This is a genomic window from Planococcus halocryophilus (assembly GCF_022489025.1).
GTDB classification, from domain to species: domain Bacteria; phylum Bacillota; class Bacilli; order Bacillales_A; family Planococcaceae; genus Planococcus; species Planococcus halocryophilus_A.
The window spans coordinates 1-55,620 of sequence record NZ_JAKVTG010000010.1 but is presented as its reverse complement, the minus strand read 5'-3'; the positions used below and the strand labels follow the sequence as shown (position 1 = coordinate 55,620).

Annotated in this window: 69 protein-coding genes (1 of these 69 only partly in view); 18 read left to right on the top strand and 51 right to left on the bottom strand. The window is 38.1% G+C overall.

The window, feature by feature from the left end; all coding sequences use genetic code 11:
• From MLE13_RS12140 to MLE13_RS12105, 8 genes are all read right to left on the bottom strand, one after another.
• Positions 1 to 809, bottom strand: the 5' portion of a protein-coding gene (locus tag MLE13_RS12140) for an AAA family ATPase (protein ID WP_240749951.1). 49 nt of this gene lie to the left of the window's left edge; 809 of the gene's 858 nt are visible here — the first part of the coding sequence; it begins with the start codon at positions 807 to 809; the stop codon falls past the left edge of the window.
• 68 nt (positions 810 to 877) lie between these two features.
• Entirely contained in the window at positions 878 to 1,075 is a 198-nt protein-coding gene (locus MLE13_RS12135; protein ID WP_008497508.1) for a DUF6501 family protein, read from the bottom strand.
• Positions 1,076 to 1,171: 96 nt separating this feature from the next.
• Entirely contained in the window at positions 1,172 to 1,768 is a 597-nt protein-coding gene (locus tag MLE13_RS12130; protein ID WP_240749950.1) for a DedA family protein, read from the bottom strand.
• Positions 1,769 to 1,855: 87 nt separating this feature from the next.
• On the bottom strand, positions 1,856 to 3,118 hold the full coding sequence (gene odhB / locus MLE13_RS12125; protein WP_240749949.1) for a 2-oxoglutarate dehydrogenase complex dihydrolipoyllysine-residue succinyltransferase: 1,263 nt from the start codon (positions 3,116 to 3,118) through the stop codon (positions 1,856 to 1,858).
• Positions 3,119 to 3,142: 24 nt separating this feature from the next.
• Positions 3,143 to 5,953, bottom strand: a complete 2,811-nt coding sequence (locus MLE13_RS12120; RefSeq protein WP_240749948.1) for a 2-oxoglutarate dehydrogenase E1 component — start codon at positions 5,951 to 5,953, stop codon at positions 3,143 to 3,145.
• Between the two features lie 248 nt (positions 5,954 to 6,201).
• Positions 6,202 to 7,848, bottom strand: a complete 1,647-nt coding sequence (locus tag MLE13_RS12115) for a sensor domain-containing diguanylate cyclase (protein WP_240749947.1) — start codon at positions 7,846 to 7,848, stop codon at positions 6,202 to 6,204.
• An 18-nt stretch (positions 7,849 to 7,866) separates the two neighbouring features.
• Positions 7,867 to 8,820, bottom strand: a complete 954-nt coding sequence (dapF, locus tag MLE13_RS12110; RefSeq protein WP_240749946.1) for a diaminopimelate epimerase — start codon at positions 8,818 to 8,820, stop codon at positions 7,867 to 7,869.
• 29 nt (positions 8,821 to 8,849) lie between these two features.
• Positions 8,850 to 9,926: an undecaprenyldiphospho-muramoylpentapeptide beta-N-acetylglucosaminyltransferase gene (locus MLE13_RS12105; protein ID WP_240749945.1), complete on the bottom strand. Its 1,077-nt coding sequence runs from the start codon at positions 9,924 to 9,926 to the stop codon at positions 8,850 to 8,852.
• Positions 9,927 to 10,140: 214 nt separating this feature from the next.
• Here MLE13_RS12105 and MLE13_RS12100 point away from each other — a divergent pair, with 214 nt between their 5' ends.
• Positions 10,141 to 11,499: an MATE family efflux transporter gene (locus MLE13_RS12100; RefSeq protein ID WP_240749944.1), complete on the top strand. Its 1,359-nt coding sequence runs from the start codon at positions 10,141 to 10,143 to the stop codon at positions 11,497 to 11,499.
• Positions 11,500 to 11,554: 55 nt separating this feature from the next.
• Here the strand turns inward: MLE13_RS12100 and MLE13_RS12095 are convergent, their stop codons facing one another.
• From MLE13_RS12095 to MLE13_RS12005, 19 genes are all read right to left on the bottom strand, one after another.
• Complete coding sequence (locus MLE13_RS12095) at positions 11,555 to 11,794, bottom strand: hypothetical protein (RefSeq protein ID WP_240749943.1); 240 nt, start codon at positions 11,792 to 11,794, stop codon at positions 11,555 to 11,557.
• Positions 11,791 to 12,672, bottom strand: a complete 882-nt coding sequence (locus tag MLE13_RS12090; RefSeq protein WP_240749942.1) for a CobW family GTP-binding protein — start codon at positions 12,670 to 12,672, stop codon at positions 11,791 to 11,793. The genes MLE13_RS12095 and MLE13_RS12090 overlap by 4 nt, the downstream gene beginning before the upstream one ends.
• A 57-nt stretch (positions 12,673 to 12,729) precedes the next feature.
• Positions 12,730 to 14,253, bottom strand: a complete 1,524-nt coding sequence (locus tag MLE13_RS12085; RefSeq protein ID WP_240749941.1) for a S41 family peptidase — start codon at positions 14,251 to 14,253, stop codon at positions 12,730 to 12,732.
• A 140-nt stretch (positions 14,254 to 14,393) separates the two neighbouring features.
• On the bottom strand, positions 14,394 to 15,098 hold the full coding sequence (gene deoD / locus MLE13_RS12080) for a purine-nucleoside phosphorylase (RefSeq protein ID WP_240749940.1): 705 nt from the start codon (positions 15,096 to 15,098) through the stop codon (positions 14,394 to 14,396).
• A gap of 70 nt (positions 15,099 to 15,168) precedes the next feature.
• Positions 15,169 to 15,384, bottom strand: coding sequence for a YozE family protein (locus MLE13_RS12075; RefSeq protein WP_240749939.1), 216 nt, complete (start codon positions 15,382 to 15,384; stop codon positions 15,169 to 15,171).
• Positions 15,385 to 15,443: 59 nt separating this feature from the next.
• The gene (gene msrB / locus MLE13_RS12070) at positions 15,444 to 15,869 is read right to left on the bottom strand and encodes a peptide-methionine (R)-S-oxide reductase MsrB (RefSeq protein WP_240749938.1); all 426 of its coding nucleotides are present in this window, start codon (positions 15,867 to 15,869) and stop codon (positions 15,444 to 15,446) included.
• Positions 15,866 to 16,396 (bottom strand): peptide-methionine (S)-S-oxide reductase MsrA, encoded by a 531-nt coding sequence (msrA, locus tag MLE13_RS12065; RefSeq protein WP_240749937.1) that lies wholly within the window; start codon positions 16,394 to 16,396, stop codon positions 15,866 to 15,868. The genes msrB and msrA overlap by 4 nt, the downstream gene beginning before the upstream one ends.
• Before the next feature lie 16 nt (positions 16,397 to 16,412).
• Complete coding sequence (locus MLE13_RS12060) at positions 16,413 to 16,988, bottom strand: YpmS family protein (RefSeq protein WP_240749936.1); 576 nt, start codon at positions 16,986 to 16,988, stop codon at positions 16,413 to 16,415.
• Positions 16,989 to 17,000: 12 nt separating this feature from the next.
• A complete protein-coding gene (locus tag MLE13_RS12055) occupies positions 17,001 to 17,798 on the bottom strand; it encodes a GDSL-type esterase/lipase family protein (protein WP_240749935.1) in 798 nt (265 codons plus the stop codon).
• Positions 17,799 to 17,837: 39 nt separating this feature from the next.
• Positions 17,838 to 18,677, bottom strand: a complete 840-nt coding sequence (locus MLE13_RS12050; protein WP_240749934.1) for a DegV family protein — start codon at positions 18,675 to 18,677, stop codon at positions 17,838 to 17,840.
• 87 nt (positions 18,678 to 18,764) lie between these two features.
• A complete protein-coding gene (locus MLE13_RS12045; protein ID WP_240749933.1) occupies positions 18,765 to 19,421 on the bottom strand; it encodes a lysophospholipid acyltransferase family protein in 657 nt (218 codons plus the stop codon).
• Positions 19,422 to 19,488: 67 nt separating this feature from the next.
• Positions 19,489 to 19,986 carry a dihydrofolate reductase gene (locus MLE13_RS12040; protein ID WP_240749932.1) on the bottom strand — a complete coding sequence of 166 codons (498 nt, stop codon included), beginning with the start codon at positions 19,984 to 19,986 and terminating at the stop codon, positions 19,489 to 19,491.
• 64 nt (positions 19,987 to 20,050) lie between these two features.
• A complete protein-coding gene (locus tag MLE13_RS12035; protein ID WP_240749931.1) occupies positions 20,051 to 20,995 on the bottom strand; it encodes a thymidylate synthase in 945 nt (314 codons plus the stop codon).
• A gap of 119 nt (positions 20,996 to 21,114) precedes the next feature.
• Positions 21,115 to 21,708: a YpjP family protein gene (locus tag MLE13_RS12030; RefSeq protein WP_240749930.1), complete on the bottom strand. Its 594-nt coding sequence runs from the start codon at positions 21,706 to 21,708 to the stop codon at positions 21,115 to 21,117.
• Between the two features lie 298 nt (positions 21,709 to 22,006).
• The gene (locus MLE13_RS12025) at positions 22,007 to 22,378 is read right to left on the bottom strand and encodes a rhodanese-like domain-containing protein (RefSeq protein ID WP_240749929.1); all 372 of its coding nucleotides are present in this window, start codon (positions 22,376 to 22,378) and stop codon (positions 22,007 to 22,009) included.
• Positions 22,378 to 22,674, bottom strand: a complete 297-nt coding sequence (locus MLE13_RS12020; protein ID WP_240749928.1) for a rhodanese-like domain-containing protein — start codon at positions 22,672 to 22,674, stop codon at positions 22,378 to 22,380. The genes MLE13_RS12025 and MLE13_RS12020 overlap by 1 nt, the downstream gene beginning before the upstream one ends.
• A 58-nt stretch (positions 22,675 to 22,732) precedes the next feature.
• A complete protein-coding gene (locus tag MLE13_RS12015; RefSeq protein WP_240749927.1) occupies positions 22,733 to 22,969 on the bottom strand; it encodes a glutaredoxin family protein in 237 nt (78 codons plus the stop codon).
• A gap of 213 nt (positions 22,970 to 23,182) precedes the next feature.
• The gene (locus MLE13_RS12010) at positions 23,183 to 23,968 is read right to left on the bottom strand and encodes a class I SAM-dependent methyltransferase (RefSeq protein ID WP_240749926.1); all 786 of its coding nucleotides are present in this window, start codon (positions 23,966 to 23,968) and stop codon (positions 23,183 to 23,185) included.
• A complete protein-coding gene (locus MLE13_RS12005; RefSeq protein WP_240749925.1) occupies positions 23,965 to 24,402 on the bottom strand; it encodes a BrxA/BrxB family bacilliredoxin in 438 nt (145 codons plus the stop codon). The genes MLE13_RS12010 and MLE13_RS12005 overlap by 4 nt, the downstream gene beginning before the upstream one ends.
• Before the next feature lie 177 nt (positions 24,403 to 24,579).
• On the opposite strand from MLE13_RS12005, the gene MLE13_RS12000 reads away from it, so the two are divergent.
• Together MLE13_RS12000 and MLE13_RS11995 are read left to right on the top strand one after the other, a co-directional pair.
• Positions 24,580 to 25,365 carry a GNAT family N-acetyltransferase gene (locus MLE13_RS12000; protein ID WP_240749924.1) on the top strand — a complete coding sequence of 262 codons (786 nt, stop codon included), beginning with the start codon at positions 24,580 to 24,582 and terminating at the stop codon, positions 25,363 to 25,365.
• Between the two features lie 61 nt (positions 25,366 to 25,426).
• Positions 25,427 to 25,576: a hypothetical protein gene (locus MLE13_RS11995; RefSeq protein WP_240749923.1), complete on the top strand. Its 150-nt coding sequence runs from the start codon at positions 25,427 to 25,429 to the stop codon at positions 25,574 to 25,576.
• 53 nt (positions 25,577 to 25,629) lie between these two features.
• Here the strand turns inward: MLE13_RS11995 and MLE13_RS11990 are convergent, their stop codons facing one another.
• The 5 genes from MLE13_RS11990 to MLE13_RS11970 form a co-directional block, all read right to left on the bottom strand.
• A complete protein-coding gene (locus tag MLE13_RS11990; protein ID WP_240749922.1) occupies positions 25,630 to 25,836 on the bottom strand; it encodes a hypothetical protein in 207 nt (68 codons plus the stop codon).
• A gap of 376 nt (positions 25,837 to 26,212) precedes the next feature.
• Positions 26,213 to 26,503, bottom strand: coding sequence for a hypothetical protein (locus MLE13_RS11985; RefSeq protein ID WP_240749921.1), 291 nt, complete (start codon positions 26,501 to 26,503; stop codon positions 26,213 to 26,215).
• Between the two features lie 141 nt (positions 26,504 to 26,644).
• On the bottom strand, positions 26,645 to 27,775 hold the full coding sequence (locus tag MLE13_RS11980; RefSeq protein ID WP_240749920.1) for a virulence factor: 1,131 nt from the start codon (positions 27,773 to 27,775) through the stop codon (positions 26,645 to 26,647).
• Between the two features lie 25 nt (positions 27,776 to 27,800).
• Positions 27,801 to 29,678 (bottom strand): ABC-F family ATP-binding cassette domain-containing protein, encoded by a 1,878-nt coding sequence (locus MLE13_RS11975; RefSeq protein WP_240749919.1) that lies wholly within the window; start codon positions 29,676 to 29,678, stop codon positions 27,801 to 27,803.
• Entirely contained in the window at positions 29,675 to 30,310 is a 636-nt protein-coding gene (locus tag MLE13_RS11970; RefSeq protein WP_240749918.1) for an HD domain-containing protein, read from the bottom strand. The genes MLE13_RS11975 and MLE13_RS11970 overlap by 4 nt, the downstream gene beginning before the upstream one ends.
• Positions 30,311 to 30,475: 165 nt before the next feature.
• Here MLE13_RS11970 and MLE13_RS11965 point away from each other — a divergent pair, with 165 nt between their 5' ends.
• Complete coding sequence (locus MLE13_RS11965) at positions 30,476 to 30,685, top strand: cold-shock protein (RefSeq protein WP_038704026.1); 210 nt, start codon at positions 30,476 to 30,478, stop codon at positions 30,683 to 30,685.
• Positions 30,686 to 30,753: 68 nt separating this feature from the next.
• On the opposite strand, the gene MLE13_RS11960 is transcribed toward MLE13_RS11965, so the two are convergent.
• Positions 30,754 to 30,954, bottom strand: a complete 201-nt coding sequence (locus tag MLE13_RS11960) for a zinc-finger domain-containing protein (RefSeq protein WP_240749917.1) — start codon at positions 30,952 to 30,954, stop codon at positions 30,754 to 30,756.
• Between the two features lie 146 nt (positions 30,955 to 31,100).
• Between MLE13_RS11960 and MLE13_RS11955 the strand changes: the two genes are divergently transcribed.
• The 5 genes from MLE13_RS11955 (at position 31,101) to MLE13_RS11935 (ending at position 33,982) form a co-directional block, all read left to right on the top strand.
• A complete protein-coding gene (locus MLE13_RS11955) occupies positions 31,101 to 31,784 on the top strand; it encodes a queuosine precursor transporter (RefSeq protein ID WP_240749916.1) in 684 nt (227 codons plus the stop codon).
• Positions 31,785 to 31,792: 8 nt separating this feature from the next.
• A complete protein-coding gene (locus MLE13_RS11950; RefSeq protein ID WP_240749915.1) occupies positions 31,793 to 32,182 on the top strand; it encodes a ribonuclease HI family protein in 390 nt (129 codons plus the stop codon).
• 114 nt (positions 32,183 to 32,296) lie between these two features.
• Positions 32,297 to 32,506: a hypothetical protein gene (locus tag MLE13_RS11945; RefSeq protein ID WP_240749914.1), complete on the top strand. Its 210-nt coding sequence runs from the start codon at positions 32,297 to 32,299 to the stop codon at positions 32,504 to 32,506.
• Positions 32,507 to 32,526: 20 nt separating this feature from the next.
• Positions 32,527 to 32,841 (top strand): hypothetical protein, encoded by a 315-nt coding sequence (locus MLE13_RS11940; RefSeq protein WP_240749913.1) that lies wholly within the window; start codon positions 32,527 to 32,529, stop codon positions 32,839 to 32,841.
• 130 nt (positions 32,842 to 32,971) lie between these two features.
• Entirely contained in the window at positions 32,972 to 33,982 is a 1,011-nt protein-coding gene (locus MLE13_RS11935) for a PQQ-dependent sugar dehydrogenase (protein WP_240749912.1), read from the top strand.
• A gap of 43 nt (positions 33,983 to 34,025) precedes the next feature.
• On the opposite strand, the gene MLE13_RS11930 is transcribed toward MLE13_RS11935, so the two are convergent.
• From MLE13_RS11930 to MLE13_RS11920, 3 genes are read right to left on the bottom strand one after another with little or no spacing between them, the layout of a single operon-like run.
• Positions 34,026 to 34,523, bottom strand: coding sequence for a GNAT family N-acetyltransferase (locus MLE13_RS11930; protein ID WP_240749911.1), 498 nt, complete (start codon positions 34,521 to 34,523; stop codon positions 34,026 to 34,028).
• Positions 34,524 to 34,538: 15 nt separating this feature from the next.
• Positions 34,539 to 35,549 (bottom strand): S66 family peptidase, encoded by a 1,011-nt coding sequence (locus MLE13_RS11925; RefSeq protein WP_240749910.1) that lies wholly within the window; start codon positions 35,547 to 35,549, stop codon positions 34,539 to 34,541.
• 20 nt (positions 35,550 to 35,569) lie between these two features.
• Entirely contained in the window at positions 35,570 to 35,776 is a 207-nt protein-coding gene (locus MLE13_RS11920) for a hypothetical protein (RefSeq protein WP_240749909.1), read from the bottom strand.
• A 192-nt stretch (positions 35,777 to 35,968) separates the two neighbouring features.
• On the opposite strand from MLE13_RS11920, the gene MLE13_RS11915 reads away from it, so the two are divergent.
• A complete protein-coding gene (locus tag MLE13_RS11915; protein WP_240749908.1) occupies positions 35,969 to 36,613 on the top strand; it encodes an SDR family oxidoreductase in 645 nt (214 codons plus the stop codon).
• Positions 36,614 to 36,665: 52 nt separating this feature from the next.
• On the opposite strand, the gene MLE13_RS11910 is transcribed toward MLE13_RS11915, so the two are convergent.
• Both MLE13_RS11910 and MLE13_RS11905 read right to left on the bottom strand, forming a co-directional pair.
• Positions 36,666 to 36,914 carry a hypothetical protein gene (locus tag MLE13_RS11910; protein WP_240749907.1) on the bottom strand — a complete coding sequence of 83 codons (249 nt, stop codon included), beginning with the start codon at positions 36,912 to 36,914 and terminating at the stop codon, positions 36,666 to 36,668.
• A gap of 49 nt (positions 36,915 to 36,963) precedes the next feature.
• A complete protein-coding gene (locus MLE13_RS11905; protein ID WP_240749906.1) occupies positions 36,964 to 37,479 on the bottom strand; it encodes a cupin domain-containing protein in 516 nt (171 codons plus the stop codon).
• 113 nt (positions 37,480 to 37,592) lie between these two features.
• Between MLE13_RS11905 and MLE13_RS11900 the strand changes: the two genes are divergently transcribed.
• The 4 genes from MLE13_RS11900 to MLE13_RS11885 all read left to right on the top strand — a co-directional run bounded on the left by MLE13_RS11900 (position 37,593) and on the right by MLE13_RS11885 (position 40,946).
• On the top strand, positions 37,593 to 38,393 hold the full coding sequence (locus MLE13_RS11900) for a TIGR00266 family protein (protein WP_240749905.1): 801 nt from the start codon (positions 37,593 to 37,595) through the stop codon (positions 38,391 to 38,393).
• Positions 38,394 to 38,531: 138 nt separating this feature from the next.
• Positions 38,532 to 39,110, top strand: a complete 579-nt coding sequence (locus tag MLE13_RS11895) for a TetR/AcrR family transcriptional regulator (RefSeq protein WP_240749904.1) — start codon at positions 38,532 to 38,534, stop codon at positions 39,108 to 39,110.
• Positions 39,111 to 39,167: 57 nt separating this feature from the next.
• Entirely contained in the window at positions 39,168 to 40,325 is a 1,158-nt protein-coding gene (locus MLE13_RS11890; protein WP_240749903.1) for an MFS transporter, read from the top strand.
• A gap of 261 nt (positions 40,326 to 40,586) precedes the next feature.
• Positions 40,587 to 40,946 (top strand): GNAT family N-acetyltransferase, encoded by a 360-nt coding sequence (locus MLE13_RS11885; protein ID WP_346429166.1) that lies wholly within the window; start codon positions 40,587 to 40,589, stop codon positions 40,944 to 40,946.
• Between the two features lie 258 nt (positions 40,947 to 41,204).
• Here MLE13_RS11885 and MLE13_RS11880 read toward each other — a convergent pair whose 3' ends face one another.
• From MLE13_RS11880 to MLE13_RS11850, 7 genes are all read right to left on the bottom strand, one after another.
• On the bottom strand, positions 41,205 to 41,681 hold the full coding sequence (locus tag MLE13_RS11880; RefSeq protein ID WP_240749902.1) for a GNAT family N-acetyltransferase: 477 nt from the start codon (positions 41,679 to 41,681) through the stop codon (positions 41,205 to 41,207).
• 79 nt (positions 41,682 to 41,760) lie between these two features.
• Complete coding sequence (locus tag MLE13_RS11875) at positions 41,761 to 43,008, bottom strand: MFS transporter (RefSeq protein ID WP_240749901.1); 1,248 nt, start codon at positions 43,006 to 43,008, stop codon at positions 41,761 to 41,763.
• Between the two features lie 216 nt (positions 43,009 to 43,224).
• Complete coding sequence (locus MLE13_RS11870) at positions 43,225 to 43,629, bottom strand: HIT family protein (RefSeq protein WP_240749900.1); 405 nt, start codon at positions 43,627 to 43,629, stop codon at positions 43,225 to 43,227.
• Positions 43,619 to 44,056, bottom strand: coding sequence for an NUDIX hydrolase (locus tag MLE13_RS11865; protein WP_240749899.1), 438 nt, complete (start codon positions 44,054 to 44,056; stop codon positions 43,619 to 43,621). The genes MLE13_RS11870 and MLE13_RS11865 overlap by 11 nt, the downstream gene beginning before the upstream one ends.
• Positions 44,057 to 44,247: 191 nt before the next feature.
• Positions 44,248 to 44,727 carry a hypothetical protein gene (locus MLE13_RS11860; RefSeq protein ID WP_240749898.1) on the bottom strand — a complete coding sequence of 160 codons (480 nt, stop codon included), beginning with the start codon at positions 44,725 to 44,727 and terminating at the stop codon, positions 44,248 to 44,250.
• Positions 44,728 to 44,871: 144 nt separating this feature from the next.
• Positions 44,872 to 46,254, bottom strand: a complete 1,383-nt coding sequence (locus tag MLE13_RS11855) for a M1 family metallopeptidase (RefSeq protein ID WP_240749897.1) — start codon at positions 46,252 to 46,254, stop codon at positions 44,872 to 44,874.
• A 178-nt stretch (positions 46,255 to 46,432) separates the two neighbouring features.
• Positions 46,433 to 46,648 (bottom strand): hypothetical protein, encoded by a 216-nt coding sequence (locus tag MLE13_RS11850; protein ID WP_008499172.1) that lies wholly within the window; start codon positions 46,646 to 46,648, stop codon positions 46,433 to 46,435.
• A gap of 317 nt (positions 46,649 to 46,965) precedes the next feature.
• Here MLE13_RS11850 and MLE13_RS11845 point away from each other — a divergent pair, with 317 nt between their 5' ends.
• The gene (locus tag MLE13_RS11845; RefSeq protein WP_240749896.1) at positions 46,966 to 47,157 is read left to right on the top strand and encodes a hypothetical protein; all 192 of its coding nucleotides are present in this window, start codon (positions 46,966 to 46,968) and stop codon (positions 47,155 to 47,157) included.
• A gap of 39 nt (positions 47,158 to 47,196) precedes the next feature.
• Here MLE13_RS11845 and MLE13_RS11840 read toward each other — a convergent pair whose 3' ends face one another.
• The 6 genes from MLE13_RS11840 to MLE13_RS11815 form a co-directional block, all read right to left on the bottom strand.
• A complete protein-coding gene (locus MLE13_RS11840) occupies positions 47,197 to 47,904 on the bottom strand; it encodes a DNA alkylation repair protein (RefSeq protein WP_240749895.1) in 708 nt (235 codons plus the stop codon).
• 215 nt (positions 47,905 to 48,119) lie between these two features.
• Entirely contained in the window at positions 48,120 to 49,547 is a 1,428-nt protein-coding gene (gene cls / locus MLE13_RS11835; protein WP_346429165.1) for a cardiolipin synthase, read from the bottom strand.
• Positions 49,548 to 49,738: 191 nt separating this feature from the next.
• Entirely contained in the window at positions 49,739 to 50,677 is a 939-nt protein-coding gene (locus tag MLE13_RS11830) for a metal ABC transporter substrate-binding protein (protein WP_240749893.1), read from the bottom strand.
• Positions 50,678 to 50,700: 23 nt separating this feature from the next.
• Positions 50,701 to 51,558 (bottom strand): metal ABC transporter permease, encoded by an 858-nt coding sequence (locus MLE13_RS11825; protein WP_240749892.1) that lies wholly within the window; start codon positions 51,556 to 51,558, stop codon positions 50,701 to 50,703.
• A 2-nt stretch (positions 51,559 to 51,560) separates the two neighbouring features.
• Positions 51,561 to 52,301, bottom strand: coding sequence for a metal ABC transporter ATP-binding protein (locus tag MLE13_RS11820; RefSeq protein ID WP_240749891.1), 741 nt, complete (start codon positions 52,299 to 52,301; stop codon positions 51,561 to 51,563).
• Positions 52,302 to 52,479: 178 nt separating this feature from the next.
• Positions 52,480 to 53,040: a CGNR zinc finger domain-containing protein gene (locus tag MLE13_RS11815; RefSeq protein ID WP_240749890.1), complete on the bottom strand. Its 561-nt coding sequence runs from the start codon at positions 53,038 to 53,040 to the stop codon at positions 52,480 to 52,482.
• Positions 53,041 to 53,154: 114 nt separating this feature from the next.
• Here MLE13_RS11815 and trxA point away from each other — a divergent pair, with 114 nt between their 5' ends.
• From trxA to MLE13_RS11800, 3 genes are all read left to right on the top strand, one after another.
• Positions 53,155 to 53,469 carry a thioredoxin gene (gene trxA, locus MLE13_RS11810; RefSeq protein ID WP_240749889.1) on the top strand — a complete coding sequence of 105 codons (315 nt, stop codon included), beginning with the start codon at positions 53,155 to 53,157 and terminating at the stop codon, positions 53,467 to 53,469.
• Positions 53,470 to 53,540: 71 nt separating this feature from the next.
• Positions 53,541 to 54,191, top strand: a complete 651-nt coding sequence (locus MLE13_RS11805) for a peroxiredoxin-like family protein (RefSeq protein WP_240749888.1) — start codon at positions 53,541 to 53,543, stop codon at positions 54,189 to 54,191.
• A 354-nt stretch (positions 54,192 to 54,545) separates the two neighbouring features.
• Complete coding sequence (locus MLE13_RS11800; RefSeq protein WP_240750003.1) at positions 54,546 to 55,508, top strand: LacI family DNA-binding transcriptional regulator; 963 nt, start codon at positions 54,546 to 54,548, stop codon at positions 55,506 to 55,508.
• Positions 55,509 to 55,620: the final 112 nt, after the last annotated feature.

Sequence of the window (55,620 nt, the reverse complement as noted above, 5' to 3'; positions counted from 1 at the left end):
TCATCATCAAGTTTTTCAGCAATCGCATATTGAACGGCACGCAGCGGATCCATGTATTTAGACAAAGCCGTCGCATCAAGCAAACTCCGAATCGAAGCAGCTTCTTCAGATAATAAGCCATTCTCCACTTGCTTCATCAAATCTTCTGCCAAATTTAACATAAACGTTTTTAATACCTTCTCTGCATCTGGAAATTCACGATCCCATAATTCGGCAAGTTGTTGTCCTGTTAAATAAGGAATTGGATAAGCAATAAATCGGTTTTTTAATGCTTCATTCATCGGCGCTGTACCAATATAACCTTCATTTATCGCTGAAATCACGCCGAAATCTGGATGAGCTTCTATTACCTCCCCCGTAAACGGATTGGTCATCATCCGGCGATGGTCCAATGCGCTATGTAGAATGGGTAATGTTTCTGCTTTAGCCATATTGATTTCATCGATATACAAGAAATGACCTTTTTTCATCGCAGTTACAACTGGACCTTCTACAAATTCGATGACGCTTTGTCCGTCACGTTGCACTAATGTTTTAAAGCCTAGTAATGCTTCTGCATCTAAGTCAACTGAACAATTTATGCTTTGCATTGGCTGCTTAAATAGAGCTGAAATGCTTTCTGCCAGTTTGGTTTTACCCGCACCTGTTGGTCCTTTTAATAATACGGGTTTACGTAATACAATCGCAGATAAAATATCTTGCCATAAATGATCATCAGGGGCGATATAACCCGCTTTTCCAATAAGTTTATCGTATTTTTCATGCGACTGTTTTTGTCGTTTTTTTATGTCTTCATTTATAAATGACATGTAAAATCCCTCTTTCCCATAGAAAAAGCCGATGTTTCCATCGGCTTTTTAACTTTATTAATGTCGTTCTATTCGAAATAAGTTTTGTAGAAGCCGCCGATTTTTCCTGTATTATCTACTACAAAGATAAATTCCTCGGTTTCATTTTTCACTTCGTATTCTTTACCTGCTGTTAGAACATTTGAAACTAAAAACTTAGCTGCATCTGTATGTTTGCAAGTCACTGTTCTGATTGTTTCTTTATCCAACCATTCATTGTGAATCATCGTCATCACCCTTTTCTATCTGTCTATACATCAGTATAAGGAAAAATCCAGTTAAATTCAAACAGTCTCTTTTCTGAAAGGAGTCAGACGCGTAAACTAATCATCACTTTTTGGAAATTTACTTGTGTAAATATATCGCAGTACTAAAATACATACGATCAGAATTGATAATAAAACTAAGAATCCTTGTATATGTTCGAGAATGGTTTCATAAGCATATGGAAACGTTCTGCCTACATTAAAATAAATAAACATCCAAACAAACCCCGCTGTATAAGCAAATAGCATATAACGCATAATTGGAAATCGATTGGCTCCCAAAACGTATGGCATTGCCCACCGAATTCCAGGCAGGAAAAAACTAAAAGCAATCGCCCATTCCCCGTGTTTCTCCAAAAAGTTACTAAATCGGCTTATTACTTGTTTCAACGTAGTTTTGTTCAAGCGATTTAACAAGCGTGGCCCTAAACTTCGACCAATAAAATATGCGAACGTATTGCTCGTGATCAAACCAGCATAAGCGGATAAAAAAGCGTAAAACGGATTAAAGTGACTAATTTCTGTTAAAACGCCCGAAAATGCCGCTGCCACTTCATTTGGAATAGGCAAACCAAATAACAGCAACCAATTAAACACAAACATACTAAAATACCCGTATTTTTGCACCAATTCTAGAAGAAACGAAATATCCATGGATTTCTACCGCCTTAGGTGTTCTTTCCTATATCATGACAAAAAAAGGATAGTCCTGCAACGCAGGACTATCCATTTCCATAATTATTAAGATTCAAGCAATAAATCTTCTGGGTTTTCAATCATATCTTTGACCATTTTCAAGAAACCAACAGAATCGCTTCCGTCAATTACACGGTGATCATAAGAAAGAGCAACGTACATCATTGGGCGAATTTGAACTTCGTCACCAATTGCTACAGGGCGTTTTTGGATTGTGTGCATTCCAAGAATACCAACCTGTGTACCATTTAAAATTGGTGTAGACATTAATGAACCAAATACGCCACCATTCGTAATTGTAAACGAACCGCCTGTCATATCTGCCATTGAAAGTTTTTTGTCGCGTGCTTTCTTTGCAAGTTCACCAATTGTCGCTTCGATTTCTGCGAAATTCTTTTTGTCCGTATCGCGAACGATTGGAACAACAAGTCCTTCTTCAGTTGAAACAGCAATTCCTACATCATAAAACTGTTTTAGCAATACATCTGTACCATCTAATTCAGCGTTAACGTATGGGTATTTTTTCAATGCAGCTGTAACTGCTTTAGTGAAGAATGACATAAAACCAAGTTTCACATCGTTATTTTTAAGGAATTGATCTTTTTTACGGCTACGCAATGCCATAACATTTGTCATATCAATTTCGTTAAATGTAGTTAACATTGCAGTTGATTGTTTTACTTCAAGGAGACGTTTAGCAATTGTTTGACGACGTCTTGTCATTTTTTCACGAACCACGCGACCATTTTCTTCATCAGAAGAAGGTGCAGCAGCTTTTGGTGCTTCAGCTTTAGCAGCAGGTGTACTTGCTACAGGTTTTGAACCGTGAGCTTCTACGTCTTGAACGCGTACACGTCCCATAGGATCTACTGGTGTAATCGCTGCAAGGTCGATTCCTTTTTCACGAGCTAATTTGCGCGCTGCAGGACTAGCAATTGTACGGTCAGATGAAGATTGCTCTTCAGCAGCTTTATCTTCAGCTACAGGTACTTGAGCAGCAGGAGCTTCTGTTTTAGCAGGCTCTTCTGCTTTTTGTGGAGCTTCTTCTGTTTTAGGAGCAGCAGTTTCGCCAGAACCTTCGCCTACAATAGCGATTACTTGTCCAACTTCAACTGTATCGCCTTCTTGTGCTAAATGTTCTTGAACAACTCCAGCTTCTTCAGAAATAACTTCAACGTTAACTTTATCTGTTTCTAGCTCAACGATGAATTCTCCCTTTTCTACTGTTTCGCCTGGCTGTTTAAGCCACTGAGCGATTGTTCCTTCTGTAATCGATTCTGCTAATTCTGGTACTTTAATCTCTGCCACAAAAAATTCCTCCTTAAGTTATCCTTACAATTTAGCTAATGCTTCGTCAATTATACGTGCTTGTTCTACTTTATGTGCTTCTCCATCGCCTTCTGCAGGGCTTTGACGTTGGATACGTCCGAAGTATTTCACTTCTTTACCGTCTCCTAATTCACGCAAGTACGGATGTGCAAATGTCCATGACCCCATGTTCATCGGCTCTTCTTGTACCCAAGCCAATTCTTTAGCATTAGGATAACGATCAACAATTGCTTTAATCTTCTCAGCTGGGAATGGATACAATTGCTCTACGCGAACAATATGTGCCCACTCGTAGCCTGTACCATCTTTTACTCGTTCTGCTAAGTCAATTGCCATTTTACCACTTGCAAACAAAAGACGTTTTACTTTTTTCACATTTTCGCCCATGTTCGGCTGTTCAATAATTGTTTGGAAATGTCCTTCTGATAGATCATCTACTGATGCGCCAACTAAAGGATGACGCAACAATGATTTAGGTGACACAATAATTAATGGGCGAATCGACTCTTCTCCAAGCATTTTTGCCTGACGGCGCAAAATATGGAAATAGTTTGCTGCACTAGACAGGTTTGCAACTGTCCAGTTGTTTTCAGCAGCCATTTGTAGATGTCTTTCCAAACGAGCACTCGAATGCTCTGGACCTTGACCTTCATAGCCGTGAGGCAGAAGCATAACTAAACCTGATTTTTGTCCCCACTTTGCACGTCCAGCAGAGATAAATTGATCAAATATCATTTGAGCCATGTTAGCGAAATCGCCATACTGCGCTTCCCAAATAACTAATGCTTTATCATTTTCTACATTATAACCATATTCAAAGCCTAGTACTGATGCTTCACTAAGTGGGCTATTGTATACCACAAATGATGCTTTAGCATCTGAAATGTGATGTAACGGAACAAGTTCGTTACCGTTCTTTTCATCATGTAACACAAGATGACGATGTGCAAATGTACCGCGTTGTGCATCTTGACCAGTTAAACGGATTGGGTTGCCATCTTGTAAAATCGTACCGAAAGCAAGTGTTTCAGCATGTGCCCAATCAATTTTCCCTTTGCCTTTGAAAGGTTCTTCACGCCGTTTTAAAATTTTGGCTAATTTGCCGAAAGCAGAAAAATCACTTGGCCAAGACAATAGCTCTTCGTTCATTTTAGTTAAGATATCTTTAGAAATTCCTGTTGGAACTTCAGGATACCCATTTAAAACAGCTTCAGGGATTTCAAGTTTCGGGAAATCTTCTGATTTGTTTTCTTTAACGCGGTCATAAGCTTCTTGCATTTCTTTTTGAACATCTGCATCGAGCTTTTGAACATCGTCTTCAGATAAGACATTTTCAGCTGCTAATTGTTTTCCGTAAAGTTTACGAACAGTATCATGCTGATGAATACCCTGATACATGGTCGGGTTTGTAACTAAAGGTTCATCCATTTCATTGTGTCCGTAACGGCGATATCCGATCAAATCGATCAATATATCCTTGCCAAATTTTTCGCGGTATTCGAAAGCTAGACGAGCAACTGCAACTACTGCTTCAGGCTCATCAGCGTTGACATGGATAACTGGCACTTCGAATCCTTTTGCCGGATCAGAAGAATAATGAGTAGATCTAGAATCAAATTGTTCTGTTGTAAAGCCAATCAAGTTGTTCGCGATAATATGGATAGATCCACCAGTTTGATAGGCTTTGACACGACTAAAGTTTAAGGTTTCTGTAACAATCCCTTGTCCTGGGAATGCTGCATCACCATGTATTAAAATGGCATACGATTTTTTTGGATCAATTTTTGCGATACCCGTTTGCTCAGTAAGTTCCTGTGCAGCTCGAGTTTGTCCAGCTACGATTGGACTAACAATTTCCAAATGTGAAGGGTTATAAGCTAACTTAACGCTTGTACCAGTTGCAGATTTATAAGCTGCACCCATATGGTATTTCACATCGCCAAACCACCCTTTAGTGATTTGTAGTGAACCGTCTTTAGGAAGAAATGCTTCGTCGCCAATGTGGGCAAATCCAGCAAACATCATTTCATAAGGTTTGTTCAAAATATGTGTAAGCACATTTAAACGACCGCGATGCGCCATCCCGATCATAATGTCTTTCGTTCCTGCTGACTCGGACATACGAACAAGTTCGTCCATTAACACAACTAATGAATCAACACCTTCGATCGAAAAGCGTTTTTGCCCAACAAATGTACGATGTACAAACTTCTCAAAACCTTCTACACGCGTCAACAAATCTAAAACTTGTTTTTTCTTATCAGCATCAAGTGATGGTTTTGCTATGCCTGCTTCGATTTTTTCTTGTAACCAGCTACGTTCTTGCGGCTGAATCACATGAGAAAATTCAAAAGCAATTTTGTCTGTATAAAGAGATTTCAAGTAATTAATAGCTTCTAAGCCGTTACTTACATTGTTCGGTACATTGTTCAAAATAAATGATGCGGGCACTTCTTTCAAATCTTGTTCACTTAGACCATAAGTTGAAGGTTCCATGCGTGAAGTATCTTTTGTCTGATCATTTAGTGGATAAATATCTGATGCTAAATGACCATGCGCACGAATCGCTTCGGCTAAATGAACAGCAGCCAACACTTTTTCAAAATTATTTGGTTCTACAATTGTTGCACCTGAAGTTTGTTGTTCTTTAGGAACTTCAGTAGGTGGTCCGTATTGCTTAAAAAGTTCAACGTATTCTGGGTCAAGTAATTCAGGTGATTCTTGATACAGATCATACATTTCCATTACGTATCCCAAGTTCGGGCCAGCAATGGAGCTCCACGGGGATTTTGCATCTGGATAATTGCTAGACATTAAAAAAACCTCCAACTATTTGTTTGACGGCAGTCACTTTATTTGTATATGTCTTGCCTATTTTATCACGCTTCCGATTAGACATAAAGCAGAAGGCGCTTAGGCAATAAAAGTTTAAAATTCCCTATCAATCTTACTACTTCCATGGAGAAAATCAAAGCATTTTCGTGAAAAGATTCACATAACAACTAATAAAGTACATTTAAATAGTTTATCGCTCTATTTTAATTGTTTTCAGGTGTTTTTTTTCACTGCACTGAATACATATAGGCAGTTCCTTTACCTTTGCTCTTAGCTAAATAAAGTGCCGCATCCGCTTTTTTAACTAATTCATCAAAATCATTTCCGTGTTCAGGATAGATGGCAATCCCTACTGACGAAGTCGGAGTGAAACGGTGGCCATTGATTGTCCACCCTTCATCAAGCGACTCATTTATACGCGTAATAACACTTTCAATATGTTGTTCACTATTTTCTGGTACAACTCCACGTAAAGCCACTAAAAATTCATCGCCGCCTACTCGTGCGACTAAATCGTTTTTGCGTAAGCTCCGTTTAATTGCATCGCCAAAATGAAAAATAAACTCGTCCCCAACATCATGGCCAAATTGATCGTTGACCAATTTAAAATCATCTCCATCTAAATAAAGTAAAACAATAAATTCGTTTCTTTCATCTGCTTGCTCTTTAATTTGTTGAAATTGTTGAATCATGAAACGTCGATTAGGTAAATTTGTTAAACTATCGTGATAAGCCATAAAATGAAGCTTTTCCTCTAATTGCTTGCGTTCTGTTACATCGAAGAGGATAGATAAAAATTGATAAATTTCTCCGTTCACATCTAACAATGGGATGATCGTAACGTCTACCCAGAAAAATTCACCGTTGCGTTTAATGCTTTTAATTTGACCGCGCCAAATTTTACCTTGTAAAGTCACTTCGCGAATCTCATTGTATAATTTTGGAGAAACAACTGCTTCTCCTATTTCGTTAATATTCAATCCCATCATTTCTGACGGTTTATAGCCGGTTAATTCATTTAAATTGTCATTTACAAACTCTATCGTACCAGAGACATTCCAAATCGCGACAAGAGCTGCGTAATTAAGCGCTTCTTTGTAGCTTTCCAGAATATTTTCGGTCTTTTTCAGTTCATTCTTTAATAGCAATTCACTGGTTAGTTCACGAAAGACTATGTGAAACGCTCGAATCATTCCGTTTTCTTTCACAGGCGAATAACTGACCGAAAACTTTGCTTCAGTACCGTCTTGTTTCATACGCTTCATAATCATCGAGGTGCTTTTAGATTGTGCTGAGAATTTTTGCAATAAGTTTTTCCCAGCTCCAAATAATTCCTTTTGTTTATCAGGCAACTCATGGTAATAGCGACCAATCCATTGGCCTTTGAACACTCCAAATGTGTTTTCATAAGCTGGATTTAAATCGAGAATCATAAATTCTGCCGAGATCATAATCATTGGATCCACTGAATTTTGAACTAAAGATTCAAAAAACAAATAATCTTCTTCTATTTTCTTCTGAGCTGTTACGTTTTTTGTAACGGCAAGAATAAACCGCTGATCACCATACTCCATAGGTGTCAGCTCTGTTTCCATCGCAGTTTCTAAATCGCTGAACAAACTATAGTCACGATACGTGTGTTTTTTACCTACTTTTAATGCAATCAAGTACTGTTTTTTTATCTCCGTCGATAGGGACGGTGGCATACTTCCATCTAAATCAGTGCCGACTAATTCTTTATTAAAAAGAGTAAAACACACAGGGTTAACATACATATAGTCAAATGTGTCTCCATTTTGCCTCATGAAATAAACCGGATCTTTAGCGTTTTTATAAAGTAGATCAAGTTGCTCCACTGAAAAAGGCATTAACATCTAATTCACCGCTTTCTTTTACACATATTGACTTGAGAAAAGAGTAACTTCCTCAATAAATTTTTCATAACTTTCTTGTTCTTGTAATTCAGTAGTCGATAACATTTGGCTACTTTCCAAGTCGCTAGTCCATTCGAATTTCGAAATAGAAAGATAGGTTGCGTTCCCAGTAAGTTGAAGTTGGATATTGACACCATCTTTAGAAACTGAACATTTCACGAGTCCACCCGGATTAAAAACGGATACTTCCCCAAAAGGCACCAATCCCGACATACAGCTAATGAGCGCTGAAGCGGTCATAGCAGTACCACAGGCATTTGTGAAGCCGACACCTCGTTCGTATGTCCGAACAAATATCCCTTGCTCTACCGGCGTTACATAACTGACATTAACTCCATCAGGAAAATATTCGTTATCACCATTAAACTGCTGTGACCATTTTTGCTGGTGACTTGTGTCTTTCTGAAACTCTTTAGGAACAATACCAATCAAATGCGGATTTGGAACGGAAACCGCTGAAAACGGAATTTCTTCTGATACAAATGGCAATGGCTTTTGAATCCATTCTGTATGGTTCGAGTAATTCATTGGCAAACTGCTGAGTGAAAACGAGATAGGAGAAATTTCTACAGCGTATGTTTCAATTCCTTCATTTAAGGTTTCTTCTTTTTTGACGCGCAAGGATGCTTTCATCGTTTCGATTACTGCTTCTAGAACGTTGTCACGTTCGCAAACATAACGAGCAACACAGCGAAGACCATTACCGCACATAGAAGCTTCTGAACCATCATTATTGAAAACACGCATTTTCGCATGTGCGACCGTTGAAGGCAAAATCACCAATATACCATCAACATCTGTATCTAAAGCTGAGAGTTGGATTGCTAATTGTGCATAATCGTCGCGATCTTCTCCTTCAAACATATAAAACGTATTCATAGAGCCATGGACTTTTATCAATGTCATTTCCATTCCGGTCACCTCTTTTAAGTTAATAAAATTTACTTTGTATATGTTGATACCAACTTAGCCATTTCAGCAGCTGTAATTGGTGCTTCAGCTTGTGTCATTGTTTCGATTAACTGGTCTTTGTCTGATTGCAATAGTAATAGTTCTTTCATAAAGCGTTCTGCAGACAGTTCTTCTTCTTCCACAACACGTGCGAACCCTTGCTTCTCAAATAAGTTAGCATTGAGTATTTGATCTCCTCGACTTTTTTGCATCGATAACGGCACAAGCAACATTGGTTTTTTCAGTGCTAAAAATTCAAATATGGAATTTGATCCTGCTCGCGACACAACAAAATCTGTCATATGCAACAAATGCGGCAACTCGTGTGTAACGTACTCAAACTGACGATAATTTTTATAAGCATCCAATTCTGGCACGCGATTTCCTTTGCCACATAAGTGAATTATATTAAATTGTTCAAGCAATTGCCCTAAATTATTATGAATCGCTGAATTGATTATTGCAGATCCTTGACTGCCACCCATAACCATTAAAACAGGCAATTCATTCGCAAATGAGCATATTTCTCGTCCTTTTTCTGCCGTACCTTCCATAAGCTCATTACGAATAACCGATCCTGTACACGTGGACTTATCACTAGGTACGTGAGCTAATGTCTCTTTAAAAACCGTGAAAATATGATCAGCAAAAGGTAATGCGATTTTGTTTGCTAGTCCAGGCGTGACATCCGATTCATGAATAATGACCGGAATTGATCTCATTCGACCTGCCATCACAACGGGTACAGACACAAATCCACCTTTTGAAAAAATGGCTGCAGGCTTGGTTTTGCCAATGATCTTCAACGCTTGCATCAAACCTGCACCGACACGAAACGGATCCGAGAAATTTTTTGTTGAGAAATAGCGTCTTAGTTTCCCACTAGATATGGCGTGATACGGTACCGAAGGAAACGACTCTCGAATAAGTTCATTTTCAATGCCCTCTTTAGAACCGATATATTCAACATGAAAACCTAAGTTTTTTAACTCCGGTATTAATGCCTGATTAAGCGAGACATGTCCTGCTGTTCCGCCCCCGGTCAATAAAATTGTTTTGTTGTTCATTACTCGTCCTACTCTCATCTATATAATTTGGCAATGCTAGTTTTTTCTTAAGAAAAAGACCAACTATGCTATACTGAAATTTATGTGTTAAATTTATTTGAATTCATTTTACTACATAAAGAGAAACATTTAGCTCTACTTATCATTTTAGTAAATTCTTGATAAACTAGCGATTAAAAATTCAACATACGTAGATTTTGGGAGGAAAGAACATATGAACCAAACGCACACTAAAAAAGAAAAAATATTATTATTAGTGAAAATTGTTTTTCCAATTCTAGTTACACAAGTAGCTATGTATATGGTGACATTTTTTGATATTTATATGACTTCCCGTTACGGAACAGAAGATTTAGCTGGCGTATCGATTGGTTCCTCTTTTTGGGTTCCCGTCTACATAGGTCTAGCTGGTATTCTCATGTCCATTACCCCAATTGTAGCACAATTGATGGGGGCTAAGAAAAAAGAACAAGTAAAACAAGCTGTCCAACAAGGAATTTATTTGTCCCTTTTGCTTGCCACAATTGTTTTTGCTTTTTTCTACTTTGGAATCGATTCTTTGCTAACACTCATGAATCTTGAACCAGGTGTTGCCGATGTTGCCAGTCGTTATATTCAAGCAATGAGCATAGGATTAATCCCATTATTTATATACACTACATTGCGTTCTTATATTGATGCACTTGGTGCCACTCGTGTCACTATGGTCATCTCTCTTTTATCGACGCCGATTAATATTCTTTTCAACTATTTATTAATTTTCGGGAAATTTGGATTCCCCGAACTTGGCGGCGTCGGTGCTGGCCTTGCTTCAGCAATCACCTATTGGTTAATTTTAGCGATTGCTGTATGGATCATTCATACAAGAAATCCTTTCTCTATCTATGGCATCTTCCGCAAATGGCCAAGGCTGTCATTAAGCCGATGGATTGAAATTAGTCGGATTGGTGTACCTATCGGCATTTCGATTTTTGTGGAAACAAGTATATTCTCAGCAGTGACATTTATGTTAGCTGCCTATGGAACTTATACTATTGCAGCTCACCAAATCGCATTAAACTTTACTTCACTCTTGTATATGCTGCCACTTAGTATATCGATGGGTGCTACCATACTTGTTGGATACGAAGTGGGCGCTAAACGCTTCCGTGATGCGAGACAATATAGTTGGTTGAGTGTCGTGACTGCAGTTTCGTTTAGTTTTGTATCTGCTTGTATTCTCTACTTTATGCGTGTTGAAATTGCTGCTTTGTATACATCCGACCCCGTAGTAGTGGAACTTGCGGTTCAATTTTTACTATTTGCAGCTTTGTTCCAACTATCGGATGCCATTCAAGCGCCTGTACAAGGAGCACTTCGAGGCTATAAAGATGTCAACATCACGTTTGTTATGGCAGTCATTTCTTATTGGATCATCGGATTACCTTGTGGTTACTTGCTGGCCAACTACACTGATTTTGGCGCATTTGGATATTGGATTGGCTTAATTATCGGTTTAACGGCGGGTGCTATCACCCTGTCTATTCGCTTATTAAGTATCCAGAAAAAAATTGCTAGAAAAACAACTACATGATTATAAAAAAAGCAGGAAGCGAAAATCAATGATTTTCGCTTCCTGCTTTTAATTTTTATTGCGACGCTAATTTTTTATACAAGGAAGCCAAACTTATTTTTTCTGACTCAGTCAAATCCGATTCTGATATGCGCATTAATGCAATCTCTAGTTTTTGTTGTTTCGATTTTCGAACACGCGGATGCGTCAACTCATCATTCAACTCGATAAGCACATATTTCTCGAGCTCTTCTTGTGTACGAATTTGTTCCGCCGCTGATCTCTGCGGCCAAAGCTTTTGGTATGATTCTATCATGGAAGCTCGACTCCTTCTAACCCTTCTCCAATGACAACGATTTGGTTTTGCATTTTCATGTATTCCGGAAGCCATTGTGCCATTCCATAGGCAAATTGAAAGGCATGTGGGTATTTATCACCTTCGAGTGGTACATATCCTTTAATCCGGTAAACCGAATCTGGTAATGTGCGTAGCCAATCTTCAAACTTTTCCCGTTGAATAGGCGCATCAAACTGCAATACTTTAGCGTTTAAATTCAGCTTTGAAACAGGCGCTTTTACGACATCTTTTGTGGAAGAAGCCGATATTTTATCCAATGCTGAAAATGGAACTTTAGCATGAACTGTTTGGATAATTTGGGCCGTCGGATTCAACGATTGAATTTCATAAACCACTGTTCCTTGCTCACTGTCTGATAATAAATCCATTTTGTTGGCTAGTATCAAGTCCGCATGGCGAATTTGTTCTAAAAACAATGAACGAATTTGTGGAGACAGATTATTGCGGTCCATCCATCTTTTACTATCTGCTACTGTTACGATCCCTTTAAAGTTTAGTTTTTCAGCAAATAACGGAGAGAAAATTGCATCTAAAGCTTCTACAGGATGTGCAGCACCTGTTGTTTCGATAAGCAGAACATCAAAATCTTCTTCTGCCAAAAGCGTTTGGATTTGTGCTTCTGATTTTTCAGACCCCGTACAACAAATACAACCGTCTAGAATTTCTTTCAGTGGCACCCCGTCTTCAACTGAATCAGAATCCATATTCATTTTGCCAAGCTCATTCATGAAAACTGCTGGTTTCAACCCTTTATCTTTCATCTGACTTATCATATTTTTTAAAAGCGTCGTTTTACCGCTCCCTAAAAATCCACTGAACAAATATACATCTTTCATCAACTCACCCTTTCAATCATAGATTAAGAAAAGGCCCGCATAAGCGGACCTTTAGGATCACTCTTCAGTTTCTTCTACTTCTTCTGGTTCAGAAGCTGTAATACCAGCTTCTTCCATTGAAAGTTTTTTAGCTTCTTGCAATTGCGGATCATCATTTTTGATTTTCTCACGCAATGCATCCATGACGGCAAAAGTACTGTCTTCAGTCAAGATACCTGTTGCTTCCAGTTCTTTTTCTTCCTGGAAAGCTTTAACTGCCTCTGTCATTTGCTCTTCAAATACGCCATCTACTTCACCAACGTCATAACCAAGTGCTTCGAGCATTTGCTCTGCAGTTTTGACTTGTTCAGAAATCGTGCCATCTTTTAATTCGATAGAAGTATCTAAAACCGGTAGAGAAGCATAAGCAGGATAACCAACTTCTACGTCAGGTTCGATCCCTTTTTCGTGAATCCAATTACCATCGGGCGTTAACCATTTAGCTGTTGTAAACTTCAAGTTAGAACCATCTTGAAGATCATTAGCTGTTTGCACAGTTCCCTTACCAAAAGTCTTTTCTCCGACCAATTGAATATCAGCAGATTCACTCATCGCGCCAGCTAAAATCTCAGAAGCTGAGGCACTTCCTCCATCAATTAATAATGTAACGGGTACTTTAATTTTGGTTCCAGCGGAAGATGTGTAAACTTCTGGTTCTGTACCTTTTGCTTGAACCTCAAACAATGGTTTTCCTTCTTCAATAAATAAGTCAGAAATATCAAGTGCTACATCTAACAAGCCGCCTGGGTTTCCACGCACGTCCATAACGAGCGCTTCCATTCCTTCGTCTTCCATTTCTTTAATGGCGTCTAGCAATTCTTGATACGTATTTTCAGAGAAACTAGTCACTTGAATATGCGCTATATTGTCCCCAATCATTTCCGCATAAACGGTTTCAATTGGAATTTCATCACGAATAATCTTAATGTCTATAGGGTCTGCATTCTCACCACGTTTGACCGTTAACGTGACTTCAGTTCCTTTTTCACCACGGATTAGCATAACAGCTTCCGTTGTTGTGAAACCTTGTATGCTATCTCCATCAACCGCGATAATTTGGTCGTTCGGCAAGATGCCTGCTTTTTCAGCTGGAGAATTTTTAATAGGTGAAACTACTGTTATAAAGCCACCACGTTCTTGAACTTCTGCACCAATTCCTTGGAAGCTAGATGAAATACCTTCTAAAAATTGCGAAGCTTCTTCTTCATTCAAGTAGTCTGAATATGGATCATCTAATGAGTCAACCATACCGTTAATGGCTCCGTTAACTAAAACATTTCTATCAACGTCTTGGAAATATTGATCTTGTATTTTGTCATATGCTGTATATAGTTTTTCGAATTCACGTCGCTCTGGAGAATTTACTTCCACAGCTTTTTCGTCACCAAATGTTAAAGCGAAAACAGTTAATCCTGCCGTTGCTATTATTAAAAGAAACACTAGCATAATAAACGAGAATGTTTTCATCTTAATAGTGTGTGACGGTGATTCTTCTACCGGAGGAGTAGGTTCTTGCTGTTCTTCCGGACGTTTGTCATCCATCTATTTCACCACTTTCATAATCGCGCTTAAAACTTAAGAACATGAAAAGAAAAAGACTGTCGAAACAGTCTTTTTTAAAGCTGACATTTAACACTAAAGAATTTAGAATAATTTTTAGTGTTAAATGTCAGTGCTTTTTACTAGTCTTGAATTGCTGCGTCTAATGCCACAACAATCATGTCGTTGAACGTTGTTTGACGTTCCTCAGCTGTCGTGACTTCACCTGTTAATAAGTGATCACTCACTGTTAAAATAGACAGTGCTTGACAACCGAATTTAGCAGCTAATGTGTAAAGCGCTGCAGATTCCATTTCAAGAGCAAGTACTCCGTACTGAGCCCATTTTTCATGTTCTGCAAACTCATTATAGAAAATGTCTTCAGTAAAGACGTTTCCTACACGCAAGTTCAATCCTTTTTCAATGCCAGCATTATAAGCTTTTAACAACAAATCGAAATCTGCAGTCGGTGCATAATCAATGCCATTGAAAATGACTTCATTCATTTTTGAATTAGTTGACGCACTTTGTGCCAAAATTACATCACGCACTTTTACGTCTTTATGGATTGAACCACAAGTACCTACACGGATTAATTTTTTTACATCATATTCTTGCATCAATTCTGTTACATAAATTGCAATTGACGGTACGCCCATTCCAGTTCCTTGAACAGAGATACGTTTCCCTTTATATGTTCCGGTATATCCGAACATGTTGCGGACTTCATTGTACAAAGTCACATCTTCCAAAAAAGTTTCCGCTATGTATTTAGCACGAAGCGGATCTCCTGGTAGTAAAATTGTTTCGGCAATGTCGCCTTTTTTCGCATTAATGTGAACACTCATTTAAAAAACCTCACTTTTATATAGTAGATTTAATCATACTGTTTTTTTACAGCTTGTGCAACGACCAGCTTTATTCGTCTGCGTATTCTCTCCACATTTCATCGAATACGCTTGCTCTCATGACTGGATGTGCTTTTTCTTCAATGTATTTAGAAAGTCGTTCAAAATCTGTTTCAGATTTCGGAAATGAATGATCCAAAAACATCGAATCCGAAAAATGCGAAAAGTCATCAGCATCGAGTTTGCCACGGTATTTCAATGCAAATTGGTAAAATGAACGTTCCATGGTCGAACTCCTTTCGAATTTCAGGCAAAAAAAACCGGACAAACTGTCCGGGTAACCCATTATTCAAATAATTTCTTATACTCGGACAAACCTTCTGCATCTAACTGCTCTTTAGGTACAAAACGAAGAGCCGCAGAATTAATACAATAGCGAAGTCCACCTAAAGATGATGGCCCATCAGGGAATAAATGCCCTAAGTGAGAATCTGCCGTTGATGAACGGACTTCTGTTCTTCGCATCCCGTGACTTGTATCAAAACTTTCTTTCACTTCAGTTTCTTCGATTGGTTTCGCAAAACTTGGCCAACCACAATGAGCATCAAATTTATCTTTTGAACTAAACAACGGTTTTCCTGAAACAATATCTACATAAACACCGTCTTCGAAATGTTGGTCATATTCTCCTTGGAATGGAGGCTCAGTACCACTTTCTTGCGTCACATGATATTGCATCGGTGTTAGCTTTGATTTCAATTCGTCTTTCATAATTGTCCACCCCAATTCTTTTCTATAAATGAAGTCCGCCCCGATCCAACTGAATAACGATTGTAATGGCCAGGGTTTTTCTTATAGTAATCTTGATGGTGTTTTTCTGCCAAATAAAATGGTTTGGCTTCAAGGATTGGTGTCACAACAGCCTTTTCAAACCTGCCCGAATTGTCTAGTTCTTGTTTAGACTTTTCTGCTACGAGGCGTTGTTCCTCGGAATGAACAAAAATAGCCGTTTGATACGATTCCCCACGGTCAAAAAATTGACCTCCGGCATCTGTCGGATCGATTTGTGTCCAGAAGACGTCTAACAATTTTTCATATGGGAAAATATCGGGTTGAAATGTAATTTGAACCGCTTCCACATGTCCTGTAGCATTTGAACAAACTTGTTCATAGCTCGGATTTTTTAACTCCCCGCCTGTATATCCACTCACGACTTCTTCAATGCCATCTAATGAATCAAAAGGTTTAACCATGCACCAAAAACAGCCACCTGCAAATGTCGCTTTTTCTGTCTTCATCTACTCACTCCGTTCCCTATGGTTCGATTGTTACCAATAATCGGATATCATCATCTTTTAAGTTAAACGATGCCGCTCGAACAGAAATTCCATCATCTAAAGGTATTTCCGTAAGCTTTAATACCACTTCTTCGTCTTTAGGCATCACTTCCATAAAATCTGGAAGGTCAACTGAATCTCTAAGTAACTTTAACGCAGATTCAGGCGGAATATCCAGCATGCCGACTTCTACAGACTTTTGTTCTAGTAATAAATTGCCATCTTCTTGAACAACCGGTTCAAATTTCATCAAAATAGGCAATGTCACTGAAAACACCGTTAATTCTGTTGAAATACTGACATCGTCCGCAACTGATAAAGCTAATGGAATCGGCTGATCTTTCATTGCTTTTTGTATATAGGTATTAGCAATTCCTTCAAAATCCGCTTTTGTCGTATTGACGACTACTGTATTACCAGCAGCAGGTCTGTTTTCTAAGGCCTGATACGATGTATAGTCTTTTGGCGGAGTCGTTACATAAAGCACCGCTCCTACCAATGCCAATGCATTCAACGCCAGCAGAGCAAAAAAGGCCAAACGCCATTTTCTCATCATATCCTCACCCTATTCTTCATAACTCAATCCACATTCTTCCATCCTCTTTAAAATACGCTTTGTCATCAAATCATAACCTTTACTATTGGGATGAAAAAAATCGGAATGGTAAACCAGATTTTTATTACCGACAAATAAATCACTGACAGGCACAAAACAAGCCTGAGGATCTTTATCTATCCTTTTTTGCATTACTTGATTAAAAGAGTCTATAATTTGATCAAATTCTTCTACTTCATCTGTTACGAGCGAAAAAGGATTATAAATGCCCATCATAATAATAGGCACAGTTGGATTGATATCTCGTATCGAAGTCAGAATCGTATCAAAACGACTTTCATAGAAAACCAATTCATCATCGAAAGCTTCTATATTCAGTGAAAACAAATCGCGTTTCACAATTCGCATCACATCATTTCCACCAATGGTCATAGTTAAATAATCCGCTTCTGTAATAGGACCCGTTAGTTTGCCTTGCTGGAACATTGCTAGCAATTGATCGCTACGTCGACCCCTTTTAGCAGTATTTTCAACAGCAACCCCTTCAATTCCTTGCCAAGTCTGAATTTCGGCTGCTAACCTGCCTGTATAGCCACCTAAATCTGCTTCATCACCAACTCCTTGAGATAACGAATCACCAAGAGCTGTGATGATGACGGCTTGAGGTTTAAAGTTCGGCGGTACCGTATAAGAACTGATTGATGGTTCATTTCTCGGCTCTGCCTCTTCGTTGCCAAAGATAAACGTTGGACTGCACCCCGCTACTATACCCGTGGACAAAATGACGATTAACAGGATGCGTTTCAAATTCGTCTCTCCTTTTTTAAATAGGACTGTACTTTATCGTTAGTCGGTATAATACATAAATCCTATTGCACCGATTCCTGTGTGTGTGGAAATTATTGGCGTTGTAAAGTCAAATTGAATATCATCAAAACCGGTTTCTTTAATTTTTTCGCGCAATGGACCTGCCATTGCAAGTCCATTGGCGTGGGCGATACCAACACCTTTTACTTGCTTGCCTGTAGTCCGGTCGAGAAAATCTTTCATTAAATAATCCACTACTTGCTTATGGCTTCTAACTTTAGCAACTGGTGTATATTCACCACTATCTAAAGAAGCGATCGGCTTGATTTTCATCAAGGATCCTAATAACGCACGACCTTTTCCGATTCGTCCGCCTTTCACAAGGTTATCTAGTGTATCCACCACAACAAACAGTTTTGTATTGAGACGAACTTGCTCTACTCGCGCAACAATTTCGTCCATCGACTTTCCTTCCTTGGCCATTTTAGCTGCCTCAAAAACTTGAAAAGTTAAAGCGTGCGAAATATAACGTGAATCAATAACTGTAACATCTGATTCTGAAAGTTGAGCTGCAGTTCTTGCAGATTCAACAGTACCACTCATGCCTCCAGTCATATGAATAGATAAAATTTGATCGCCATTTTCACCTAGCTTGTCATACAACTCTTTAAAAACACCCGGAGCTGGTTGGGAGCTTTTTGGCATTTCCTTTGTATTTTTCATTAACTCTAAAAAAGATTCCGGTTCAAGATCTACTCGGTCTAAATAAGTTTTTCCACCGACTTGTATGCTCAATGGAACCACATGTAAATCATATTTTTTAATGACCTCCGGTTTTAAATCAGCGGTCGAATCCGTGACGATATGAATTTTTGACATGAAATCACTCTTTTCTTCACTTAGATTTAAGTAATGGAATTGCAAAAAAATCATGTAAATTGCTATTCAAAACTATTAATCTAAATTTTATTTTTGCTTAGATAGTGTAACAATTGTTTCAGCAATTCGTGAATGAATCATTGCTAATGCCTCTTTTGGATTCATTTCTTTTATTGTGTCGCTAGAAATCGGATCTAAAAGTTGAACTTGTACAGTTGCCGGCATTACTTTATTGTTGTTTTTTTCCATAATATCTGCAGTTCCATGGATGGCAATTGGTAAAATCGATACATTTGCATCTTTTGCAATACGCAAGAAACCTGCTTTAAATTCACCAAGGCCATCACCTTTGCTTCTCGTTCCTTCAGGAAAAATCAAAATTGAATGGCCTTCTTTTAGCTTTTCTACTGTATCTGTAATCGATTTCAATGCACTCCGGCGATCGGTTCGATCTAAAAATACACAGTTCATCTCTTGCATATACATCGGAATGATAGGGAATTTTTTTACTTCTTTTTTTGAAATAAAACCAAATGGCTTTGGAATCGTTGAAAGCAATGTTGGAATATCAAAATTTCCTTCATGATTACTGACAAACAGCACAGGTCCTTGTGGTAATTTTTCTAGACCTTGAATGGACACCTTACTTTTCGTCCGCTTCATAATGCCGGTTGCCCATTTTTGTGGTTCCGTATGAATTAATTGATCATATTCCTCAAGAGACAAATATTGTTTTTGTTTCATGAATTTTTTTAAACTTATTGCACTAAATGGCAAATAGCCAAAAAGAAAGGAAAATGTACGAAAAGAATTAAGCATGGACATTTTTCTTTTTCCGTCTTTCGTATACTAAGTATGAAAAAGCTACATCGTTTGAAATTTGCTGCTCCGATTCTGAAACAAGTTTCCACTCACGGCCATATTCTGGGAAATAAGTATCTCCGTCAAATTCTTGATGAATTAATGTGATGTAAAGGCGATCAGCATCAGGTAGTACCGATTCAAAAATCTGTTCACCGCCAATAATCATCACTTCTTCATTCGCTTCTTTTGCTAATCGGATCGCATCTGACAAATTGTGTACCACGTCTACTCCTTCTGCTTCGTAATAATCGTTGCGTGTCACAACGATATTACGGCGCTTTGGAAGTGGACGTCCTATAGATTCATACGTATTGCGCCCCATAACAATGCCTTTTCCAATTGTATGTTCTTTAAAATAAGCCAAATCAGCAGGTATATGCCAAGGCAATTCGTTATTCTTTCCAATGACCCGGTTAGGATCATGCGCTACCATCAATGAAATCATACATCTTCCTCCTACCCCGCTTTTTACGGGTGTTAAACTCTATTTAATGAAATCCTGTTGCCCATTAAACCGCAACGGGTGCTTTTATCCGCGGGTGTGGATCATAACCTTCAATGGTGATATCTGCAAGCGTTAAATCAAATATGGATTCGACTTCCTCATTAATGTGTAATGTTGGAAGCGGTTTTGGCTCTCTAGTTAGTTGTTCTTTCACTTGTGATAAGTGATTTGAATATAGATGTGTGTCGCCTGTTGTGTAAACAAAATCGCCAACTTCCAAATTGCATTCACGGGCAATAAGGTGTGTCAACAATGCATAAGAAGCGATATTAAACGGCACCCCTAAAAAGACATCTGCACTTCGTTGATACAGCTGACATGAAAGTTTTCCATCTGCTACGTAAAACTGGAAAATAATATGGCAAGGCGGTAATGCCATGTCGTCTATAAATTCTGGATTCCATGCGGTAACAAGATGTCGACGGGAATCCGGATTCTTTTTAATGGATTCGATGACATTTTTTAATTGATCGATCGTTTCGCCTTCTGTTGTTGCCCACGAACGCCATTGCTTACCGTAAACTGGACCTAAATCCCCGTATTTCTCAGCGAATAACGGGTTATTAATCACTTGTTGTTGGAAAATTTGCATCTGCTGTTTATATAGTTCTGCAAACTCAGGATATTTCTGGGCACGACGACCAAAATCTGTCATATCCGGCCCTGTATATTCGTCACTTTCTACCCACTGGGCAAATGCCCATTCGTCCCATATATGATTGTTGTCTTGTAGCAATGCTCGAACGTTTGTATCTCCTTTAATAAACCAAAGTAGTTCAGATACAATTAAACGGAATGCCGTTTTTTTAGTTGTCATTAATGGAAATCCTTGCGTCAAGTCAAATCGCATTTGATGGCCAAAAACACTCAATGTTCCTGTACCCGTTCGATCTTCTTTTGTTGCACCATTATGTAAAATATGTTCGCATAAGTCTAAATATTGCTTCATGTAATTCGCCTCCGTTGTTAAGTTTAATCATAACAAAAATATTGACTGAGGACACATATGAACTAACAATACCTATTCATAAAATTATCAAAACAAAAAACCGTCACAAAGTGAACGGTTTAAGAAAGCCATTTTGGCGGTGTGTTTTTAGACCAATAAATATCTCCCAATGTGATATGTTTTTGGAAATCATCATTAGCCACATGATAATGAAAATTAAACGAGTAGCCTATTTTCGGCTTTTTCTCTGTTCGAACATGAAAACGAATTTCGTCTATATTTGTTTCGGTATCGTAAATATGGAATATTTTTTCAGCGTAATCACCTGACGGCTTTTCGGAAATTGCCAAGGATTTCAGTTTACTGTCATCTAGACTTGCTAAATGAACATCAATTGCCCGCTGAATGTTCGGTAAAATCATTGTCTGGAATTCATCTTGAATGACCGGACCAATTCGCGAACCAAATTTCAAATAAGACTGCTCTTCGGCAGATTGATGAGCTGTAGTAAGTATTGAATCACTGGTATCATAAAACTCGCTTTGGTCGACCCAGTCATAAATATATTGTTTATTATCACTTTCCGCTGCATGTGATTTTGGTTGACCTTTTTCGTCTAAAAGCGACTCCCAGATTAAATGATTCGGAGAGATTGCGCCCAATGTCAAAACGGCAACTGCAATCATCAGCGACTTTTGCCACCAATTTTTCATGAACATCACCTTTTCTTTATGAACATTTTAGTAACATATCTGCTTATTTATACGATTTTCACGGGTAAAGGTTTCATCTTCTTGAAATTCATTGTACAATAAAGTCATTAACAACGCCTTGTTTTTTTTTGAAAAGGAGGAATTTTCGTGGATGCATCATTATTGATCGGATTGGGTCTCCTATTTATGCTCGGATACTTAACTTCACTTTCATTTACAGACTAATAACAAATAAAAAAACTCCCTAAAATTTAGGGAGTTTTTTTATTTGTTTTAAATCAAGTTTTTCAATAATCGTCTATTTTTCTATGGTGCCTTCCCATGAAGACATACCTTGAGCCACATTTACAAACTCATAGCCTTCATCAAGCATCAATTCACTCGCTTGCTGGGATCGATTGCCTGACTGGCAAATGACAACGTATTTTTTGTCTTTTTGAAGACCGTCAAAATCACCATTTTGCATTTCCGTAAGTGGCTCGTTTTGTGCACCCGGAATATGCCCTTGATCAAATTCAAACGGTTCGCGAACATCCAATACGGTGTAGCCGGTATCTTGCTTTTCAGCCACTTGATCGATTTGGATAGTTTCATAACCCGCTTCTTGTCCGCACGCCGCTAACAGCAGCGCACTGACAATTGTGAGCATCAATACGAGTCGCTTTGTCATTACTCGACTTCGCCTTCCCACGCTGTCATACCGCCTTCAACATTTGTTACATTATAACCTTGGTTATCTAAAAATTTGCATGCTGAGCTGCTACGTCCGCCTGCTTGGCAGTTTACATAGTATTGTTCTTTTTTGTCCAATTCGTTCATTTTGAACTCCAATAATCCTAAAGGCATATTTACAGCTCCAGGAATTTTCCCAGTCGCTACTTCTGATGTTTCACGCACGTCAATAATGTTCACTTTTTTACCTTCTTCTAATAATGTCTGCAGTTCTTTTGTAGAAATTGATTTCATCAATAATTCCTCCTAATAATTTGGTTTTCATTTGTAATTCATTCATAACATAAATCGTTTATGCGTTCAATAATTCCGAAACGCGACTCGGATCGAAACCGAGAACCCATTCACCGTTTATATTTGTTTGTGGGACACCCATTTGGCCAGTAGCTTGCACGAGGCGATTGGCTGCCGCTTGATCATGTTGCACATTTACTTCTGTGTATGAAACATTATTCTGTTCCAAGAAGTTTTTCATCATTGTGCAGTATGGGCACGTATCTGTTGAGTATACTGTAACTTGGTTTGACATAATTGCTTCCTCCTAAAAAATAATTTCTTTTGAAAGTATTTAAAATATACCATAGGGGGTATATTCTTTTCAAGAGATTTGCTCGGCTATAATTTCTTTTCATGTTTTACTCTTCAGTTAAATTTACATTATAAAATATAAATAGCATCTCATTTCGCAAATCAGATTTAAAAATCTGGCGACAATAGATGCTATTCTACAACTTTATATCAATTAGTTATTTTCTTGCATGAGCAAAATCGCACCGTAATGAAATTTAGTATTTGGTCGCACGCTTCGAACAAAACCAAACTGTTCAAAATCTCGTGAGCGAAAATGCGCTTTCAACACAACGCTTTTCCGAGCTACGCGTTTAGCTTCAGCTACCCACTGTGCTGTTAACTGACCTTGATCAGCCAAGCCTTTAAGTGCTGTAAAGTTTGTTGCTTCTGTAATTTCTTCTGTAAACATCGGATCCATGTAAATGACATCGATAGAATCCGATTCAAGTTTTTCAAGAAACGAAACGGCATCACCAGAAACTACTTCTATTCGTTTCATCGCGTCTATTAAGTGCGGCATTTCACTATACTGTTTTAACCCTTGTTGAACGACGTAAGCAAGAATCGGATGACTTTCACAACCAATAACGCGCCCACCTTTTCCTACGCGCTGAGACGCGACCAAAGAGTCTGATGCAAGACCTAAAGTACAATCTAAAAAAGAGTCACCTGGCTTTAAATTCGAAACTACTACTAATGGATCTTCCTCGAGCGGTCTCTTCGTCCGGTACGCAGCTGAATTCGGATGAAAAAAGAACGGCTCTGTTTTATCCAATGGATAAAACTCGAGTCGTTCTTTTAAACAGATCAACAAATCAGCCGATTCATCCGCATGCATTTTCTTAATAGAGCGCTTATTGCGTGTCACTTGCTGAAGCGATAGTTCTGTTGAAACTCGCTCCGCCCACTCCATCATAGATGAAGTTGAGCGGTACGCTGTTGTGACGACCGTTTTCACTGAGCAGCCACCTGTTCAAGCGCTTGTGCTAAATGGTCGCGAATTTGTTCCATTGGATAACCTTCTATTTGTTCGCGTGGAATAAAATGAGCCAACTCGCCATCTTTGACTACCGCAATCGATGGTGACGACGGAGCTACTTCTTCAAAATAATGACGCATTTGCGCTGTTGCTTCTTTATCTTGTCCTGCAAAGACCGTTACCAAATGTTCGGGTTTTGCTTCTACTGTTTGAAGTGCTTCTATAACTGCTGGACGTGCCAATCCTGCTGCACAGCCACAAATAGAGTTAATCACAACGAGACTTGTCCCTTTAGCGCTGCTCATATGGTCGTTTACTTCCTCAGCCGTTAACAATTCTGTAAATCCTGCTCCAGCCAATTCCTGGCGCATCGGCACCACAATGCCCTTCATGTATTCATCATATGCGTTCATGCTTTTCGCCCCTTTTCGTTTAAACTTTTTCTAGAAACTCTAAGTTTTATCTATTTAAGTGTAACCTAGATGTTCCATAATTTCATAGTATGTCGATTTAAATGTGATTTTTTTATGAATTTATTAGTTTAGTTCTGTATGATTAGATTTAAGTAATAAAAATGAGGGTGATAATAGATGGATTTACTAAAACAAATTAACGAATTAGACTTTGCACTGTTACAGTCCTTTTCCACCAAATATGATCGTCCATGGGGTGCTTTGTTTTTAAACGAACAACAGCCAGATTATTATGACGCAAATCATGCATATGTAAGTGAACAACCCGAATACCTTGAAAAAGTAATCGATGAAGTGGTTTCATTTTATAGATCTCACTCAATTACACCACGATTTTATTTAGATCATGTCAATTTGCTGTCAAACTTTATTGCCCAATTAAAAAATAATGGTTTTCAGTACGAAGAAATGCCTCAGCCGATTCAGTTATGGAACAAAGAACTAACGTCACTATCAATCCCTGACCATGTCACGGTCGAAGAAGTAAACGATACAAATTATCGTGACGCCTCGTGGGTCGAGTGTCAGATTAAAGAATTTGGTGGAAAAGTAGTTCGTGAAAAGGCTTTTGAAACAGAGTTCAAAGACAGTCGGTATACGCATTATTTATTAAAAGTTAATGGCAAACCTAGTTCGACTGCGTGCCTGTTTGTTCATGAGAATCAAGGTCGTATTGAAAGTGTTGCGACTATCGAGGAAAATCGAGGAAAAGGATTAATTGGTTTTGTCTTGCAACATATACAAAAAGAAGCTCAAACGATGAGGCTAGAAAATTTATGGGTTCATCCTATTAATGAACAAGTTGAAAAAGTCTACAGTCGATACGGATTTGCTACGATTCATATTTTACAATCTGGCCATGCTTTTTTAGATGGGAAGAGCATTAAAGGCATTCGCGAGTAAATCAGGACTGTCGTAAATCGAGTGGGTTCTAAACAAGAAACTTAAATAATAGGAGAAATTCATGAAAAAGAAAAAGAAGAAAGACAATTGCATTACTGATTTCTTTAAAGACCTTAGTATTCAACTTGTTTTTGAATTGCTCTTATCCGCTGTTTGGAACACATTATTGTTTATTCCAAGACTGTTGATTCGATTATTTAGCAGTGTTTAACTTTGCGTTTACGCATCTATTATTATCTAAAAGATAATTTAAAAAGCCATCCATTAGGATGACTTGAAAAGTGAAATTTGAATGCCTTCAGCTGATGGTGGGCGAAGAGTAATGGTATTCCCCATTTCTTCTACCGTATAATTTTTTAAATACTCTTCTACATCTTTTGCATGCTCAGCAACTGATTCTCTAATAAGTTCTTTAATAATTAACGAACTTCTTTTTTGACTTAATACTATTCCATTGACCGTAAGATTCACCTGAAACCCTCCTATGTATACTTAAAAGATATCATAAACTTATTAACAAAAAACGTATACATGGACCTAATATTAATAATTTTTTTTAGGAAAAATGAGTAATTTATTGTCTTTTGTATCATTAAATGATTTTATATACCTACTTTACCCTATATTTATAATAGTCTTCACCACGTAGTGACGTATTTCTAACAAAAAAAACTACCCGAATTGGGTAGTTTTTTTATTTTATTAAATAAAAATAATGATAGCCAAGCTTTTATGGTTAGTTACGTGTAATAACACGTATACCTTAAATATCTCAACGCTGCTTTGTTTTAGCTGAATCTAAACAACTTCCAGACGCTTTTACATGCATTAGGTCTAAAGACTTTTTTTATTCAAATTCATGATTAATAAAATCGAGCATTTTGCTAAAGACATCGTAATCGAACCATTCAATAGTCATATTTTGAGCGTATTCACCGTCATCTTGAAGTTCTAAGTTATTAGAAGACAACTGGACAATTTTTGTGTCATCTACTTCTTCTTGTTTGCTGACTTTTTGATCGTTAAATTCATGAATTACTTTTTCGTAAAAGGAATCACGCTTTTCACGATTCGCAAACTCCCACGATTCATATTTTCCACTATATAAAATTTCTACTGAGTATACATTATTGTTCATTCGTCATTCCTCCTAATTAATGATGATTGGCTAAATCTAATCAACTAAAAGCTCTTTACCTCTTAAACAGGAGTTAAAAACATTTTATGAAATGACTAAGCCGAAACGAAAAAAACCGGTGACTGGGAGTCACCGGTTTTTTTATTCACCTTTCATTGCTTGTCGTGCTTCGGTCATTTGTTTCCAAACAGAACCTTTAGCATCTTCGCCTTCTGCGATACGTGCAATGGCCATTTTAATCTGTAATTTCACTTCGAATTCTGGGTCATTTTCTGCTTGCTTTAATGCTGGCAATGCTGATTCTGTACCCGTTTCATATAGGAACATTGCCGCTCTCCAACGAACCAATTTGTTTTTATCGTTTAAAGTTTCAATCATGATTGGCTCAAACTCTTCAAATCCCAAATCACTAATGGTGTCACCTGCAGTTCTCCGTACAGCCCAGCTTTTGTCTTTCATAGCACGCTCCACATACGGAACAACCGCTTTGTCATCAATGTCTCCAAGGAAAATGGCCGTTTGTCGGCGAATTGACATTTTTTCGTCATCAAGTGCCATCGACAATAATGGCAAATCGTCAAGTTCCGCTTCAATCATTTGATCGAGTAGTTGAAAACGAGTTTCCCACTCGGGCGCATTAAATTCTTCTGGAGAAATTTTGCGTCCACGCGGTGCTGCTTCGTGTTGTTCTGCATCTTTTTTTGTAGATAATGCATCTAAGCGTTGTTGTGGATAGGCCGCTTCGATTTCTTCTACCATACTTTTTCCAATTTCAGCTTTATCGCCGTAACGGACGCCATAATCCGCCCATTTACGTTGCATTAAATAATTTTCTTCAGTTGGGTCCATGACTTGTTTCATCGCTGTAACAAATCGCTCAGACATCCCAAAACGTTCTTCTGATGCGTTATCGAACACTTTGACTTGCAACGGAATGCCTTTGAACTCCTGAACATGGACATATACTTCGCCGAAATGTTCATCTAATTCAACTTCGTCACCTATGTGCTCACGGTCTTCACCAAAGACATTGCGCACTTGTGCTAAAATAGCTTCCCAATCAAATTTCGAAATACGTTCGACTGCCAAGAAATCAGCAACGTGATAAACGCCTTTGACGCCTTCAATCGCAAGCAATTCTTGTACTTCTTTTGGAGCAGCTTCTATATTGTCTTTATTGTAATTATGACTTTTGCCAAAAGGCAATTCTTGATCGATGATTACTTTCATCGTATTCGGGCTTGGTGTCGGTTCTATGGTTAAAATTTTCACTAAAATCCCTCCTGCAATTAGTCGATCACGCTTCTGCGATTTCTTGAAGATAAGTCCAACGTTCAACCAATGCATCATACTCTGCAGTTAACGTATTCACTTCTTTTGTTAGCTTCTGTAATTTATCGTAATCTGCACCCGCTAAAGCCATCTCTTCTTCACGAGCTTCAATCTTTGCTTCTGCTTCTGCGATTTTATCTAAGATGCCATCGTACTCTAGTTGATCTTTATAGCTCATCTTTTTTTTTGCCTTTACAGGTTCTGTCACGACAGTTTCTACTAACTCTTGTTCAGCAAGAGCCACCGGGTTGTTTTTCTCTTTAATAAATTCCGAATAAAGCCCTTGGTATTCTTCGATTTTCCCTGTACCTGTTGTCCATAATTTCTGCGCGATGCGATCAAGGAAAAAGCGATCATGCGAAATCGTAATAACAACGCCCGGGAAGTTTTCTAAGAAATCTTCCAATACAGAAAGTGTTTGAATGTCCAAGTCGTTTGTCGGCTCATCTAAGAATAAAATATTTGGCTGTTCCATTAAAAGTTTCAATAAGTACAAACGTTTGCGTTCGCCACCAGATAATTTACCAATTTGTGTACCGTGACCATTTGATGGGAATAAGAAGCGCTCAAGCATTTGCGTTGCAGATAAGCGGACGCCTTTTTCCGCTTCAAAGTCACTCGATGTTTCTTGAATATACTCAATCATTCGTTGTGATTCGTCCATTTCAGGCAAATGCTGTGTAAAGTGAGCAATTTTCACCGTGCTACCATATTCCATTTTCCCTGTCGTTGGTTCAAGCTCACCTGCTAACATTTTCATTAATGTCGATTTCCCCGCACCGTTTGGTCCGACAATTCCGATGCGGTCTCCACCTTGTAACAGGAAATCAAATCCGCTAAAGATTTGTTTGTCACCGTAAGCAACTCCCATATCTTTGCCTTCGATAATTTTCTTACCAAGACGTTGGCTTTGCATCGATAGTTCAAGCGATGTGTTGTCATTTTCTTTTTGTACATTTTCTTTAATGTCATCAAAACGTTGAATCCGTGCTTTTTGTTTTGTCGAACGTGCTTTTGCACCACGACGAATCCATTTTAATTCTGAACGGAAACGGTTTTCAAGTTTTTGCTGAGACGATGCGTTCATTTCATCGCGAATCGCTTTGTTCTCCAAATAGTCTCCGTAGTTTCCTTTATGCGTATACATCGTTTGGTCCGCGATTTCGAAAATGTGGGTCGATACTGCATCTAAGAAGTATCGGTCATGCGTTACGAAAAGCATAGCTGATCCCATACGTAATAGCGTTTCTTGCAACCATTCTGTTGAAACAGCATCAAGATGGTTAGTCGGCTCATCCAGAAGGATTAAATCTGCTGGTTCGATCAATGCTTTTGCAAGAGCTACACGTTTTCGCTGTCCACCTGATAACTCACCAACCGATTGGTCATACATATCGATACCCAATTTTGATAAAGCAGTTTTTGCAAGTGCGTTAATGTCCCATGCGTTTTCCTGCTCCATTTTTTCTTGAATATCCATCAATTCGTCTTGTAATTGAGTTGAACTCGAATCGACCATCATATTTTTTAACGCGTTTTCATATGCACGGTTTAACACAAGAATTGGCGAGTCTCCAGAGAAAACCGTTTCAAGTACTGTCAGTGACTCATCAAATTCAGGCTCTTGCATTAAATACGTTATTTGATATTTTTTCGGATGATCCTTGACAACGCTGTCTGCATCCATTGATCCTGCTAGTATTGACATCAAGGTCGATTTCCCTGTTCCGTTCACACCGATCAATCCGGCACGTTCTCCTGGATACAATGAAAATTCAACATTTTTGAATAAAGTTTTGGCTCCGACTGTTTTTGTTAATTTCGTAATATTTAAGTGGCTCATTTATTCCCATCCGTTTCTGTTTGAAGTTGCTTTAAAAAGGATAGCATAAATTCATGGCGTTCTTCAGCCATCTGCTTACCAGTTTCCGTAGTCATTTGATCTTTAAGTAATAAAAGCTTTTCGTAAAAATGTGTAACACTGCTTGTTTGTGCTTCTCGATATTCCTGTTCGGTCATTTCTGTTCGCGCTTTTTCGTTCCAATCATATAGTTTACGGCCTTTTGCACCGCCATATGCAAATGCGCGGGCAATACCGATTGCACCAATAGCATCTAAGCGATCTGCGTCTTGAACAATTTTGGCTTCGATGCTTGTTGCCGGCTTGCCGTTTCCGCCTTTAAAAGATACAGAGGCAATGACATCTTGTATTTCTTGTCGCTGCTTATCTGTCAGTTTTAAGCGATTTAGAATATCTTGCTCTAAATCTTCATCTGGCTTTTTGTACTTTGGATCTGAAACATCGTGAAGCAATACCGCTAACTCAACGATAAAGGCATCTGCATTTTCTTGCGCCAAAATCATTTTGGCGTTTTTCATGACGCGTTCAATATGCTGCCAGTCGTGGCTCGCATCAAACTGCTCATAAATTTTCTTTACTTCATGCTGACATTGATTGATTTTTTCCTGATCCATTCTCCCGCTCCTATCGCTTGTTTCTTCTATTATAACCTGAAGCGTCTCTAAAATGCCTGTATTCCCAACGATTATTGACGTTTCTATAGGCTTCATGTATAGTATAGCCATCCATAACATGGCAGTTATAGGTCCATGACATACTCAATATTAGGGGGAACTTGTATGAACCAAGGTACAGTAAAATGGTTTAACTCAGAAAAAGGTTACGGATTTATTGAGTATAATGATGGCGATGATGTATTTGTCCATTTTACAGGCATCCAAGGTGACGGGTTTCGCACATTAACCGAAGGCAAAATCGTATCATTCGATATTATAGATGGCAACCGCGGACCACAGGCTGCAAATGTTATCGAAGTTGATCCGGAATAACAAATAGAAAATAGAAAAAAGCAGGGACGGATTTCCGTTCCTGCTTTTTGTATGCCAGTAGAAAACAGTTATTGTTTCGTGCCGGTTCCGATTTTGTTAAGTTCGTTACCTAAAAACTGCAATTGCGCACCGACTGTACAGTTGCTTATGCAAAATCTATGAGCAGCTGTCTTTCCATCGTCTTTGCGAAGTTGGTTTTTCACAAAGCAACCGTCACAATAAGTCGTCAGCATTTCATCAATTTCTTTTATAATAGAAATTTTCTTCACTTTGTCACCTCTTAGCAAAACATCATTTTCTCATTCTACTACGCATTTGTTTTTTATACCAACAATAGTTATACTAACTGAGGACATTTTATGGTACCAAGCGGTTCGCAAATTCCCGCTCTACCAAAACTAAGGAGGTAGCTTTTTTGTTTAATGAATTTTGGGGACTTGGCTTTGCCTTGTTCAATTTTGTTCTTTTATTAATGATGTATAAATTTTTCGGCAAGACAGGTTTGTTTGCTTGGGTTGCAATTTCTACTATACTGGCCAACATTCAAGTGACGAAAACCATTGAAATCATTGGTTTAACTGCCACACTCGGCAACAGCTTATATGCTTCAACATTTTTAGCAACCGATATTTTAAATGAAAATTACGGAAAAAAAGAAGCGAAAAAAGCGGTATGGCTTGGTTTTTCTTCGTTGCTAATTATGGTGCTAGTCATGCAGTTTGGGATTAAATTTATACCTGCTGACAGTGATTTTGCACAAAGCTCTTTAGAAACGATTTTCGGTCTTATTCCACAAATTGCTATAGGAAGCATGATTGCTTATCTTGCCAGTCAACATTTAGACGTTTTGATTTTCGGTGCTCTTCGTAAAGTCTTTCCAAAAGACAGCCAGTTTTGGATTCGTAATAACGGCTCCACTTTAGTAAGCCAATTACTGGATACATTAATCTTTACTTCTATTGCATTTTGGGGTGTATTTCCGTTTGATGTATGGCTCCAAATTTTCTTCTCGACTTATTTATTGAAGTTTATTGTTTCTATACTAGATACGCCATTTGGCTATTTAGCCAAAATGATTAAGCCCATCGACGAAAAGTAGGTGATTTGATGTTAGAAGTGTTTGTAGATGCGGCCAGTGCTGGTAGGCCCCAAGTAAGTGCTGTTGGAGTTTTTATTCGCGGTGAAGGACATGCTATTCACTGGAGTGAATATGTGGGTGAAATGGACAATCATACAGCGGAATTCACCGCTCTCGTTAAAGGGTTAGAGCTTGCAAAGGAGTTATCGTCTCAAATGATTTCGATCAAATCGGATTCACAAGTAACGGTTGATGCTTTTGAAAGACGGTTTATCAAAAACCCGAAATTCAAGCCTTTACTTGAACGCGCGTTAGAAATTGGAGATCAATTTGAGTACTGCTTTATTAAATGGATTCCTGACTCTCAAAATCGTGCAGCGGATGCACTTGCTAGAACCGAACTCCGAGCACACAAATAATTTCATCAACTTGCAGTCGTCCTTAACTTTATGGGCAGCTGTTTTTCTTTCTATGCATACGTTCAAGCTAAAGTCTGATAAGATTAAGTTATCATCTTTTATTGGAGGAAGCTCATGAGAACAAAACTTGGTACAGCACTTGATATTTTTATATTGGTTATTGGACCGTGGATCGTCTACACACGAATCAATGATATGATGCAAAATGGAGTATCCGTTTATCCTATGGTCTCGGTCGTGATTGTAACTGTTGCAGTTATATTCTCAATCTATAATTTGTATTTACTATTCGGTCGTAAACAACAAGACCATATGAAAAAATAAAGAGAAAAGAGGCTTTCAACGTGAAATCGCTGTTGTTTTATTTTGTTCCACTCGCGCTGTTTGCAGTGATCAATAATGTAGTTCCAGTTTTTTCGTGGCCACATTATTTGGTTTTGTTGCTGGCTTTTCTCGTTTTTCAGTTGGCACGTACTCGCTATCCGAAAGACGCAATTCCATTTATTGCAAAACTCACACAAGCTATTTTTTACATATTGACGGTCGCTACTATTTTCCGCGACCAGTATTTAAATCCATTGCTAATTAATGTGTTATTAGGCGTAACACTTGGATTTGTTATTGTAGAAATTATGCAAACGAAAAAAAAGCCCGTTTAAATTACTGAAGACCTTAGCCAACTCGAGTCGGCTAAGGTCTTTTTATGTGGAGAAAATTCTCTATCCCACTCGTGGTATTATTTCCTATCGACGCACGATTCCATTAAAATAATGAAAAGGAGGTTTTTTCGTGAAAAAGATTTTAATGGCTTCACTGTCTATACTGCTGTTAGCCAGTTGTAATAATTCAGCTGCTGATCCAGAACAAGCAACGGCACCTTTCGAAGAAATTGCCACTGGACTAGAGACGCCCTGGGCAATTAATAAAATAGGTGATGAATTTTATATTTCAGAACGAACTGGTACCGTCGCCTATATTGACAAAGATGATACAGTGACGCATCAACAAGTTAACTTTTCGGATAAACTTTCCGGTGCATCAGAAGCTGGTTTTTTAGGATTTGTATTAAAGCAAGATTTTGAAACAAACCAGGAAGCTTATGGCTATTATGTATACGAACGCAATGGCAAAGATTTCAATAAAATTATCACACTTGTTTTAGAAAATGGTGAATGGCAAGAAAACCAAGTTTTACTAGAAGGCATTCCAACGGGCAATGTTCATCACGGCGGCCGTTTAGCATTAGATGAAGACGGTACACTTTTTGCAACGGTTGGCGATGCCTCTACTCCAGAACTTGCACAAGACTTAGGATCTGTTAACGGCAAAATCTTAAAGCTCAATTCTTCAAATGAATTTGAAATTTACTCATCAGGTCACCGGAATCCGCAAGGCATTACTTGGGACGAAGACATCATGTACGCATCAGAACACGGACAATCGGCTAATGACGAACTCAACATCATTGAAGAAGGCAATAATTACGGATGGCCGACCATCGAAGGCAATACTTCTGAAGAGGGATTAGAATCTCCATTTTTCACTACCGGTTCAGACCAAACATGGGCCCCAAGTGGTATTGCGATGCACAACGGCTTTCTATACGTTGCTGCACTTCGTGGAACTGCCATAAAAGTAGTAAATCCAGATAATGCCGAAGTTACAGATTCAATTGAAGGCTTTGGTCGTGTTCGAGATGTTTTGTCAGATGGAAATTCTGTTTATTTTATTACCAATAACACCGATGGACGCGGTACACCTTCAGACGACGACGATAAGCTGTATAAATTGAATGAATAAGGAAAGGTGTATTGGCGTTGTCCAATACACCTTTTTTCAATTGCTATAGGAATTTCACCATCAGATTTTCATCGATGTATTTTTCTGGTGTTTTCATAGCTTGTAGGTCGGTTCCATACTTCTCAAAACCAAGTTGTTCATATAAAGCGATAGCTGCCTTGTTTTCACTTGCGACTGCTAAATCTAAACGCTCTAGCCCTTGCATAGTTTTAGCAAACTCGAAAAGCTGGTGCATTAAATGACTAGCCAGTCTTTTGCCTCTTTCACTAGGTGTTACGTATACCGCATAAACTGAACCCCGGTGGTGTAACTTTGGTGCTAAATTGCGCACCAAAGTTACATTCCCTAGTAATCTTCCTTCTGAAAATGCACCAAACGTATAGGCGTTTTTCATAGCCATGTTTTGTGCTGTTTTTTCAATTGGGTTTTTCAGTGCATCTTCTAGTCTCGTCGCGAACGCATCTGGATTGTTTTTCAGAGCCTCAATACGCAAGTCGTAATAGGCTTGTACATCTTTAACTGATAACTGGCGAAAGTCCATAAGCAAACATCCTTTTTATATAAATTGCTGTGTCACCGTTCCTTTTCCATTTGCCACACGAACTTCAGCATAGGCTCCATTGACAAAAGTAATTTGTGGTGGCACATGTCCTAAGTCGATATCGTAAGCAATAGGTACGTTAAGCTCTTCTGCTAAATCCTCATACATTTTCTCAACTGTATAATCTTGAACTGGCTCATTTGCAGAACTTCGCCCAAAAATAATGCCGGCACAATTGTCAAACCAGCCTGCATATTTCATCTGTGTTAGCGATCTTTTCAAATCAGCTACAGGCAGTTCGCAATTTTCCAAATACCAAACAACTGGTTCCTCTGAAATATAGTCTTTTCTAAACCTTTGAACATCACCAAAAGATGTTCCAACTAAGTGACGAATCACATCGATGCAGCCACCCAATAAGCGTCCCGAGAAGTTTTCCTCAGCTCCTGAAACGGTTTTCCATACAGTCGGTTCACTCAAATGAAACACTACGGGAGATGGAACCGAATGATTCCACTCTTTTTGATATAATTCAGATGAGCTTTGCGCAACAGAGCCCTTTGCCCCAGTTTGCAAAATCGATAGCCAGCGACCTGTAGTCGCATCACTTTGTTCACTACGCAAGTCGATCAAATTGGTACCGTGTGCTGTCGCAATTCCGGTTTTTAATGTCAACGCTAACAACAAAACACTAAGATCTGAATATCCTAGAATCCATTTCGGCTGCATTTTTGAAAAATCCAGATATTCTAATATTTCAATTAGCAATTCTCCACCCCAAGGTGGAAAGATCAAATCAATAGTTGGATCTGTCATCATTTCCATTAATTCTTCGGCACGTTTTTTTGCAGGAGCTGATTTTGCCATGTTTTGAGTCCAAGCAGTATCACCTGTCACGAACGAGAAGCCATTTTGTTCTTGTCTGGCAATTGCTTGTTTTAAAAGCTCATGATGTTCACTGCCCACTCCTGATGACGGAGCGGTAACACCTATTGTTTTTATAGTTGTTGCTGGATACCGAATCATTCAATAGTCCCCCTTTTGCTTTAAACAAAATAAAATAACGAAAAAATCATCACTAGTAAAATGCCTGCTCCTGCACAGAACCATAAAGCATGTTTAACCATTTCAAAAAACTGGCTGGGTTCTTTATCAAGTCTTTTCCCTTTAAACTGTGAAAAATCCGGCGGGGTCTCTCTCCTGTGCGTTGTTTTTTTCATGTACGTTGTTTTTGTTTCAGACATCGGGTTCATTGTGTTCCTCCTTGAATCATTAGCAATAGAATTATTAAGATATTTACCATTATACTAAACTTAACTTGAGAATATAGTCCCCTTTTTGACTAATTGTCATTTTTCAGAACAAACAATCTAAAGCCCTACTTGAAATAGTCTTTGGAGCGTATATGATGGAGATAGAGTGAAAATATCAAGGGGGTTTTGTGGATGAAAGTTTTAGTAGTCGGAGCAAACGGACAAATCGGAAGACATTTCGTTAAAATGCTTGCAAGCAGTGACATACACACACCAAAAGCCATGATCCGCAAAGAAGAGCAAGTTAGTTTTTTTAATAGTTTAGGCGTAGAAACCGTATTAACTAGCCTTGAAGGCAGTGTCGAGGAAATTACAGAAGCGATGAAAGGTTGCGATGCGGTAGTTTTTGCAGCGGGTAGTGGCGGTAAAACCGGTGCAGACAAAACTTTGCTAATTGATTTGGATGGGGCTGCAAAAACTATTGAAGCCGCTGAGCGTACTGGTACTGAACGTTTTCTTATGATTAGCGCTATTAATGCGGACAAACGTGCTATGTGGAAAGAAGATATGGCTCATTACTACGTGGCGAAGCATCATGCTGATAATATTTTACGAGCCAGCGGATTGGTTTACACTATTATCCGACCAGGTATATTAACGAATGATTCTGGTACCGGTAAAGTTTTAGCGGTAGAAGATTTAGATTCAGGAGAGATTTCACGAGAAGATGTAGCTCGCGTTTTGTTTAATGCGCTAGATAATGAACGTGTCTTTAACAAAACCTTTGCAGTGGTCTCTGGTGATCGTGAAATCGATACAGCACTTAACCAACTTTAATTTTTATTCATATAAAAAGGCTTCTGATCTAAGATCAAAAGCCTTTTCTTATTTATTGTGTTACTGTTTTTAAATTTCTGAAGCCCATAACGAGTTGAAATATAAATGCAATCGAACAAATAATGATTGCGGCATATCCAAGTATGCCAATTGGCGTCATCATAAATGTTTGAATAACGAGTAACGCCATCATGACAGCGATGCCAAAATTCACAATATACGGTTTGTTGTAAAACTTTTTAGATGCAATGCCGACAAAAATTGCCACAGCAATGATCAACATCAATAAAAGACTCCCCATTTTTTACCCTCACCCTTTTGCTTTGTCTATTGTAAGTCTAGCATTTTTCCTATACATCCGATAGAGTACCCGGAATTTTTTTGTAGGCCATCTTCTTAATGATTTCTTCGTGTTCAGGGAAATGTTCCAGTAAATCTGATTGCAACAGCAATTCAAAATCAGCAAAATCAAAGCCCGGTGAAACCATACAGCCAACTAATGAAAATGCCTCTTTAGCTTCTATTGTCGATCCAAATATGCTGCCTTTTTCTACTAGTACTTGCGGTCGTTCCCCTGCAGCAATATCCAGACCTAGTTTTTCTGCACGGTAATTTCCTTTTGCATCGATTATATGCACGGTAACAGCTTCGCCTGCATGAAAATACCAAAGTTCATCTGATTTTAATCGATGAAAATGCGAAATATCATGTGACTGTAGTAAAAAGTAAATGCTCGTGTACAAGTTGCGCTCTTGCGGATGATTAGTTGTTGTAATTTTTTCATCTGATACAAACGATTGCTTATAATAGCCACCTTCGGGATGCGCAGTCATGTCCAATCGTGTAATCCACTCTTCTGCATTCATCTAACCCATCTCCTATCCGTATTTTTTCCTATAGTATATTTTTGAAACTTTCTATCGTTCAAGACGTATTTATTATATAACATAAATTCTATGAGAAAAAAGGAGGAGTAAAAATGAACAATCATGAAATAGACTACAAGTTGCATGGTGACGATATGCAGTTTGTCGAAGTAGAACTGGATCCTTCAGAAACGGTCATTGCAGAGGCCGGCGCATTAATGATGATGGAAGACGGCATTGCCATGGAGACAATTTTTGGTGACGGTTCTCAAAGTTCAGGCGGCAGTGGCTTAATGGGCAAATTGATGGGCGCAGGTAAACGTATTATTACCGGCGAGAGTTTGTTCATGACCACTTTCACAAACAATGGCACTGGCAAACGTCATGTTTCGTTTGCTGCTCCTTATCCTGGTAAAATTATTCCTATGGATTTAAGTACCTTAAACGGCAAAATCATATGTCAAAAAGACGCATTTTTAGCCGCAGCTAAAGGTGTTTCAATCGGTATTGAGTTTCAACGTAAAATCGGCGCCGGCTTTTTTGGTGGCGAAGGCTTTATCATGCAAAAACTAGAAGGCGATGGTTTGGCATTTGTCCATGCCGGCGGTACGATTTACCGTAAGAATCTTCAAAAAGGTGAAGTGATTCGCGTTGATACAGGTTGCTTAGTCGCTATGACTGGTGACGTAGACTACAACATTGAAGCTGTGCCTGGCATTAAAACGGCATTATTTGGCGGTGAAGGCTTATTTTTCGCCACATTGCGCGGTCCTGGTAGCGTGTGGATACAATCTATGCCATTTAGTCGTTTAGCGAGTCGTGTCTTTGCGGCAGCTCCACAAAACCCTACTGGACGCTCAAAAGGTGAAGGTAGTGCCGCGGGTGGTCTATTCGATATACTCGGTGGCAGATAATCCTTTAACTTAATACTGCGAATTAGAGGCGTCATTCATTCCCCTTCAGGGTTATGAATAGACGTCTTTTACTATTTTATTGACTTTGTTTTTCATCTATGAGATTATTTCCTAACGACCGTTAGGAAGGTAGATGACATGAAAGCTAATCTGATTTTACAAACTGCAGTAAGCCATTTCGCAAAAGAAGGCTATGCAGGCGCTTCTCTCAGTAAAATCGCTGAAGAAGTTGGTATAAAAAAACCATCGATATATGCACATTACAAAGGAAAAGATGACTTATTTATTTCTGCGCTTCACTATTCTCTCGACACACAAAAAGCTCAAATCGCTAGTTATTTTTATTCGATGAAAAACGAACCGTTAGAGCCTCTTCTTTTCGGTTATTTTGAATGGTTTGCTAAAGAAAGCCAAGACAATGAACGCATGAAATTCATTTTACGCGCTGCTTATTTTCCACCCCTTAAACTAGAAAAAGAAGTTGGGAATTTATTTAATCCCTTTTTCGATAACATGCATTTACATTTAACACGGTTGTTGCGAGAGCGTCACCGCCATGAAAAAGTATTATATTCGGATGATTTTTCAGATATGGCTTTAGCGTATTTGACAGTGACTGAAGGAACGATGACCGAGCTCGTCTATACCGGTGTTGAAAGATACAACAAACGCCTCCATGCTGTTTGGCCAATCTTTTGGCGCGGCTTGACTAAGTGACAAATAAGAACTGTTAGACCGATTCATCAGGCACGATGAATATAAGGAGATCATTACATGAAATCAAATAAACTCGTCCTATCAACACTATTGCTTAATCTATTTATCGCATTTCTAGGAATTGGTCTCGTTATTCCTGTTACCCCGACCATCATGAACGAGTTAAATATTTCGGGAACTGTTGTCGGTTATATGGTTTCCGCTTTTGCATTAGCTCAACTCATCGTTTCCCCCATTGCCGGACGTTGGGTAGACAATATTGGACGTAAACCGATGATTATTATTGGACTGCTCATTTTTAGTATTTCTGAGTTTTTATTCGGTATTGGACAAACTGTCGAAGTGCTGTTTGCTTCACGAATTCTCGGCGGTATTAGTGCTGCATTTATCATGCCGGCAGTTACAGCTTATATTGCTGACATTACAACGAGTAGCACGCGTCCAAAAGCATTAGGGTATATGTCTGCCGCTATTTCAACCGGCTTTATTATCGGTCCCGGAATCGGCGGATTTTTAGCGGACATTAGCACGCGTCTTCCGTTCTTTTTTGCAGCTGGCTTTGGTTTGTTCGCGACAATTTTATCGCTTATTACGTTAACAGAACCTGATCGTAGTTATGAAGTGGAAGAAAAATACCAACCTATTCCAAAAGCTGGTTTCAAGCGAGTATTCTCACCTATGTATTCGATTGCGTTTATGGTGATCTTTATTTCTTCTTTCGGACTTGCCGCTTTCGAGTCATTGTTTGCGCTATTTGTAGATCATAAATTCGGCTTTACCGCAAAAGACATTGCCGTCATTATTTCACTCGGTGCTATTGTCGGAGTAATTTTCCAAGTCGGATTGTTTGATAAACTAACACGTTGGTTTGGGGAAATTCGCCTGATCCGTTATAGTTTGCTCGTTTCCACAAGTCTTGTGTTTATCATGACTTTTGTTTCGAGTTACTGGTCGATTCTTCTTGTGACGATGCTAGTCTTTGTCGGATTTGATTTAATGCGACCAGCGGTTACGACGTATTTATCACGTATTGCAGGTGGGATGAACTCGATGTTCACAAGTCTCGGGAATATTTTCGGTCCGATTGTTGGTGGAATCTTGTTCGACATCGATTTAAACTATCCCTTCTACTTCGCAACTGTCGTTTTAGGCGCGGGAATAGCGTTGACGTATTTGTGGAAACGCCCAGCGTTTTCAGAACCTAAATCGGTTTAATTTTGTTAAAAAACCCCACGTAAGAAGCTGCTTTCTTGCTTTCTTGCTGGGGGTTTTGTGTTTTTAATGATTGTTGGGTGAAGGATTCTTGTTTGTTTGCGGGAAGTTGAAGTTTGTTTGCTGGATAAGCGTGGTTGTTTGCAGGTTCGCTCTATTTGTTTGCGCTAAGTCATTGTTTGTTTGCAGAAAACACCAGGTTGTTTGCAAATCGACTGATTCCCAGTATTTATGCTATTCTTTTCTTTAGACAGGAGTGAAGTTATGAAAATCAGAAAAGCGATTGAACAAGATGCACCGGGAATTGCGAAAGTCCACGTCGATAGTTGGAGAACTACGTATAAAGAGATTCTGCCTAGTACATTTTTAACGAGTTTGTCCTATGAGAAACGAACAACTCTATGGGAAAACAACATTGCCGACAAGACCAATTACATCGTTGTTTCAGAAACTGACGAAGGCCACATCACCGGATTTGGTACGGCTTCGAAAAGAGATACGAATACGATAGCTAACTCTGGGGATTTAACTTCTATCTATTTGCTCGATGAATATCACAGTCAAGGCATTGGCAAACTGCTGATGAAAGCATTATTTCTTCAATTTAAAAAACTAAGTTATTAAAAAGTTTTTGTCGAAGTTCTTGAATATAATAAAACACGATTTTTCTACGAGTATTACGGAGCACAGTTGATTGATACCGTGCAACTCCAATTTGGCGAAATAATAGTTAATGAACTGACTTATGAATGGACAAATATTGATGAAGTTCTAGAAATGCTATAGTCTTTCAAAACAAAAACCGTGTTTCAAGAGAAATACGGTTTTTGGAACAGTCTATTGTTCAAAGCTGTTACGCAGCTATAATATTATTTATCAGTTTTACTTCTTTGATTGGAATTGGTGCTTTTGCTTCGTCAATTCCCAATAAAACATATCGCTTTTTCCCTCAACTTGCTCCATCCCCACTTTTTGCAGAACCCGAATTGATCCGATATTTTCTAATCTTGTTTCTGCAACCACTTTCTCTACTACCACCAAATCAAGTGCCCACTTTACAAGGCTTTCGACAGATTCGGTCGCATAGCCCATATGCCAGCAAGATTCTAGAAAACCATAACCGACTTCCACTTCCTTTTTAGAATTCGGCGCTCCTTTAAATCCAGCATCTCCAATAATCATGCCATCTGAATTCCGAACGACCAACCAACTTCCCCACCCATATAAAGTTGGGTCTTTCGATAGCTCTTTTATATGATTAAGAGATTGAGGTCCATTGTCGTAACCTTGTTTTTTCATCATTTCAATTGAACTACTGTCACAAGGCATTAACGTCAAGCGCTTAGTTTCTATTTTCATCTTCTACTTCCACCTTTTTTTGAGACATAATATCTTTTCCTCATTCAAATCTGCTAGTAGGCAGATCCTGTTTTTATTTTTAAATCATACGAGCTTTTTTCAGATCTTCGGTGTCTTCCTTATACCACCTCGAATATTTCGGATGCCAAACGGCAAATGAATAAACAATTGCAGCGATTGACATAATTATAGCGAGTGATGCAATTGTTAATTTCAAAGAAATAATGTCTGCGAGAAAGCCCATTGCCAAGATGAAAATGATTTGAAAAACACTTTGAAACAATTGAAAAACGCTTGTCACTCTGCCCATTACCGAAACTGGAATATTGTTTTGGTAAAACGTTGCAATGCCTGCATTTAAAAAGACATTAAAAAAACCGAGTACGATAAAGCCAACCGTAATCGATACGAACGACCAAGAAAATGCGTAAATAACGTATCCCCCTGACATCATTAACATGCCAATTATAATCATCAAGCGGATCGAGATTTTATTCGAAATGAATGTCAGAAATAACGCGCCACTCACCGAACCGATTCCAGTAATACTGATGAGTAAGCTATATTCCACTCTACTCAAGCCAATTACTTGTTGAGTAAAAACCACTTCCTGAACATCCATCGCAAATGAAAACAGCATGACTGCCAAATAGCTTAAATAGATGGCAGACACATACTTTTTGTCTGCCATAAAATCCAACACAACGTTAAAATCTTTGACCACTTGCGAAAAAGTTAGTGCAGGGATTTCTTCCTGCACAATTTTTTCAGTTTCAGGCAATAAAGATAACAAAAATGCTGCAATCAAGAAAAACGCCGCATTCAACCACAACGTAACTGTTATATTTGTCAGAAAAATAAGCAATCCGCCAATTGCGGGTCCGATAATAAAAGCGCCAGATGATGTAAATGAACGTAGCGAATTAAATCGCTTCCGCTTTGCTGGTGGAACTAGCATCGTGACATAAGTCATTGAGGCTGGTCCAAAAAACGCCTTAGCAATACTGAGCAAGACAAGAATTGTATAAACCGCAAAAAGACTAGAAGCAAAAGGAATCAATGCAATAAAAACTGCCCGTAATACATACGACACCATTACGATTTTCTTCTTACTTCGGTAATCGATAAAACTTCCTGTCCAAAATTTTGTGACGATATTGGTCAATGGACTAATCACCCATAACCCTGCAACCGCAGCGGCGGATCCTGTCATTTGGTAGACGATGATGTTGATTGCTACGAGATAGATAAAGTCTCCAATACTCGCGATTCCTAAAGACCCCAGCAAAATTGCTGGCACTTTCCAATCTTTCAACGTTTGTATCAAGCTAGATCCTCCCTTAGGCTCCAAACTTTCGTAGGTTTACATCTCTTTTATGTAGAATTAATGGATTTTGGTAAAAGATAGTTGAGTTTATTTGCGGGATGTCTGGATTTATTTGCGCAATACGCTTTATTGTTTGCGGCATTCACAGCGTTGTTTGCGCTATATTGTCGTTTGTTTGCGCTATCTCCTATTTTTTTACAAAAGATAAAAGCGCTCTTATTTTCTTACCCTTTTGTTCTCTGGTTGCTTTAGCCAATGACGAAGTCCCTTACCTGCTAAAGGTTCATCATGATAGCGCGGAATTACATGAAGGTGGCTATGCTGAATCGACTGGTTCGAAGCCTCGCCCACATTCCACCCAAGTGTATAGCCATCTGGAGAATAGATTTGATCTAAGTAATCTTTCGCTTCTTGCAACAACTCATATGTATCTTTCCATTCTTCTATTGTTAAATCAAAAGTTGTTGCACGATGCTGCTTCGGCACGATCACTCCACTGCCTTCTAGCACGTCTTGTTGCTCTTCGTGTTGGAGAAAATAACAGGTTTTATTTTCAACTACGATTTTTTGATTGTGATCTTTAGTCGGATTGCAAAATGGACAATTTGTTTCATAAGACATGCTTGTTCACCTCTTGTATATAATTTGGTGCAGAAATGAAAGTCAGTAGCAATTTCAAGTCTTCCGGATAATCATGTTCAATTGATAAGAGATCGTCGTAGTTTTGCCAAGCGATTTCTTCAATTTCTTCATCTGGGTCTGCGCACATTATTTCTCCAGCACTAATTGCGCATTGAAAATAATAGGTCGTTACATTGTAGTTTTCGATATCCATGTTTTTTGTGTGGACAGCTTTTTCCACTGACACACTAAACCCTGTCTCTTCTTTTACTTCTCTTCTACACGCTTGTTCCGCGGTTTCTCCACTTTCAATTTCTCCAGACGGCACACTCCATCTTTTTGTCGCTTTTTCTTTAACCATCAAGACTTTGTTATGCGACACGACAACTCCAGCCGCTCCAATCCAAGATTTTCTAGCTTTATTCATTTGAATACTCCTTTCGAAATGCTAGTTCCTGCATTTTTTTGCGGGATACGAGGCTTTGTTTGCGCATTGGTCTGGTTTGTTTGCGGGAGCGCTCCATTTATTTGCGCGAAACAAGAGTTTGTTTGCGGAAACTTCGAGTTTGTTTGCAAAACCAGTAATTTTTTCACAAAAAGCGTCTATCCTCAAAAGTTCTACAATCTCGCCTTTCTCCTCAAACTCCATCCCGCTCCCACCACAAAACAAATCACGACGACTCCAAAAAATGTCAATGGATTAAAGAATAAATGATTTGAAAATACGTTTAGCAATGCGAATTCTGTTGGATCGCTATATGCATCTTTCGTATCCACTATATAAGTTCGAAAGCGATCAGCTGCACGAATGGTCCATAAAGCTGTACCTACTACATAAATTAAACTTAACGAAATTACAAAAATCGTCTTTTTTCGACTTAGCCACTTCTCTGCCAACCGCATCGACAACTCTATAGTTCCATAAAGGAAATAAAATATAAAAGGCATAAGAACTACAGGAAAAAACAAAGCGGGGTTGCCATTCCCACCTCGGTAATCATCATTAGCTACCGGAGCAGTAAGATAATTCAGCCAGTAAAAAACAGCGAGTGTTAAAATGGCGGACACCCCATATAATGCCATTAATATTTTATTCACAGTTTATCGCTCCTGTCGAATTAGAGTCAAAAGCCATATGGTACTATTCTCCATTTCCCAAATAAATCCTTTAAAATTTTCCCGACAACAAAATCCATAAAAAAAAGAAGCTGCAAATCCAGCCTCTTCCTAACAATCACGATGTTACTTCAACCAACTATCCAAAAACTTACTTTGGTCGCCTTCAAAATACTCTTCAAAAAACGTCTTAAACTCTTGCGTATTTACTTGTTTGAATTGGAATTCGTTGTAATAAGCGGACAAGAACAAAAGCGCTCTATCTCTACCACCATTCTCATCAAAATATTCTTTTAACACCATCGGAACTTTGCCATAGATTGTGGAATAATAAGATTCGTCAGAAAACTCGGAAAGCGGCAAATTCACATATTTTTCTGGACGGGAATATTGTTCCGCTGTAGAAGCACCCCAAAATCCATATTCATCATCGTCGTAATAAGCGCTAATAAACAGCGAACTACTAAATTCTGTCAACCCTTCATCTAACCAGGATTCATAATACGGATCGTTCGTTACTAAATAATAAAACCATTGATGAGCCACTTCATGTACGAGAACCATTTCTTGAGATTCCCCATCTGCAGCCACTTCAATAATATTCGGATATTCCATATAGCCATCGTTTGCAATAATATCAAGCTCTGTAAATGGATTATCGCCAATTTCCACTTCAAAATAGAGATACGCGTCAACTGCGAGTGAAGAGGTTTCTTCTAATATATTTTGCGTAGCCCGAGTAAACACGTTCAACTGAGTTTCATTAGCTTGAATAGTTTCAAACTCCCATTCATCAGGATCCATAATAGCCATATAAAAATCTTTGATGTTTTCTCCTTTAACCGTGCCACTCGATGTTGCTTTTATTGGACCATCATTTCCTGAACTTGCAACTAAATAATCTTTAGGTAACTCATAGCTCACGGTAAAGTCCCCATAATCTGTATTGTAAGACTCTCCTTTTGCATCATAATCGTTAATATCCCAGCCATTTCGGTATAGTGCGAGCATAGGATACCAATGAGCCAAGTAAAAATTATCATCTACTTGAGACAAGCGCATACCGTTTTGTGGCAAAGTCATTGAATAGTTAACTACTACACTTGCTACAGAGCCAGATTCTAATTGTGTTTCCAGTTCCACTAGCAATTTATTATTCTCCAATGTATAAGATACTTCTTTTCCATCAACTGTTATGGAAGAAACCTCGATTTGCGCTCTATCATCTTCATAAGACTTTGTCTCTTCAGCATTCATCGCATTTGGAACTAAATAAAATCCAATATCCGACCAAGGGTCTGTTGAATCGTTTGTCACATCAATCGCTGTCTGCACTTGAAAGTCATTTTCCTTATTCATATTAATTGATATGTCGTAAACTGCATTGGTTGTTTCAACATACTTTTCCATGACAACAGTTTCGTCTTTGTCACGCAAGACTATCGCAGCCACCACTCCAATAATTAACACGATAACAACTACAATCGCTACTACTACTTTTTGTTTCATAGCCCATCTCCTATATTTTAATTTACTAAGTAAGACTAATATTTATTAAACTTTACCATTTATTCTTTTACTTGGTATACATAATTTATTGACCGTTCTCATTATTATTATATCGGTACTAATGCTTCAAATAAAAAAGCACTGATTTCTAAAAAGAAATCAGTGCTTTGATCGTTCATTATTCGCCACGTGGCGGTTTTGGTGGTTGGCACACGTCACATTTACGTTGGTTTTTTGTGTTGAATTTTGTGAAAGTTTTTTCAAAGTTATTCCCGCAAGCGCATTTAAATAGCAGCTTTTGAGAAAATCCGTGATATTCTGTCGACAGTAGTTTGCTGTCTGAATTTTTTTCGACAAATGCTTTAATTTCTTTAATCGTCCATCGTTTGTTCATTTTGTTACACCTCCATATACTAACGGTAAGCGGAGGCTTTTTGGCATCCGTTCACTAAAGAGCAAACCATCTATGCCCTAAGTTCTTTATTATACCACGGTCAGTACGATAAATTGAAGAATTAGTGATGTTTTGGTTTTCATCACGCTAAAAAGGTTTATAAAAAATCGTAATGAACCTTGTTATTTTTATCAGAATATTATAAAAATATGATATAATGAATAGAGAATAGCTTAGTTGGTTAATGGTGATAAGTGGTTTTACGAGTGAAATTTCCATTCTGTTTGCATATAAAACATTAAAAAGGAGGGGCCAAAATGAATGAACAACATCAAACAGCTCTGGATCGTTTTAATGCCATAGATCAAATGATTAATGAAGGGCTAGGAAGCGGCTCGATTAATCCTAGCTATACAGAAGCTCATTTGAGATTAAAAGAAAAGCAAGAAGCACAATTACTTGCAGCTTTAATGACGGAGATCTCTGAAAAAGGCGAAAAAAAAGCTTAGTTTCATCAATAAAGCTAATCCATTAATGGGTTAGCTTTTTTAGCACCTGACATATTTGCGTTTAAAGCCCAATCTACCTTTTTCCATAGCCGTTTGAATGCTTTCATAAGCATTTAACAGGCTATTTTTTTTATTGTCCCGTTTAATTTCTACAATCCCGACTCTTTTCGAAACTTCGACTGCCTTGTCATTTAATGGCCGAAAAGAAATTCCGACCGTGTATAAAAAATTATTCATCGAAGAGCTCGTACGTGACGGCGTACTGTGTATGTTCTTTTCTACGGTATCGAGCATAGCAGAAATCTTACTTTCGGAAAATTCCTCATCTGAACGATTACCTAGTAGCCAACAATAACAGCTCCATCCTGCAGACATTTTCAATTCTTCTCCGCTTACTATCCATTGATCAGCTACTTCTTGTGCAAGATTAGACTCTGATAAAGTTAACGCCACGACAAAATCCGATAGCATATAAAAATACGCGCCCTCTATCCAGCGATCAAAGTCTTCAGCGGTCATAGCTTTTGGGTCTGCAATAATGCCTGCAAAATACATCGCATCGTAGTTACCTGTTGCATACAATTGTTCAGCTAACTCTTGATCTATCTTTATTTTCTTCGCGATTGGCTTCATAGCACCTGTTGCTACGCCAAATAATGGTTCGCGTGCACCATTGGATAAATAAATCTTTTTCGTCCGTTCTTTTCCTAATGCTTCAAGTTCTTGCATCACGGTTTCGTAATTCATCAATTTACCTTCTTTCTATTCGCGCTTTTAATCCGACTCCATTCTTGTATAGTTCGCTTTTTAGTAGCAATACCCTTTTACAGTTAAACGTTCTTTCTAAATTTAAAACTTTCATGGAACTTTCTAACACGATTGGTCGTTTACCTTTTAATAGTTAAACTACAATAAAGGAAGAGACCATAAAATAGTCTCTCCCTTTATTGTTCAACATCATCTTACAAAATTGGTGATACTAACTGTGCTACATCTTGCTTAATTTTTTCCATCCACGATTGATTCTTAAATGTTTCTTCTGTCAATTCGGCAGAAAGTTCCTTATCTCGGAAAAATAAATCTTCCATTTCACGTGCTGACTGCTCATCGTATACAAAAGCATTTACTTCAAAATTCAATTTAAAACTACGAATGTCCATATTAGCTGATCCTACCGAATAGGATTGCCCATCAACCACGAGTGTTTTGGCATGTAAAAAGCCATTTTTATAGCTATACACTTTGACACCATCTCGTAGCAATTCACGAGCGAATGATAGTGTAGCCGAATGAACAAATATGTGGTCAGCTTGATGTGGAATCATAATTTGAACATCAACTCCACCTAATGCTGCTGTTTTTAATGCATCCATAATCGACTTATCTGGGATAAAATACGGTGTTTGTAGATAAATACTTTTGCGAGCATGATAAATCATTTTCAAGTACCCGTTTTTAATGTCTTCATGTGTGTTCAAAGGTCCACTTGCAACCATTTGCATCGCCGTACCTGAATTTTCATCTTTACTGGGGAAAAAGCTTTCAGCAAACTTTAACGGAAATTTCTCAGTTGCTTGATTCCAGTCAATAAAAAAACGATTTTGAAGTGAATAAATGATACTTCCTTCTAGACGGAGGTGAGTATCTCGCCAATAGCCGAGTTCCTTCTTTCCTAAATATTCATCACCAACGTTAAACCCACCGATATAACCAACCGAACCATCCACAACGACTAATTTACGGTGATTTCTGTGATTCAGCCGAGGATTAATGCTCGACATCAGTGCCGGTAAAAAAGGAACTGCTATCCCCCCACTTGCATGGAATTCATCAAAAAAATCTTTCGGGAGATTTTTGGAACCTAGGTCATCATACAAGAACCGGATATTAACCCCTTGCTTTGCTTTTTCAGTTAACAAACCAATGAGGCGACGACCTAAGTCGTCATTATTTAAGATGAAATATTGCAGGTGAACGTGTTCTTTTGCCTTATGAATATCTTCAAACAACGCATTAAATTTTTTGGTGCCATCGTTAAAGATTTGAATATCTGTTGCTGTCGATAATGGGGCATCCGTTCTAGACATATTCATTTGGATAAGATCTAACCACTTTTCTACATTCTTTGTATATGGACGAAAACTGCCTTCTTTTATTTCGTTTAGTTGTCGTGTGCGATTTTCTTTAAATTTTTTATTGTCATAGGCAGCTGTACTATTTAACCGTTTTGGTCGTAATGATTTACCGAATAGCAAATATAAAACGAAACCAACTATCGGTACGAAAAATAATATTAAAATCCACGCCCATGCCGATGTTGCCGTTTTTCGTTCAAAAAATAAAATAAAAATTGCCAGCATTACATTGACCACAACAAAAATATTACTCACAGTGCTAAACCATTCGAATGAAATCGAAATCCCTCCTCAAGCTGTGGCTTTTCTCGGTGTTTAGAGTTTGTCTTTATCTATACCCTACTGACTTTATGTATAACAAAAATTGGATAGATTATAGAATAAAAAAAGAAGCCGACTTTAGTCGACTTCTATATGTTCCAAAATTTTTATCTATTTCCAATAAACTACTCAGTTAAACCTTTATAAATCGTATCTATATTCCACTGCATCATTTTGATATACGTATCTCCATCTTCGCCTGGTTTTCCAATCGAATCGGTAAAGACTTTTCCTTTAATGTCCATACCTGTCTCTCTCGACACCATTTCCATGCTGCGCGGGTCAATACTTGTTTCTAAAAACAAACCTTGAATTTGCTGTTCATTGATCAAATCAAGCACGCTCGTAATTTGTGACGGTGTTCCTTGGTTTTCTTGGTTAATCTCCCAAATGTACTCCGCTTGGAAATCATAAGCTTTACTGAAGTATTTAAATGCCCCTTCACTTGTTACAAAAATCCGTTTTTCTTTTGGAATTTTGCTATATTGATCGATGGCTTTTTGATGAAGTGTTTCCAACTCACTAATATAAGCTTGTGCATTTTTTTCATACTCTTCTTTATGGTCGGGGTCTACTTCGATAAGTGCATCTCTTGCATTCTCTGCATATTTAATGCCATTTTGAACATCTAACCAAGCATGCGGATCTTCTTCGCCTTCTTTTCCTTCAGTGGTTAAATACATTGCCTCTACGCCTTCACTCATCTTGTAGACTGGTGCTGAATCTCCTGATTTCCCAGCAGTATTCATCAACTTTTCAAACCAAGAGTTACCTGCCTCTAAATTTAAGCCATTATAAAAAACGATATCTGCGTCTGTTGCTTTTTGTACATCTAATGGTAATGTTTCATATTCATGTGGATTCGAGCCAATTGGCGCTAAACTATGAAGGTCAATTTGATCTCCTCCCACATTTTTTACAATGTCATAAAGAATTGAGTAAGTTGTAACTACTTGTAACTTGTCATTCTTTGTATCGCTATTTTCACTTTCGTTACTAGAACATCCTGCTAATAAAAAAAGCAGGACGATACTAATGATGAAAATTTTGTTCTTTTTAAACATAAGTACTCTCCCTTTTCAAAAAATTAATTAGTTACTGTTCTTTGTTTTCTGGCATTTAATTTCCGCCATAAAATTCCTTGCTTAGGCGAGAAAACAAAGGCTAAAAAGAACAGAGTCGTCGCAGCAAGCACAATAGTAGCACCTGACGCCAAGTTGTATGTGAAACTAAAGTACAAGCCGATTACAGCTGCACTCACCCCAATAGTTGCCGATATGAAAATCATCGTTGATAGGCGATCCGTCAGTAAATATGCTGTAGCAGCAGGTGTGATTAACATTGCCACTACTAATATAATTCCGACTGTTTGAAGCGAAGCTACTGTCACCATCGTCAGAAGTGTCATTAAAAAGTAATGAATCAATCTCACTGGAAGACCGTAAACTTCTGCCATCGTCTCATCAAATGACGTTACAAGAAGTTCTTTGTAAAAAGTAAAAACAGAAACTAAAACAATTACCCCGATGCCAAGCGTAATCCACATATCTGATGGCCTTACCGCTAACACATTACCAAACAAAATATGATACAAATCGGTACTACTTTCAAGAACCGTAATAAGGATTACCCCTAACGCAAATGCTGCAGAAAACATAATACCAATTGCCGTATCTTGTTTGATCCGACTGTTTTGACTAACAAAGCCGATCCCAATTGCGGTTAACACACCTGTAAACACCGCACCAAAGAAGAAATTGATGCCAATTGCATAAGAAATTGCCACTCCTGGTAAAACCGCATGGGAAATCGCATCTCCCATTAAAGCCATTCCTCTTAAAATGATGAAACAACCGATGACTCCACAAATAATTCCTACCATAATCGAGGTAAGCAAAGCTTTTTGCAAAAAGTCGTATTCAATAAGTCCTTCTATAAAAGCCATAATCAGTTCACCCCAACTTCATACAAAAAAGATAATTCGCTTTCATAGGCTTTCCGCATAACCTCAGGTATCAACACTTGTTGTGGACTTCCATACTCAATTACTTGTTTGTTTAGTAATAATAGTTCATCAAAGTATTCATTTGCTTTACTTAAATCATGGTGGACCACGACTACTGTTTTGCCTTGGTCTCTCAAATCTTTTAGTAGTTTGACGATCATTTCTTCACTTGTCGCGTCAATGCCGACAAATGGTTCATCCAAAAAGAAAATATCTGCTTTTTGCGCAAGTGCTCTTGCAAGAAAAACACGCTGTTGCTGCCCTCCGGAAAGTTCCCCTATTTGTCGATGAGCAAATTCTTCCATGCGTACTTTTTTCAAACATTCGTAAGCCCATTCTTTGTCTTTTTTCTTTGGTCGCTTAAATATTCCTAAGATTGGATAAGTACCGATCAAAACAGCATCTAGAACATGGATGGGGAAATCCCAATCGTATTGATTTCGTTGAGGCACATAAGCAATTCGTTTTCTGTTTTCTTTTAATGCTTCACCAAATATTTCGATGACGCCTTTATCAATAGAAACTAAATTTAATATCGCTTTTAATAATGTTGATTTGCCTGCGCCGTTCGGACCAATTATGCCAAGAACTTTACCTTGTTCAAGAGTCAAGTCAATGGCTTCTATTGCAGAACGGCCATGATAAGAAACTTGAACATCTTTTATTTTAATTGCAGAAACCATTTTACTTCCCCTCCGCCATTTACTTTCTTTTTTAAAATGTTTTTCCCTAAGGAAACTTTTCTTTAGTTTATACTTATCATGTCCATTTGTAAACAGAAAAGTTTTCAGAAAAATATAATTTGGTTAAATGAAAAAAAAGACAAAACGCTTTGAAATGCGCTTTGTCTTCTTTCTATCTTTATGAACTTAGTTTTTTAGCGTAATGTCTTCTCGCTTTTTCACGATTCCCGCAAACTTCCATCGAGCACCATTTGCGTTTGCCGCTTGTGTCTATAAAAAATGCATAGCAAACGGAGTTATCGCATTTTTTTAGTTTTTTAAAGATGCCACTTTGAGATGCTTGGAGCATTTCAAACGACAGCATGGCAAGAAGTCCTTCTGTGCCACCTTTACTTGGAATGGGTTTTAGTGAAAGATCAAAATACAAAGGCGTTTGTTTCGTATACATAGCTAATGATTCAATTGCGTTTTGTAATTCTTCCGATTCCTCAAAGTAATTTCTCCATTGGTCACGAAAATCTTTCATTTTCTTCACATCAATCGAAGACTTTTCCAGTTGCTCTACTTGTTGCAGATTCAATATACCGTGATTCCTCATAAATGATAGCCAATCTTCTATTCCATTTTCTTCTTCTAGAAAGTCTGTTACCGCTATTTTTTTGATATTGATTGTATTTAAAAAGTTGATAAATAAATAGTCACTTACATATGAATAATAATTTTCATTGTTTGATGTCATAATACATTCTCCTTAAGACTGAATGATTGACTTACATCATAACATACCGTAAAGTTTGTTTCTAACCACTTGATTTATTCAAACGGTTAGAAACGAATAAAAAGGAGAGATACTATGTCTATTAAAGACGTTACAGATTCAACATTTGTCGAAGAAACGAAAGAAGGTTTTGTAATTGCAGAACTTGGTGCAGCTTGGTGTGCTCCCTGCAAAATGATCGCTCCTGCGTTAGAAGAAATCAATGAAGATCAGCAAAATAACATAAGCGTTGTCCAAGTAGATATTGATGAAAATCAAGAAACTGCACAAAAATTTGGAGTTATGAGTATTCCTACACTTCTATTCTTTAAAGATGGCGAATTGATGGAACAGTCTGTAGGCTTCCAGCCGAAGGAAGAAATTCTTGCTATCGCTCAAAAACACATCTAATTTGCAAATGCACTTATAATTTCATATGCAATTTTAGTAACTTATTTTATATTGAAAAGGAGTTTTTATTAATGACAACACACATGAGAGAAGAAATTCAGGAATATATCGAGAACTTTAAGAAAAACAAGCCAGTTGAAGCGCAAGAGAAGATGCAAAATGCGATTGACGAGTTAGAAGCTTCTGACCAAGGAAAAGGGTTAAAAACAGGCGAAAAAGCACCAAACTTTAACTTACCGAATGCTACAGGTGAAACGGTTGAACTATATGAACAGTTAAAACAAGGACCTGTAGTTCTAACATTCTATCGTGGAAACTGGTGCCCATATTGCAATATGGAACTGCGTGCATATCAGCAAGTAATCGGTGAAATTCACGGCCAAAACGCTGAATTGATTGCCATAAGCCCACAAACACCAGATCAATCGATGTCTATTCAAGAAAAGCATGACTTAGAATACATCGTATTGAGTGATGAAAATAACGAAGTAGCCAACCAATTTAACTTGGTTTACCAATTACCTGAATACCTAGTAGACATTTACAAAAGCAGTGGTTTGAATGTTGATAAGTATAACGGTGAAGATACGTGGAGACTTCCTGTTTCGGCGACGTATATTATTGGTACTGATGGAACGATTGCATATGACTACACAAAATCTGATTATAGAGATCGTGTAGAACCTTCAACAGTCGTAGAAGAATTAAAGAAAATTAACTAATTTTGCACAAAGCGCTATCCTAAGAAGTCTTAACGACTTTTAGGATAGCGCTTTTTTTCTAAATAAAAATAATATGTTTTGTTTATTTCTGCTCTTTTCTTGGGGCATACACCTCAAACAAATAAGAATAGCAATCCTCATATTCCCTTCCCTTATTCATTTCTGTGTGGGATTTATTGTATTCTGTTATCGAAAAACTGGCGGAAATCAGGACAAAAGCACAGATTATTGCTAAACTAATCATACCTATAAATATGGACATACCTTCCCTCCTCCTCTGATAATTGAATCATAGATTATGAAACGGGTTTCAGAGCAAGAAAGAATTTCACTATTTTCACAGGAGTGATCAACATCGCCAATATTAAAGAAATTGCTAAAATGGCAAAGGTTTCAGTAACGACCGTTTCTCGCGTTTTAAACAATCATCCGTATGTAAGCGAAGAGAAAAGAATTGCTGTTGAAAAAGCTATTAAAGAAACTAATTACCAACGAAACATCAATGCTGTTCATCTAAGTAAAGGTGAAACAAAGCTTATTGGTGTTGTTATTCCTTATGCAAACCACCCATATTTCGGTTTATTGGTGGAAGGAATAGCCAATGAAGCTGTTAAAAATAATTACAAGTTAGTTCTCTTTCAAACAAACTATGAGGAACAAAGAGAACGTGAAGCTTTAGAAATGCTAAAGCTTAAACAAATAGATGCTTTAATCTTTTGTTCTCGTAATTCTCGGTTCAAAATAATTGATAAGTACATGGTTTACGGCCCAATTATTCTTTGTGAGGATACTCGCGGAAAGAATATCTCCTCCACATTCATCGATCATTATAAAAGTTTTAGTCAAGCATTAAACTATCTCTACAACAAAGGACACCGAAAAATTGGTTATTGCCTTGCCCGAAGAACGGGTTCTAATAGTAGTTCTAGAGAAAAAGCTTATCATGATTTTCTTCAAAAAATTAATGAACCGTTTGAACCTAATTATCGGTTTTATGACTGCTTGAATTTTGAAGATGGTCAAGAAGTAATTAGAAGCTTAAATGCTATGTCTAATCCTCCTACTGCTTTACTCGTAACGAGTGATCAAGTAGCTGCTGGTATATTGGTTTGTTGCAAGGAGAAAAACATAGCAGTGCCTGACGAGTTAGCAATACTTGGTTTTGACAATCAACCCATCGCGCAAATAATGAAACTAACCACATTCGACATGCCTTTAATCAACATGGGTAACAATCTATTGCATCAAGCAATCCACCCTCTAGTTGTTAACCATGAAGAACTATACGTTAAGTTGATTGAAAGAGAAACCGTTTAAATGATGCAAAACGACTATATAGAAAAGTTAAAAACACCCACGTTTCCGATTATTCAATTTAACATAAAAAGCTAGCCGAATAGGCTAGCTTTTTCGTTATATCTTTAATTAT

What these genes read in the sequence shown, in the direction of transcription:
- MLE13_RS12135 (WP_008497508.1), bottom strand. Translation starts at nt 1,075, where the DNA reads ATGATTCACAATGAATGGTTGGATAAAGAAACAATCAGAACAGTGACT.
- MLE13_RS12130 (WP_240749950.1), bottom strand. Translation starts at nt 1,768, where the DNA reads ATGGATATTTCGTTTCTTCTAGAATTGGTGCAAAAATACGGGTATTTT.
- MLE13_RS12120 (WP_240749948.1), bottom strand. Translation starts at nt 5,953, where the DNA reads ATGTCTAGCAATTATCCAGATGCAAAATCCCCGTGGAGCTCCATTGCT.
- MLE13_RS12115 (WP_240749947.1), bottom strand. Translation starts at nt 7,848, where the DNA reads ATGTTAATGCCTTTTTCAGTGGAGCAACTTGATCTACTTTATAAAAAC.
- dapF (WP_240749946.1), bottom strand. Translation starts at nt 8,820, where the DNA reads ATGGAAATGACATTGATAAAAGTCCATGGCTCTATGAATACGTTTTAT.
- MLE13_RS12105 (WP_240749945.1), bottom strand. Translation starts at nt 9,926, where the DNA reads ATGAACAACAAAACAATTTTATTGACCGGGGGCGGAACAGCAGGACAT.
- MLE13_RS12100 (WP_240749944.1), top strand. Translation starts at nt 10,141, where the DNA reads ATGAACCAAACGCACACTAAAAAAGAAAAAATATTATTATTAGTGAAA.
- MLE13_RS12095 (WP_240749943.1), bottom strand. Translation starts at nt 11,794, where the DNA reads ATGATAGAATCATACCAAAAGCTTTGGCCGCAGAGATCAGCGGCGGAA.
- MLE13_RS12090 (WP_240749942.1), bottom strand. Translation starts at nt 12,672, where the DNA reads ATGAAAGATGTATATTTGTTCAGTGGATTTTTAGGGAGCGGTAAAACG.
- MLE13_RS12085 (WP_240749941.1), bottom strand. Translation starts at nt 14,253, where the DNA reads ATGGATGACAAACGTCCGGAAGAACAGCAAGAACCTACTCCTCCGGTA.
- deoD (WP_240749940.1), bottom strand. Translation starts at nt 15,098, where the DNA reads ATGAGTGTTCACATTAATGCGAAAAAAGGCGACATTGCCGAAACAATT.
- MLE13_RS12075 (WP_240749939.1), bottom strand. Translation starts at nt 15,384, where the DNA reads ATGGAACGTTCATTTTACCAATTTGCATTGAAATACCGTGGCAAACTC.
- msrB (WP_240749938.1), bottom strand. Translation starts at nt 15,869, where the DNA reads ATGAAAGACGAATTGAAATCAAAGCTAACACCGATGCAATATCATGTG.
- msrA (WP_240749937.1), bottom strand. Translation starts at nt 16,396, where the DNA reads ATGAAGACAGAAAAAGCGACATTTGCAGGTGGCTGTTTTTGGTGCATG.
- MLE13_RS12060 (WP_240749936.1), bottom strand. Translation starts at nt 16,988, where the DNA reads ATGAGAAAATGGCGTTTGGCCTTTTTTGCTCTGCTGGCGTTGAATGCA.
- MLE13_RS12050 (WP_240749934.1), bottom strand. Translation starts at nt 18,677, where the DNA reads ATGTCAAAAATTCATATCGTCACGGATTCGACCGCTGATTTAAAACCG.
- MLE13_RS12045 (WP_240749933.1), bottom strand. Translation starts at nt 19,421, where the DNA reads ATGAAACAAAAACAATATTTGTCTCTTGAGGAATATGATCAATTAATT.
- MLE13_RS12040 (WP_240749932.1), bottom strand. Translation starts at nt 19,986, where the DNA reads ATGATTTCATTGATGGTAGCGCATGATCCTAACCGGGTCATTGGAAAG.
- MLE13_RS12035 (WP_240749931.1), bottom strand. Translation starts at nt 20,995, where the DNA reads ATGAAGCAATATTTAGACTTATGCGAACATATTTTACATAATGGTGCA.
- MLE13_RS12030 (WP_240749930.1), bottom strand. Translation starts at nt 21,708, where the DNA reads ATGAAAAATTGGTGGCAAAAGTCGCTGATGATTGCAGTTGCCGTTTTG.
- MLE13_RS12025 (WP_240749929.1), bottom strand. Translation starts at nt 22,378, where the DNA reads ATGACAAAGCGACTCGTATTGATGCTCACAATTGTCAGTGCGCTGCTG.
- MLE13_RS12020 (WP_240749928.1), bottom strand. Translation starts at nt 22,674, where the DNA reads ATGAAATCAATTTCTACAAAAGAACTGCAGACATTATTAGAAGAAGGT.
- MLE13_RS12015 (WP_240749927.1), bottom strand. Translation starts at nt 22,969, where the DNA reads ATGTCAAACCAAGTTACAGTATACTCAACAGATACGTGCCCATACTGC.
- MLE13_RS12005 (WP_240749925.1), bottom strand. Translation starts at nt 24,402, where the DNA reads ATGAACGCATATGATGAATACATGAAGGGCATTGTGGTGCCGATGCGC.
- MLE13_RS12000 (WP_240749924.1), top strand. Translation starts at nt 24,580, where the DNA reads ATGGATTTACTAAAACAAATTAACGAATTAGACTTTGCACTGTTACAG.
- MLE13_RS11995 (WP_240749923.1), top strand. Translation starts at nt 25,427, where the DNA reads ATGAAAAAGAAAAAGAAGAAAGACAATTGCATTACTGATTTCTTTAAA.
- MLE13_RS11985 (WP_240749921.1), bottom strand. Translation starts at nt 26,503, where the DNA reads ATGAACAATAATGTATACTCAGTAGAAATTTTATATAGTGGAAAATAT.
- MLE13_RS11975 (WP_240749919.1), bottom strand. Translation starts at nt 29,678, where the DNA reads ATGAGCCACTTAAATATTACGAAATTAACAAAAACAGTCGGAGCCAAA.
- MLE13_RS11970 (WP_240749918.1), bottom strand. Translation starts at nt 30,310, where the DNA reads ATGGATCAGGAAAAAATCAATCAATGTCAGCATGAAGTAAAGAAAATT.
- MLE13_RS11965 (WP_038704026.1), top strand. Translation starts at nt 30,476, where the DNA reads ATGAACCAAGGTACAGTAAAATGGTTTAACTCAGAAAAAGGTTACGGA.
- MLE13_RS11950 (WP_240749915.1), top strand. Translation starts at nt 31,793, where the DNA reads ATGTTAGAAGTGTTTGTAGATGCGGCCAGTGCTGGTAGGCCCCAAGTA.
- MLE13_RS11945 (WP_240749914.1), top strand. Translation starts at nt 32,297, where the DNA reads ATGAGAACAAAACTTGGTACAGCACTTGATATTTTTATATTGGTTATT.
- MLE13_RS11930 (WP_240749911.1), bottom strand. Translation starts at nt 34,523, where the DNA reads ATGGACTTTCGCCAGTTATCAGTTAAAGATGTACAAGCCTATTACGAC.
- MLE13_RS11925 (WP_240749910.1), bottom strand. Translation starts at nt 35,549, where the DNA reads ATGATTCGGTATCCAGCAACAACTATAAAAACAATAGGTGTTACCGCT.
- MLE13_RS11920 (WP_240749909.1), bottom strand. Translation starts at nt 35,776, where the DNA reads ATGAACCCGATGTCTGAAACAAAAACAACGTACATGAAAAAAACAACG.
- MLE13_RS11915 (WP_240749908.1), top strand. Translation starts at nt 35,969, where the DNA reads ATGAAAGTTTTAGTAGTCGGAGCAAACGGACAAATCGGAAGACATTTC.
- MLE13_RS11910 (WP_240749907.1), bottom strand. Translation starts at nt 36,914, where the DNA reads ATGGGGAGTCTTTTATTGATGTTGATCATTGCTGTGGCAATTTTTGTC.
- MLE13_RS11905 (WP_240749906.1), bottom strand. Translation starts at nt 37,479, where the DNA reads ATGAATGCAGAAGAGTGGATTACACGATTGGACATGACTGCGCATCCC.
- MLE13_RS11900 (WP_240749905.1), top strand. Translation starts at nt 37,593, where the DNA reads ATGAACAATCATGAAATAGACTACAAGTTGCATGGTGACGATATGCAG.
- MLE13_RS11895 (WP_240749904.1), top strand. Translation starts at nt 38,532, where the DNA reads ATGAAAGCTAATCTGATTTTACAAACTGCAGTAAGCCATTTCGCAAAA.
- MLE13_RS11890 (WP_240749903.1), top strand. Translation starts at nt 39,168, where the DNA reads ATGAAATCAAATAAACTCGTCCTATCAACACTATTGCTTAATCTATTT.
- MLE13_RS11885 (WP_346429166.1), top strand. Translation starts at nt 40,587, where the DNA reads ATGAAAATCAGAAAAGCGATTGAACAAGATGCACCGGGAATTGCGAAA.
- MLE13_RS11880 (WP_240749902.1), bottom strand. Translation starts at nt 41,681, where the DNA reads ATGAAAATAGAAACTAAGCGCTTGACGTTAATGCCTTGTGACAGTAGT.
- MLE13_RS11870 (WP_240749900.1), bottom strand. Translation starts at nt 43,629, where the DNA reads ATGTCTTATGAAACAAATTGTCCATTTTGCAATCCGACTAAAGATCAC.
- MLE13_RS11865 (WP_240749899.1), bottom strand. Translation starts at nt 44,056, where the DNA reads ATGAATAAAGCTAGAAAATCTTGGATTGGAGCGGCTGGAGTTGTCGTG.
- MLE13_RS11855 (WP_240749897.1), bottom strand. Translation starts at nt 46,254, where the DNA reads ATGAAACAAAAAGTAGTAGTAGCGATTGTAGTTGTTATCGTGTTAATT.
- MLE13_RS11850 (WP_008499172.1), bottom strand. Translation starts at nt 46,648, where the DNA reads ATGAACAAACGATGGACGATTAAAGAAATTAAAGCATTTGTCGAAAAA.
- MLE13_RS11845 (WP_240749896.1), top strand. Translation starts at nt 46,966, where the DNA reads ATGAATGAACAACATCAAACAGCTCTGGATCGTTTTAATGCCATAGAT.
- MLE13_RS11840 (WP_240749895.1), bottom strand. Translation starts at nt 47,904, where the DNA reads ATGAATTACGAAACCGTGATGCAAGAACTTGAAGCATTAGGAAAAGAA.
- MLE13_RS11830 (WP_240749893.1), bottom strand. Translation starts at nt 50,677, where the DNA reads ATGTTTAAAAAGAACAAAATTTTCATCATTAGTATCGTCCTGCTTTTT.
- MLE13_RS11825 (WP_240749892.1), bottom strand. Translation starts at nt 51,558, where the DNA reads ATGGCTTTTATAGAAGGACTTATTGAATACGACTTTTTGCAAAAAGCT.
- MLE13_RS11820 (WP_240749891.1), bottom strand. Translation starts at nt 52,301, where the DNA reads ATGGTTTCTGCAATTAAAATAAAAGATGTTCAAGTTTCTTATCATGGC.
- MLE13_RS11815 (WP_240749890.1), bottom strand. Translation starts at nt 53,040, where the DNA reads ATGACATCAAACAATGAAAATTATTATTCATATGTAAGTGACTATTTA.
- trxA (WP_240749889.1), top strand. Translation starts at nt 53,155, where the DNA reads ATGTCTATTAAAGACGTTACAGATTCAACATTTGTCGAAGAAACGAAA.
- MLE13_RS11805 (WP_240749888.1), top strand. Translation starts at nt 53,541, where the DNA reads ATGACAACACACATGAGAGAAGAAATTCAGGAATATATCGAGAACTTT.